This window comes from Streptomyces sp. NRRL S-646, assembly GCF_000720765.1.
Taxonomy (GTDB): domain Bacteria; phylum Actinomycetota; class Actinomycetes; order Streptomycetales; family Streptomycetaceae; genus Streptomyces.
In genome coordinates this window covers 113731-168991 of record NZ_JODC01000003.1, presented here as the reverse complement: position 1 = coordinate 168991, position 55261 = coordinate 113731, and the positions used below count along the sequence as shown (strand labels likewise).

Here is a 55261-nt window from a genome sequence, read left to right as displayed (position 1 = left end):
GTCCTTCGTCTACGACGCCGGCGGCTCCATCGCCAAGGAGGAGGGCGGCCAGTGGAAGGCCAACCTCTCCTCGCCCGAGTCGGTCAAGGGACTCACCGAGTTCAAGAACGTCGTCGACAAGTACATGCACGGCGACAAGACCAAGGACGAGTCCGACCGTTACATCGTCTACGGCCAGGGCAAGTCCGGAATGATCTTCGGCGCCGCCTGGGAGGGCGCGACCTCGGCCGACCCGAAGAACGACAAGACCGGCAAGCTCAAGGACAACCTCGAGAACTTCGTGGTCCCCGGCCCGTCCGGCAAGAACCTCCCGGTCTTCCTGGGCGGCTCCGACCTCGCCGTCCCGGTCAAGTCCAAGGCGCAGGCCGTCGCCGCCGAGTGGATCAACGCGTTCACCGGCCCCTCCGGTCAGAAGGGCCTGATGGCCAAGGGCAACCTGCCCAACAACAAGACCGACCTCGCGACGCTGAAGAACGACCCCGCGACGGCGGTCCCGGCCACTGCGGCCGAGTCCAACTGGTTCGTGCCGATGGCCCCCGGCTGGGGCCAGGTCGAGAAGGCGCAGGTCCTGCAGACCATGCTGCAGGACATCGGCACCGGCAAGAAGTCGGTCGAGGCCGCCGCCAAGGACGCGGACGCCGCGATCGACAAGGTCATCAACACCAAGTGACCTGCAAGCGGGGTTCCGCCTGGGCGGAACCCCGCTCTCCGTACGACCTGAGGGACCGCTGAGGAGCGCGCGATGAGTGCCGCAGACACGACCACCCCTGCCAAGGTGCCGCCGCCGCGGCAGGCGCCGCCACCCCCGCCGGTCGCCAGGAACCCACGCAGAGCCCGGACTTCGGGCGGCGCGGCCACCCCGTGGCTGCTGCTCGCCCCCTGTCTGCTGATCCTGGGCCTGGTCCTCGGCTATCCGCTGGTCCGCCTCGTCACCCTCTCCTTCCAGAAGTTCGGCCAGTCCCAGCTGTGGGGCTTCCTGCCGGCCGAATGGGTCGGGTTCGACAACTTCACCGGGGTGCTGGGCGACGGCGAGTTCTGGCAGGTCGTGCTGCGCACGATCGTCTTCGCGGGCGGCTCGGTCGTCTTCACGATGGTGCTGGGCATGCTGATCGCCCTGCTCCTGCAGCGGGTCTCCGGCTGGATGAAGACGCTGGTCAACATCGTGCTGGTGGCCAGCTGGGGCATGCCCATCATCGTGGCCACCACCGTCTTCAAGTGGCTGTTCGACGCCGACTACGGCATCCTCAACGCCCTGCTCAGCAAGCTGCCCGGCGTCGAGCTGATCGGCCACAACTGGTTCGCCAGCGGCCCGCAGGGCCTCGCCGTCATCATGCTCCTGGTGGTCTGGGGCGCCGTCCCCTTCGTCGTCATCACGCTCAGCGCCGGCCTCACCCAGGTCCCCGCCGAACTGGAGGAGGCGGCCCGCCTCGACGGCGCGGGCTCCTGGGGCGTCTTCCGGTACGTCACCCTGCCCATCCTCAAGCCGATCATCGTGATGCTCACGACCCTGTCGGTCATCTGGGACATGGGCGTCTTCCCGCAGGTCTTCGTGATGCGAAACGGCCACCCGGAGGCGGAGTTCCAGCTCCTCACCACCTACTCCTACGACCGTGCCTTCGTCGTCAACGACTATGCGCAGGGCTCCGCGATCGCCCTGATCACCGTGGTGCTGCTGCTCGGCGTGGTCGCCGTGTACATGCGCCAGATGCTGAAGATCGGAGAGGTCGAATGAGCGCGATCACCACCGGGGGACCCGCGACCACCACGGGGGGACCCGCGACCACCGCCGGGCGACCCCGGAAGACGAAGGCCGGCTGGAACCTCCTCGGTCTCCTGGTCTTCCTCACCGCCGGCTTCCCCGTCTACTGGATGCTCAACACGGCCATCAAGCCGGCCAAGGACACCATCGACCCCGACCCCAGCCTGTTCCCGACCGGCTTCACCCTCGACAACTTCCGCCGGGCGCTGGCCATCGCGGACTTCTGGGGCCCGGTCGGCCGCAGCCTGATCGTCTCCGTCTCGGTCGTGGCGATCGGCATCGTCGTCGGGATGCTGGCGGCGCTCGCCATCTCCCGGTTCGCCTTCCGCGGCCGCAAGATCGTGATCGTCGGCATCCTCGCGGTCCAGATGGTCCCGTTGGTCGCCATGATCATCCCGATCTTCCTGCTCCTCAACGACCTTGAGCAGTACGACAAGCTGTCTGGCCTGATCATCACGTATCTGACCTTCATCCTCCCCTTCACGGTGTGGACGCTGCGCGGCTTCATCGTCAACATCCCGAAGGAACTGGAAGAGGCGGCGATGGTCGACGGCTGCAGCCGTACGGGCGCCTTCATCCGGGTCGTCTTCCCCCTCCTGGCCCCCGGCATGGTCGCCACCTCGGTCTACGGCTTCATCCAGGCCTGGAACGAATACCTCTACGCCCTGATGCTGCTCAGCCAGAAGAACCAGACCGCGACCGTCTGGCTCGGCAACTTCACCACCAAGCACGGCACCGAATACGCCCCGATGATGGCCGGAGCCACGATGATGGCCGTGCCGATCGTCGTCCTGTTCCTCCTCGTCCAGCGCAAGATGGCCGCGGGCCTGACCGCCGGCGCAGTGAAGGGATAACGCCACCCGATGACGACATTCGCCAGCGGTACGGACACTCTGACGCGCGACGCCCTGACGGTCCTGCAGCCGGGCTTCACCGGCACCACCGCCCCCGACTGGCTGCTGCGGCGCCTGGGCGAAGGTCTCGCCTCCGTCGGCCTGTTCGGCCGCAACATCGCCTCGCCCGATCAACTGGCCGCTCTGACCGCCCAGTTGCGCGCCGAACGTGACGACGTCCTCGTCGCCATCGACGAGGAGGGCGGCGACGTCACCCGCCTCGAGGTCCGCAACGGCTCCTCCTTCCCCGGCAACAACGCGCTGGGCGCCGTGGACGACGTCGAGCTGACCAGGGAGGTGGCCGCCGAACTCGGCCGCCGCCTCGCCGCCTGCGGCGTCAACCTCAACTGGGCCCCGTCGGCCGACGTGAACTCCAACCCGTCCAACCCTGTGATCGGCGTACGCTCCTTCGGCGCCGACACCGACCTGGTCGCCCGCCACACGGCGGCCTATGTGACGGGCCTCCAATCTGCCGGAGTCGCCGCCTGCACCAAGCACTTCCCGGGCCACGGCGACACGGCCGTCGACTCCCACCACGCGCTCCCGCGCATCGACGTGGACACATCGGTACTCCAGTCCCGCGAACTGGCCCCGTTCCGCGCGGCGATCGCGGCCGGAACCCGCGCGGTGATGAGCGCGCACATCCTGATCCCCGCCCTGGACCAGGACCACCCGGCGACCCTCTCGCCGCGCATGCTCACGGAGTTGCTCCGCGGCGAACTCGGCTACGCCGGCCTCATCGTCACCGACGGCATGGAGATGCAGGCCATCGCGGGTACGTACGGAATCGAGCGCGGCAGCGTCCTCGCCGTGGCCGCCGGCGCCGACGCGATTTGTGTGGGCGGCGGCCTCGCCGACGACGAGACGGTACGACGCCTGCGCGACGCTCTCGTCTCGGCGGTCCGCACCGGCGAACTCCCCGAGGAACGCCTGGCGGACGCGGCGGAACGGGTCCGGGCGCTGGCCCGCTGGACCGCCGCCGCGGCGGCAACGGACACGGAACGCACCCCCGACACCGAGGTGGGCCTCCGCGCAGCCCGCCGCGCCCTGAGGACGACCGCTGCGGAGCCCTTCACCCCGCTCACCGAACCGCCCTACGTCGCCGCCCTCACCCCCGTCGCCAACATCGCGGTCGGCGACGAGACCCCCTGGGGCGTCGCGGCGGAACTCTTCCGCCTCCTCCCCGGCACGGAGACGGGCAGCTTCGCCGGCGAGGACGCGGGCCGCACCGCCCTGGCCGCGGCCGGCCCCCGCCGCATCGTGGCCGTAGTCCGCGACGAACACCGCCACCCCTGGATGGCATCCGCCCTGGACACCCTGCTGTCGGCCCGCCCCGACACGATCGTGGTGGAGATGGGCCTCCCTCAGGCCACTCCCCGAGGCGCCCTCCACATCGCCACTCACGGCGCGGCCCGGGTATGCGGACGAGCGGCGGCGGAGGTCATCGCGGGGGAGTAGCAGCTACGACGCCGAAGGCGCCGGGCCCTTTCAAGGGACCGGCGCCTGCCGCGCCCTTCAGGGGCGCGGGGAACTGCGCGAGCAACCCACCTCGGCCCGCAGTCCGCAGACTACAAAACTCGGCAGACGAAACCCGGCTAAATCCCCTGCCAGGCGGGCTTGTTGACATACGTGTGCCGGAAGTAATCCGCAAACTTCAGCTTGGACGCGGCCGCCTCATCGACAACAACCGTCGCATGCGGATGCATCTGCAGCGCCGAGGCGGGGCACACCGCAGCCACCGGCCCCTCAACAGTGGCGGCGACCGCGTCGGCCTTCCCCTCACCGGTCGCCAGCAGCACCAGATGCCGCGCCTCGAGAATCGTCCCGATCCCCTGAGTGATCACGTGATGCGGCACCTGCTCGATGTCCCCGTCGAAGAACCGCGCATTGTCGACCCGGGTCTGCTCGGTCAGCGTCTTGATCCGGGTCCGCGAGGCCAACGAGGAGCACGGCTCGTTGAACCCGATGTGCCCGTCGGTCCCGATCCCGAGCAACTGCAGATCCACCCCGCCGGCCTCGGCCAACGCCGTGTCGTACGCGGCACACGCCAACTGCACGTCCTCGGCCGTCCCGTCGGGCCCCATGAACGCGTCCATCCCGATCCCGAGCGGCTCCAGCACCTCACGCCTGAGCACCGAACGGTACGACTCCGGATGCTCGGCCGGCAGCCCCACATACTCGTCGAGCTGCGCGATCCGCGCCCGCGAGGCGTCCACGGCACCGGAGCGCACCTTGGCCGCGAGCGCCTCGTAGATGGGCAGCGGGGTGGAGCCGGTGGCCACGCCCAGCAGCGCCGCGGGCTTGCGCCTCAGAAGCTGCGCCATGGCCTCGGCAATGAGCTCGCCGCCCGACTTGGCGTCCGGAACGATGACAACTTCCACGCTGGCCTGCCGATCTGAAGAAACGGTCCGTAGAGGGGGGCTCAACCGGCACCCGGAACGGGCTATGTGGTTTAGACCAATCTAACAGAGTCGCCCCTTGTGGCCCAGGTCGAGTGGGGTCATCGTCTTTCCATGCGGAGGACAGACGCCATTCGCCGTGGGGGAGTCGAATGGGGCCGGTACTGCCCTGCGCAGCACCTCGCAGCACTGCGCAACCGACCCGGAAGGACCCCACCATGACCGCCGCGACACCGGACCCCCCGACCGACGTCCCGGGCCGGATCATGGCCCGCGAGATGGCCGAGCAGCCCGCCGTGCTGCGCCGCCTCCTGGAGGAGGGCGCCCCCGGCATCCGGCAGGTGGCCCAGGACATCGCCGCCCGCAAACCCCGCTTCGTCCTGCTGACCGCCCGCGGCACCTCCGACAACGCCGCCCTCTACGCCAAGTACCTCCTGGAGATCCGCCTCGGCCTGCCCTGCGGCCTCACCTCGATGTCCACCACCACGGCGTACGGCGCCCGCCCGGACCTCACCGACGTCCTCGTCGTCACCGTCAGCCAGTCCGGCGGCTCCCCCGACCTGGTGGCCTCGACCCGCGCCGCCCGCGAGGCCGGTGCGATCACCCTGGCCGTGACCAACAACCCCGGCTCACCGCTGGCCGGCGTCTCCGAGTACCACGTCGACATCATGGCCGGGCCGGAGAAGGCCCTCCCCGCGACCAAGACCTATACGGCCTCCCTCCTCGCCCTCTACCTCTTCGTCGAGGGCCTGCACGGCGGCGACGGTGCCCCCGCGAAGGCGCTGCCGGACCTCGCCGAGCAGCTGCTCGCCCGGCAGGACGAGATCCGCGCCCTCGCGGCCCGCTACCGCTTCGCCGAACGCATGGTCATCACCTCCCGCGGCTACGGCTATCCCACGGCCAAGGAGGCCGCCCTCAAGCTCATGGAGACCAGCTACATCCCCGCCCTCTCCTACTCCGGCGCCGACCTCCTGCACGGCCCCCTCGCCATGGTCGACAACGTCTCCCCGGTCATCGCGGTGGTCACCGACGGCAAGGGCGGCGAGGCCCTCCAGCCCGTTCTCGACCGGCTGCGCGGCCGCGGCGCAGACCTGTTCGTCGTCGGCCCCGCGCACCAGGTCGAGCAGGCCTCGGCCGGCTTCGTCCTGCCCACCGAGGGCGTGGCCGAGGAGGTCCAGCCGATCCTGGAGATCATCCCGCTCCAGCTCCTGGCCCACGAGATCACCATCGCCCGCGGCCAGGACCCGGACGCCCCGCGCGCGCTGGCGAAGGTGACGGAGACGCACTGAGCCCCACCGCGGTTCCGGCAGCAGCTGCCCGCGGCCCCGCCGGACGCCCTGCGTGTCCTGCAGGGCCGGATGCGAGCCGCGAGGAGCTGGAAGCGTCCGCGGAAATTGCCATGCCCATCTGGCCCCGCACATGAACCCACACGGGTTAGGCTGCGTGGTGGACACCAGGGCGTCCAACCTGTTGGAGTCGGGCCGGGAAATAACAACAACGAACAGGCTCCAACGCATGGACACGCATAGTGGTCTAGTCCACAATTGAAGTGGTGAGACTTCCGTCTTCCCCGCACAGGAAGACGGACGGAGGATCCGGAGCTCTCTGCCCTGACTGCCCCGGCTCCTCATCCTTCGGCCATCCGGGACCGCACACCCCGCGGCCGATATTGCTCCGGGCTGCGGTGCCGGGAGGGTTGAGGGTCCCTCCCAGGCGCCGCGGCCCGCGGGTGTTCTCAGGGCCTGTACGGACCTCCGGTCGTATTTAGGACCTGCACATACCCCCAGGTACGCTCACACACGTGCCCTCCATGAACGAACTGGTCCGCCAGCACACCGCCCTCGACGACTCCGACCTCGAGTGGCTCCATCTGCTGGTCTCGGAGTGGCAGCTGCTGTCCGACCTCTCCTTCGCCGACCTCGTCCTGTGGGTCCCCACCCGCGACGGCACACGCTACGTCTCCGTCGCCCAGATGCGCCCCAACACGGGCCCCACCTCCTACCAGGACGACATGGTCGGCCACCTCGTCCCGCGCGGCCGCCGCCCCATGCTGGACGCGGCGCTGGACGAAGGCCGGATCGTGCGCGAGGGCGATCCCGAGTGGCGCGAGGAGGTCCCCGTGCGGGTCGAGTCGATCCCCGTACGGCGGGACGGACGCGTCCTCGGCGTCATCGCGCGCAACACCAACCTCCTGACCGTGCGCACCCCGAGTCGCCTCGAACTGACGTATCTGCAGAGCGCCTCGGACCTGGCGCAGATGATCGCGGCCGGTTCCTTCCCGTTCGCGAACCAGCAGATGGACATGGATGCCGCGCCGCGCGTCGGCGACGGCCTGATCCGCCTCGACGCGGACGGCATCGTCCAGTACGCCTCCCCGAACGCACTGTCTGCGTACCACCGCATGGGCCTCGCCTCCGACCTCGTCGGCCAGCACCTCGGCAAGACCACCGCCGAACTCGCCCCGACCCGCGGCCCGGTGGACGAGGCGCTGTCCAAGGTGGCCAGCGGCTGGGCGCCCCGCGAGTTCGAGATCGAGGCCAGGGACGGGGTCATCCAGTTCCGCGCGATCCCGCTCAAGCCCAAGGGCACCCGCATCGGTTCGCTGGTCCTGCTCCGCGACGTCACCGAACTGCGCCGCCGCGAGCGCGAGTTGATCACCAAGGACGCGACCATCCGGGAGATCCACCACAGGGTGAAGAACAACCTCCAGACGGTCGCGGCCCTGCTCCGCCTGCAGGCCCGGCGCATCGAGTCCGACCGCGGCCGGGAGGCGCTCGAAGAAGCCGTCCGCCGTGTCGGATCGATCGCAATCGTGCACGAGACGCTCTCCCAGAACCTCGACGAGCGAGTGGAGTTCGACGAGATCGCCGACCGGGTGCTGGCCATGGTCGCGGAGATCTCGCCGGGCAAGGTCACCGGCCGGCGCAGCGGCCGCTTCGGCATCCTGGACGCCGAGGTGGCCACCCCGCTGTCCATGGTCCTGACGGAAATCCTGCAGAACGCGCTCGAACACGGCTTCCGCGAGGGCGACACCGGCACGGTCGAGGTCTCAGCGGTCCGCGGCGGCACGACAAAGGAGGCCCGTCTCCTGGTCACCGTCCAGGACGACGGCGTCGGCCTGCCCGAGGGCTTCGACCCGCACACCGCCGGCAACCTGGGGCTGCAGATCGTACGGACCCTGGTGGAGGGGGAGTTGGGCGGCACGTTCGACATGGTCCCGGCGCCGGAGCGGGGGACGCGGGTGATCCTCGACGTTCCGGTGCAGGCGAACAAGTAGCGCCGTACACACGAGGTGCCGTACGACAGGTCCGTGCACAGCAAGAAGCCCCGGACCGTTCCAGGTCCGGGGCTGAAATGCTCGTTGCCAGCTTGTGCTGCGCATCGGGGGTACTGCGCGCTGCGGCTCGGGGGCGGGAGATGCGTACTCGCTGTACGCGCCGCCAAGCTCAGGCTGCGGGGCGGGTTGTCAGGCGGAGGCCTGACGGGCCCGGTTGCGGGCGGCACGGCGCTTCATGGCGCGACGCTCGTCCTCGCTGAGACCACCCCAGACGCCGGAGTCCTGGCCGGACTCGAGCGCCCACTGCAGGCACTGCTCCATGACGGGGCAGCGGCGGCAGACGGCCTTGGCTTCCTCGATCTGCAGCAGCGCAGGACCGGTGTTGCCGATGGGGAAGAAGAGCTCGGGGTCTTCCTCGCGGCAAACGGCGTTGTGACGCCAGTCCATGGCTGCTACCTCTCCTTGGTATTACATGCGGGTTGCTTGTGAATGTGAACGCTTTCACGAATCCCTCAACAAGTGAAGGGCCGAGCGCCAGGTTCCCTGGCGAGGTCCTGTGATTTGGAGAGGGGTTCCGGTGATCTGTTGAGGCCGGTGTTGCGGGCCGTCCCGATCGCCACGTAGAGACTCGCAAACCTCAGCGGCGGATACAACCCCTTCCGGAAAGTTTTTTTTGATTCCTCGGTGTCGACTAGGTCACAGCCGTACTTCCATGGGGTGGATCCTGGCCTAAACGTTCGAGTGAAAGGACTTCAGCCCTTTCTGCTCACACAATCACACGCAGTGCACGGCGTACGCCTGTGAACGTCACGCTCGTACGCAGCCCCAGGTGGTCGCCGTCCATCTGGAGGGGTAGGGGCACCTTCGAATGCAAGGTGAACCGGTCCAGGTCGTGCAGGGACACCACGTGCTTGCCATGGGGTCCGCGCTCGGGGGACGAAGTGAGCAACTGCGTGGCATACCGGGCAGCCGAGACCGTGGACATACGGCTGAGACTCAGCAGGTCGAGCCCGGTATCGAACGAGGCCTTAGGCGAGGCGTACACCGGACGATTGCCCAGATACGTCCACGGTGACGTGTTGCAGATTATCGACAGCACCAGATCGGTCACCGGCTCCTCGCCGGGCCGCTCCAGAGTGATCGACCCGTGCCGCCGGTTGGGTTCCTGCAGGAACTGGCGTGCGACCTGGCGCAGGTACAGGGCGTGGGTGGATTTCCTGCCCTGCTCGCGCTGCTGCTCGACCCGCCCCACCACGCCGGCGTCGAAGCCGAGCCCCGCACAGAACGTGAACCAGCGGGAGGGCACCGCCTCGTCCTCGGTACCCGGCGTGCCTTCGGCGATGCCCATGCCGACCGTACGTTCGCTGCCCTCGCGCAGGGCGTCCAGCAGTGCGCCGGTCGCCTCGACGGCGTCGTTGGGCAGGCCCAGGGCGCGGGCGAAGACATTCGTGGAGCCGCCGGGGACCACGGCCAGACGGGGGAGGCCCTCCAGGTCGGGGCCCGCGTGCAGCAGGCCATTGACCACCTCGTTGACCGTGCCGTCGCCGCCGAGGGCCACGACGAGGTCGATGTCGTCGCTCTCCGCCGCCTGCCGGCCCAGGTCGCGCGCGTGTCCGCGGTACTCCGTGGTGACCGCCTCGAGCTTCATCTCGCTCGCCAGGGCATGGGTCAGGACATCGCGCGTACGTGCGCTTGTGGTGGTTGCTGCCGGATTGGCCACGAGAAGTGCACGCATGAGTTGCAGCGTACCTACTGGGAAGTACCGGGCACAGCTCGAGGTAGGGATCAGGTAAGAGGTGGGGGCGTGAGGCTCACCACGGGGTGGTGGCTCAACCTCGCCCCGGCGGTCCGCGTCCCCCGGGCTCGCCCTGGAGGCGCACGTCCCCAGGGCTACCCTTCAGGGGTGACCAGTGAGAAGACCCCCGCCACCGAGGAAAACACCGGCCCCCGCCCGCGCCGCCTGACCTACGCCGCGGCGCTCGCCGCGCTGGAGGGGTTTGCACTGGCCGTCGGAGGCGTCTGGATGCTCGTGGAGGGCCTCACGGGTGCCCCGGACGACCGCCGGTCCGCCGTCACCGGCGGTGTCACGCTGTTCGTCCTCGCCCTGCTGCCGCTGCTGGCCGCGCGCGGGCTGCTCAGGCAGAAGAGCTGGAGCCGGGGACCGGCCGTGATCACGCAGATCATGGCGCTGCCGGTGGCCTACAACCTGCTGCAGGCCGACAGTGTGGCGATCCCGGCGGGCATCGCGCTCGCCGTCGTGGCCGTCGTCGAGCTGGTCCTGCTGGTCAATCCGGCGACGACCCAGGCCCTCGGGATCAAGGGCCCGGGCCGTGCGCAGGACGGCAAGCAGTAGTCCTACTCCTCCACCAGGAGCTTCTCCCGCAGCTGGGCCAGTGTGCGGGCCAGCAGCCGGGACACGTGCATCTGTGAAATGCCGACCTCCTGCGCGATCTGCGACTGCGTCATGTTGCCGAAGAAACGCAGCAGCAGGATCCGCTTCTCCCGGGGCGGCAGGTCCTCCAGGAGCGGCTTGAGCGACTCGCGGTACTCGACGCCCTCCAGGGCCTCGTCCTCGGCGCCCAGGGTGTCGGCCACGGCCGGGGACTCGTCGTCCGTGTCGGGGACGTCCAGGGAGAGTGTGGAGTACGCGTTGGCGGACTCCAGGCCCTCCAGGACCTCCTCCTCGGAGATCGCCAGCTTCTCGGCGAGCTCGTGCACCGTGGGGGAGCGGCCGTGCTGCTGGGAGAGCTCAGCGGTCGCCGTCGTCAGGGCCAGGCGCAGCTCCTGCAGGCGCCGGGGCACGCGCACCGCCCAGCCCTTGTCGCGGAAGTGGCGCTTGATCTCACCGACGACCGTCGGGGTCGCGTACGTCGAGAACTCGACGCCGCGCTCCGGGTCGAAGCGGTCGACCGACTTGATCAGGCCGATGGTGGCGACCTGCGTGAGGTCGTCCAGCGGCTCGCCGCGGTTGCGGAAGCGGCGCGCGAGATGCTCGACGAGCGGCAGGTGCATACGGACCAGCTTGTTGCGCAGTTCCGCGTACTCCGTGCTGCCGTCCTTCAGGCTGCGCAGCTCGATGAACATCGCGCGCGCCCCGCTGCGGTCCTGTGCGTCGTGCTGCGTGGCCTGCGGCACGCGCTGCGCGTTCTGCCCGTCGCCCTCGGCGTTTCGCTCGTGCTCGCTCATCGTCCCGCCCGTCGCCCTTCTCCGAGCCCTCGCCTCTGCTCGGACCGGGGTGACCCCGTTCCGTCCGTCCAGAGGCGTGCTCTGCACGGCACCTTCCCGATCCCGCTGCCCGTCGTCCGGGAAGCCGGCCGCCGCTGCGCTGTCGGCGTCGTCCTCCGGATGCGGCCGGGCCTGCTCGGGGATGCCGTCGATGCCGTCGGCGCCGCCCACGGAGTCCCCGATGCGTCGGGATCCGTCTGCGCCCTCGGCCGGCAGCTCTCGTGTGCCGCGCTCTTCGTCACGCACCGGCCCGTCCCCTGTCCTCACGCCGGCCCGGGTCCCGCGCCGCGCTGTTTGTAGAGGCTGATCGAAACGGTTTTGTCCTTGTCCACGGCGGAGGAGACCTTGCCCGCAAGTGCGGACAGGACGGTCCAGGCGAAGGTGTCCCGCGAGGGGGCGTGGCCGTCCGTGGTCGGGGCCGAGACGGTGACCTCGAGAGAGTCGTCGACGAGCCGGAAGACGCAGCTCAGCACCGAGCCGGGCACGGCCTGCTGGAGCAGGATCGCGCAGGCCTCGTCCACCGCGATGCGAAGGTCCTCGATCTCGTCGAGGGTGAAGTCCAAACGGGCCGCGAGGCCGGCAGTCGCCGTACGCAGCACCGACAGGTAGGCACCCGCAGCCGGCAGCCGGACTTCCACGAAGTCCTGGGTCGCGGGCTCGCCTGCGATCTGGGACACCCTCACCTCCAAGGTGGTACAAGCTTCTCGGGGCCGAGGGTTGCCCCCCGGGATAACGCGATGTGTGGTTCAGCGGTGACGCTATCGCGCTCTCAAGTTTCCCGTCCCCGGGACCCCAACCCCTTGCCGTCACTCACAGTAAAACTGTGGACACGCTCCGTGTCTAGGGGTCTGCGGCTCCAATTGGGAAGAACGCGCGCCGGGTTGACGTACCCAGACGTCAGACGGTCGAACCGTCCGGATCGTGGGTCGTCCCCCGGCTGTCCAGGGTCACACGAGAACGTGGTCCACGAAGCACCAACGCCAGTTCTCGCCGGGTTCGAATGTGCGCATGATCGGGTGGCCGGAGTCCTTGTGGTGCTCCGTCGCATGCCGGCCGGGCGAGGAGTCGCAGCAGCCGACATGGCCGCAGGTGAGGCACAGCCGCAGCTGTACCGGGTGCGTGCCCGCTGCCAGACACTCCGGACATGTCTCGGTCCGTGGACCGGGTTCCGGATCGGGCAGCGCGTCGGCGTGCGTGCACTGTTTCATGATTGCCAGATTACGACGGGTGTGCGGATGACCGCGCGGAAAAACGAGGGCGGGCGAGGACGATGGACGTGATGCCACTGCTGTTGCTGGTGGCGGGGAGCGCCGCGATCGCCGCCGTGGCCCGGCGCACCCCGGTGCCGGCCCCGCTGCTGCTCGTGGCGGTGGGGCTCGCCGTCTCGTACGTCCCCGGGGTACCGGACTACACCCTCGACCCGGACATCGTGCTGCCGCTGGTGCTGCCCCCGCTGCTGCACAAGGAGGCCGTCGAGAGCTCGTACCTCGATCTGCGGGCGACGATGCGGCCGGTGGCGCTGCTGTCGGTGGGCTACGTGCTGTTCGCGACCTTCGCCGTCGGCTGGGTCGCCTATCTCGTCGTGCCCGGACTGCCGCTGCCCGCGGCACTGGTGCTGGGCGCGGTGGTGGCGCCGACGGACGCGGTCGCGGCGGCGTCGGTCGCCCGCCGGGTGGGGCTGCCCTCCCGGATCACCACGATCCTGCAGGGTGAGTCCCTGCTGAACGACGCGACCGCGATCACCGCGTACCGGGTGGCCGTCGCGGCCGCTGCCGGCGAGGGCGCCTCCTGGGTCGGCGGGATCGGCGAGTTCCTGCTGGCGGCGGTCGGCGGCGTGGTGGTCGGGCTGGTCCTGATGCTGCCGATCCACTGGCTGCGCACACACGTGAGGGAGGCGCTGCTGCAGAACACCATGTCCCTGCTGATCCCGTTCGTCGCCTACGCCGTCGCCGAGCAGGTGCACGCCTCCGGTGTCCTCGCGGTCGTGGTCGTCGCCCTCTACCTCGGTCACCGCGCGTGGGAGGTCGACTTCGCCACCCGTCTCCAGGAGGAGGCGGTGTGGAAGGTGGTCGCGTTCGTCCTGGAGTCCGCGGTGTTCGCCCTCATCGGCCTGCAACTGCCCGTGGTCCTCAAGGGCCTCGGTGAGTACGAGGGCGTGGACGCCGCCTGGTACGCGGTCGCCGTCTTCCTGGTGGTCGTCGCGACCCGGTTCGTATGGGTGTATCCGGGGACGTTCGTGCCCCGCCTGCTGTCCGCGCGGATCAGGGAACGCGAGGACAACCCCACCTGGAGGGGGCCGATCGTCACCTCCTGGGCCGCCATGCGCGGTGTCGTCTCCCTCGCCATCGCCTTCTCGATCCCGCTCACCGTGCACGGCGGCGGCGACTTCCCGCAGCGCAACCTCATCCTCTTCCTGACCTTCACGACGGTCATCGGCACCCTGGTGGTGCAGGGCCTCACCCTGGCACCGGTGATCCGCCTGCTGAAGTTCCCCGGCCGGGACGTACAGGCCGAGACCCTCGCCGAGGCCAACGCCCAGGCGCAGGCCTCCCGGGTCGCCGAGCAGCGCCTCGACGAACTCCTCACCGACGAGCGCAACGTCCTCCCGCCACCCCTCGCCGACCGTCTGCGCCAGGTCCTGGAGCGCCGCCGCAACGCCGTCTGGGAACGCCTCGGCCAGACCAACCCGGTCACCGGTGAATCCGTCGACGACACCTACCGCCGGCTGTCCCGGGAGATGATCGGCGCCGAGCGCGCGATGTTCGTGAGGCTGCGGGACGGCCGCTACATCGACGACGAGATGCTGCGCACGCTGCTGCGCAGGCTGGACCTGGAGGAGGCGGCGGCCTACCGGGAGACGGTGGAGGGCTCCTGAGGGAAGGGCCGCCCGGTGACGACGGCCGCGACGGTCGTCCCGCGCGTGAACGCGTCCTCGTCGGCCAGGGTGACAAGTCCGTACAGCAACTTGGCGACATAGAGACGCTCGACGGGCACTCCGTGACGCTCCTCGAAGTCCTCGGCGAAGGCGTCGAGTTCGCCGGGCACGCGCGCGTAGCCGCCGAAGTGGAAGCGGTCGTCGAGGGTCCACGCACCGCGCCGGCCGCCGAATGCGCGCTCCTGGAGCGCCTCTATGTCGGCGGACAGGAATCCGCCTTTGAGGACGGGTACGCCGAGCGCGCGCTGACCGGGGGCCAGCCCGGCGGCCAGCCCGGCCAGCGTTCCGCCCGTACCGCAGGCGAGGGCGACGACATCGGCCCGCCCGCGCAGCTCCTCACCCAGGGCCCGGCAGCCGCGTACGGCTTCGGCATTGCTGCCGCCCTCAGGGACGACATACGAGTCCTCCGCGCCGACCGTGCGCAGCACGCGCGCGAGGACGTCCGGTTCGGTCTTGCGGCGGTACGTCGACCTGTCGACGAAGTGCAGCCGCATCCCGTCGGCCGCGCACCGGGCCAGGGAGGGGTTGAGGGGGCGGTCGGCCAGCTCCTGGCCGCGGACCACACCGACGGTCGGCAGCCCGAGGAGCCGGCCCGCGGCGGCCGTCGCGCGCAGATGGTTGGAGTACGCACCGCCGAAGGTGACGACGGTACGACCGGCCGCGGCGGCGAGATTGGGCGCCAGCTTGCGCCACTTGTTGCCGATGAGCTCCGGGTGGATGAGGTCGTCGCGCTTGAGGAGGAGACGGAGGCCGCGGTGGGTGAAACGGTCGTCCTCGATCTCCTGCAGGGGGGAGGGCAGCTGGGGGTGCAGAGCGGCGAGATCGGGGACGTCTGGGCTGACCACGGCACCATTGTCACGCCGGCCGGGTATTCCGCCGGCCGGGGTTTGGTCTTTCAGCCCGTCCGGCGTTTGAGGACGAGGCCGTTCAGGCCGAAGCACCCGTCCCAAAGAAGCAGCCCCCAGCAGGGCACGCACCACCGCCGGGTGCCGTCACCTCAGCCGCTCATGGATCCGCTCCCGCAACCACGCCATCGTGAACCCCCGCGGATCCACCTTCCCCGGCTGCCACTCCAGGTGACCGATCACCGACCGTTCCGTCCAGCCGTGGTACCGGCACACCGCTGCCGCGGCCTTCTCGATGGCCTCCAGCTGGGCCTCGGGCCAGGGGTCCTCGCCGTCGCCGAGGTTCTCGCACTCGAAGCCGTAGAAGTGACGGTTGCCGTCGGTGTTCGCCTCGTTGTCCGGCGGGAGCGCCTTCTCGGCGATCACCGCACGCAGCACGTCGTCGTCACCGAGGCCCGCGTGGTTGGCGCGGCCGTAGCCCACCAGGTGGACCGTGCCGTCCTTGGTGATCACGCCGTGGCAGAGCGGGCCTGGCAGGCCGGCGTAGCCGTCCCGGCAGATCTCGACGGTGCGTTCGCTGCCGCTGGTGACGGTGTGGTGGATCATCACGCCGTACACCGGGCCCCAGGGCCCCTTGTGGTTGCGGTTGTGATGTTCCCAGTCGCCGACCTCGACGACGGTGAGGCCCTCCGCCCTGAGGCCGTCGAGGAAACTGCCCGCGGACATGGGTGAGGCCATGACCGCCTCCTTCGTACCGTGCCGACGGCCGCCCGACGCGACCGCCCGTGCAGGGGGTTGTACCGAAAGTGACGGTGCCGTCACACATGGTGTTCGCGGCGAGGGAGTGGATCCGGCCATTCCGCACGGGCCTGCCGTTGGACCGGATCCCCATTTGTGCCCAGCGGTCGGTGATCCATTCCCGCTCTTTCGGGTAATAGCACAGACACGTTCCGTGATGGAAGGCTTGTGCCGCGGAGATCGATGCAGCGGCGCACATCGCGCCGGCTGTGGGAGCGGGGAGGGCAATTCTCATATGTCGGTAGGCGAAGAGGTCCGTTCGGAGCAGGGCAAGCCGCAGCAGAGCCTCGGCACTTCCGCCGCGCGGAACCTGGCCACGACGACCAAGTCGGCACCCCAGATGCAGGAGATCAGCTCACGCTGGCTGCTGCGCACACTGCCGTGGGTGAACGTCCAGGGTGGTACGTACCGGGTCAACCGGCGTCTGAGCTACGCGGTGGGGGACGGCCGCATCACGTTCGTGAAGACCGGCGACCGGGTCGAGGTCATCCCCGCGGAGCTGGGCGAACTTCCCGCGCTGCGGTCGTACGAGGACGAGGAGGTGCTGGCGGAGCTCGCCCAGCGCTGCCGGCAGCAGGAGTTCGCGCCCGGCAGTGTGATCGCCTCGTTCGGCAGTCAGACCGACGGGGTCCATCTGCTGGCACACGGCAGGGTCGAGAAGATCGGCACGGGCCCGTACGGCGACGACGCGGTCCTCGGGGTGCTCGCCGACGGCGCCTACTTCGGCGACGCGGCGCTGCTCGACCCGGACGCCATCTGGGAGTACACGGCCCGCGCGGACACCGCGTGCACGGTGCTGACCCTCTCCCGCCAGGACGTCGAACTGGTCGCGGAGCGCAGCGACTCCCTGCGGGAGCACCTCCAGCAGCTGCGCGCGATTCCGGAGCAGCGCACCAACAAGTACGGCGAGAAGGCCGTCGACCTCGCCGCCGGCCACAGCGGCGAGCCGGACATCCCGCACACCTTCGTGGACTACGAGGCCAGGCCCCGCGAGTACGAACTGAGCATCGCCCAGACCGTGCTGCGCATCCACTCGCGCGTCGCCGACCTCTACAACCAGCCCATGAACCAGACCGAGCAGCAACTCAGGCTCACGGTCGAGGCGCTGAAGGAGCGCCAGGAGCACGAGCTGGTCAACAACCGCGAGTTCGGACTGCTGCACAACTGCGAGTACGACCAGCGGCTCCAGCCGCACGACGGCGTGCCCAGCCCCGACGACCTGGACGAGCTGCTCAGCCGGCGGCGCGGCACCAAGCTGCTGCTCGCCCACCCGCGCGCGATCTCCGCGATCGGCCGTGAGCTCAACAAGCGCGGCCTCGTCCCCGAGACGATCGAGGTGGCCGGCAACCGCATCCCGACCTGGCGCGGTGTGCCGATCTACCCGTGCAACAAGATCCCGGTCTCCGAGGCCCGTACGAGCTCGATCATCGCCATGCGTACCGGCGAGGCCGAGCAGGGCGTCATCGGACTGCAGCAGGCCGGCATCCCGGACGAGATCGAGCCGAGCCTGTCCGTGCGCTTCATGGGCATCAACGAACAGGCGATCATCAAGTACTTGGTGACGGCCTACTACTCGGCGGCGGTCCTGGTGCCGGACGCGCTCGGTGTGTTGGAGAACGTGGAGATCGGCCGGTGGAGGTGACGTTTCTGCACCTGGGAGCCGTGTCCCCGCCCGCCAGGGCGGGTACACCCCGGTCGTATGCGCCCAGCCACAGCGGAACCGCCACCGTCCGCGAACTGACCGAGGGAGATCCCATGGCCGAGTTCATGACGGAGGCGAAGCAGCGAACCACGGGGGCGCAGCCGCTCGACGGGCACGAGGCGGCCGCGATCCTGGAGCGCACCCGGTCCTGCGTCGACCCCGAACTGCGCGCGGCGATCGACTCGTTGCCCGGCTCCATGCGCCGGATCGCGCTCTACCACTTCGGCTGGGAGCACGCGGACGGCACCCCGGCGGCGGGCAGCGCGGGCAAGGCGATCCGTCCCGCGCTCGTCCTCACCGCGGCCGCCGCGCTCGGCGGCCCGGGCGCGCGCGAGGCGGCGAGGCGGGCGGCCGCGGCGGTGGAGCTGGTGCACAACTTCACGCTGCTGCACGACGACGTGATGGACCGGGACACCACCCGCCGGCACCGGCCCACCGCGTGGAGCGTGTTCGGCGACGCAGACGCGATCCTCGCCGGGGACGCCCTGCAGGCACTGGCCTTCGGGCTGCTCGCCGAGGACCCGCACCCGGCGTCCGGGCCGGCCGCGGCCCGGCTCGCGGCCTGCGTCGTCGAACTGTGCGCGGGACAGCACGCGGACACGGAGATGGAGCGGCGCAGCCCCGGCGAGATCACCCTCGACGAGGTGCTGACCATGGCGGAGGCCAAGACGGGCGCCCTGCTCGGCTGCGCCTGCGCCCTGGGCGCGCTGTATGCGGGGGCGTCCGACGAGGACGTCGAGGCGCTGGACGCGTTCGGCCGCCAGGCCGGGCTCGCCTTCCAGCTCATCGACGACGTCATCGGCATATGGGGCGACCCGCACCGCACCGGAAAACCGGTCGGCGCGGACCTGATGGCCCGCAAGAAGTCCCTGCCGGTGGTCGCCGCGCTCACCTCGGGCACCCCGGCGGCCTCGGAACTGGCCGAGCTGTACGAAGTGCCGTACAGCACGGGGGACGAGGAGGAACTCGCGCATACGGCTCTCGCCGTCGAGCAGGCCGGCGGGCGGGACTGGGCTCAGGTCCAGGCCGCGGACCGGATGGCCCGCGCCATGCAGGAACTGGCCCGCACGGTCCCCGACCCGGAGGCGGCAGGAGGTCTGCTCGCGCTGGCGGAGTTCGTGACGCGGCGCACCAGCTGACCGCAGCCCTCACAGACCCCGGAGCCCACCGGGGCGGCCGCGCGGCTCCTGACCCCGCACGGCCGTCGAGGCTCCGGCCGGGCGGGTCCCGCACATCCCCACGGTGTGCGGGGCTCGCCACCCCCCCTTTGCGCCTGAACCGGCGCCGCTCTCGCGGAGCTGGTTGCCCGCCTTCGTGGTTCCTCAATTGATGGTGGCGGTATTCGCCGGACAGTGCCGTATAGGCTCAACAGCCGTACAACCGAAGTTGGTTGAGGTGAAAGGGCGGCACATGGGTGTGGCGATCCGGGCGGCGGACGAGGGCGACCGGGAGATGGTCGTGCGGCTGCTGGACGAGGCCTTCCAGGATGATCCGGTCAGTGGCTGGGTCTTTCCCGGCGACGAGTACCGCCGTACGACCCACCACAGGCTGATGGCCGCCTTCACCGGGATCGTGCTCGCCGAGGGCCGGATCGACGTCACGGAGGACGGCAGCGCGTGCGCGTTGTGGCTGTCCGTGCCCGCCGGAGAGCACGCTGCCGAAGAGGATGCCGCCGACGACGGTCCCGCCCGGCTGCGTGCCGCCGTCGATCCCGGGAACGAGCGCATCGAGCTGATCGGCCGCCTGACCGCGGAGATCCACCCCGCCGGACGTGCCCACGAGTACCTGTGGATGATCGGCGTGACTCCGGAGCACCAGGGCGAGGGGATCGGCAGCGCGCTCGTCCAGCACGTCCTCGACCGCTGCGACCGCGAGGGTCTGCCCGCCTATCTGGAGGCGAGCAGCGCCCGCAGCCGCGGGATGTACGAGCGCCTCGGCTTCGAGCTCACCGGCCGCCCCCTCGACCTCCCGAACGGCCCGCAGATGTGGCCGATGTGGCGGGAGCCCCGCGGCTGACCTGCCTGTCCGGGGCGACCACCACCTCTCCGGGGCGACCACCACCTCTCCGGGGCGACCGTCGCCACGATCCGCTCCACCAGCCCCTCCGGCACCCCGACCCCGGGCAGTACGCCGTCGAGGACGCCCGGCAGCATCAGGTGCTCCAGGATCAGGCCGAGCATGGCGAGGTGGAGCACGGCGACGGTCTCGTCCCCGCCGGGCAGCCCCGCCGACCGGTGGAACTCCATGCCCTGCTCCGGGTCGGCGCGGGCCGACCTCACGGGGGAGTGCCCCGAGACCCTGCCGACCCACGGCCGCCGACCGCTCGGTATCGACGAGCTGCCGAACAAGCGGTTCGACACGATCATCCAGGGCCGCGCCGGCTACGACGTCGCGCTGCGGGAGTCGAGATCATCGCGGAGGACCTGGTCGCAACGGCGTCCTCGTCCGCACCTACGCGCGGCGGCGCTGACCGGCCTACGCTGAGGGCATGGACAGCTCAGAACACATCTGTCCGGTCTGCGGACAGCCCGTGGAAACGGTCGTCAAGCGCCACAAGACCCTGGGCGTGTGGGTCCCGGTCTGGGTGGCGGGCCCCTGCCGCAACCCCGCGTGCGAGGCGTACGTCGCCGAAGGCGCCGAACCGGTCCAGGAGCCCGGAAAACCCGCCGCGAAAAACTCCTGAGCCCCGTGTCGAGAATCCCGGCCCGGCTCCGACGTCCCCCGTGAGAGCCGCCCACCGCGGGCGGTACGAGCCGAAGGAGCAGAGTCATGAAGTACCTGGTCATGGTGCAGTGCACGCAGGCGGACTACGAGGGCATGCAGGGCAGGGCCAACGCGACCTCCCCGGCCTGGAGCCAGGAGGACGTGCAGGCCATGTACGCCTTCATGGGCGCCCTCAACGACGACCTCGCCGAGACCGGCGAGATGATCGACGGACAGGGCCTGACCGAGCCGGCGAAGACCCGGCTCGTAGGCCTCGGTGACGACGGCAAGCCCGTGATCACCGACGGCCCGTACAGCGAGACCAAGGAGCTGCTGGCCGGCTACTGGGTCCTGGACTGCGCGAGCCTGGAGCGCGTCACGGAGATCGCCGAGCGCATCCTCCAGTGCCCCCAGCCCGCCGGGGCCACCAGCTACCCCGTGGTGATCCGGCCCATCGACAACGGCTCCGCGGACGTCTGAGCGTCCATGGGCACGACCATCGAGGTCGAGGACCTGCTGCGCCTGCACGCGCCGCAGGTCCTCGGCGCGCTGGTCAGGCGGTACGGGCACTTCGACGCCGCCGAGGACGCCGTACAGGAGGCACTGCTGGCCGCGGCCGGGCAGTGGCCCTCGGCGGGGGTGCCGGACAACCCGCGCGGCTGGCTGATCAAGGTGGCCTCGCGGCGGCTGACGGACGCGCTGCGGTCGGAGCAGGCGCGGCGGGCGCGGGAGGAGAGGGCGGCGGCGCTGACCTCACGCCTCGCGAGCGGGCCGGACCGGGCGCCCCGCGAGGACGACCCCCTCACGCTGCTCTTCCTGTGCTGCCACCCGGACCTCACCCCGCCCGCCCAGATCGCGCTCACCCTGCGGGCGGTCGGCGGTCTGACGACGGCCGAGATCGCCCGTGCGTACCTGGTGCCCGAGGCGACGATGGCGCAGCGCATCAGCCGGGCCAAGCAGAAGGTGCGGGGCGTGCGCTTCGGACGGCCGGACCAGTGGGAGAAGCGGCTGCCCGCCGTCCTGCACACGCTCTACCTGATCTTCAACGAGGGCTATACGGCGACGTCCGGAGCGGTCCTGCAGCGCCGCGAACTGGCCGGCGAGGCGATCCGGCTGGCCCGTACCGTCCGCCGTCTGCTGCCCGACGACGGCGAGGTGGCCGGCCTGCTGGCCCTGATGCTGCTCACCGACTCCCGCCGCGACGCCCGCACCGGACCGCACGGCGAGCTCGTCTCCCTCGACGAACAGGACCGCGCCCGCTGGGACAAGGCCGCGATCGAGGAGGGCGTCGCCCTGGTCACCCGGGCGCTGTCCCGGGGCTGCGCGGGCCCCTACCAGGTGCGTGCGGCCATCGCCGCCGTACACGACGAGGCGCCGTCCGCCCGGGCGACCGACTGGGAGGAGATCCTCGGCCTGTACGAGGTGCTGGTCCGCCTGGTCCCGGGCCCCGTCGAACGCCTCAACCGCGCCGTGGCCGTCGCCATGGTGCACGGCCCGGAGGCCGGGCTCGCCGAACTCGACCTGCTGGAACCCGGGTTGGGCCACCGCCTCGACGCGGTCCGCGGCCATCTCCTGGAGCGCGCGGGGGCGTACGAGGAGGCCCGGTCCGCCTACGAGTCGGCGGCTGCCAGGACCCTGAGCCTGCCCGAACAGCGCTATCTGCAGGGGCGGGCGGCCCGGCTGAGGTCGTAACGTGACGCCATGACAAGCGAGTTGGGGGCAGTGCGCCGCCGTGCGTGGCGGTGGGCCGTGGTGGTGTGGGCGATTGCCGTGGCCGTCGGGGGAGGGCTCACCCTCTGGCTGCAGGACTCCGCGGAACCGCCCCCACCGGTCGGCTGGGAACGGGCAGATCCCTCCGAGGAGGCGCCCGCCCCGCTACTGAAGGCCACCGAGTGTCCGCACGACGACGGGGCCACGGCCGCTGCGTGCATCTATGTGCGGCTCCAAGAACCCTGAGCTATGCGTGGCCCTGGGAACCGCGAGCTCCCTGCGCGGGCAACCCGCCCGTCTCCGGATCGCGCCCCGTCAGGCAGTACGTGCCGCCCGTCGGGTCCTGCATCACCGTCCAGTGCATCCCGCGGGCGACCGGCTTCGCGCCGAGACGTTCGTGGGCGGCGCGGGTCGCCTCGATGTCGGTGCAGGCCAGGTCCAGGTGGGCGGTGGTGGGGCGTTCCTCGCCGAGGCGCTGGAGGAGGATGCGGATCGGGAGGCCCGCCGGCGGCGTGAGCACATGGAACTCGGGGAGCGAGCCCGGCCGTGACTGCCACTCGGGCAACAGGGCGCTCCAGAAGGCGACTTCGGCATCGTATGCGGATGGTGCGATGTCGACGCAGACCTGGTCGAGGCGGCTGCCCCGCACCACGGGCGGGCGCGTCGTCTCCGCGCGCCACGGCATGGTGCACAGCTGCTGTCCTGCGGGCGACCGCAGCACGGCCCACGTCCCGTGATCGGCGACGACCTCGGCCCCGAGAGCCACCGCCGACCGCATGAACTCCCGTATGTCGGCCACCGGGAAGTCCAGATGCGCGCCACCCGGACCCGAGGCCACCTCCTGCACCTTGACGCAGGCGTCGGCCCCGTCGTGCAGGAGGGTCGTGAACTCCTTGTTCTCGCCCCGGAGTCCGGACAGACGCGTGTCCGTGACGGCCGTCCAGAACTCGCAGGCGGACGCGAGGAGTCCGGCCGGCCGGTCCACGAAGGCATAGGTCCACCGGACCTGTCGGCTCATCCCTTCCGCTCCATGAACCGCAGCATGTTCCCCGCCGGATCCCTGAACGCGCAGTCCCGGACCCCGTACGGCATGTCCGTCGGTTCCTGGATCACCTCGGCGCCGGACTCCTGGACGCGGGCGAAGAGGGCGTCGCAGTCCTCGGTGGTGAAGTTGACCCCGCGCAGCACGCCCTTGGCCAGCAGCTGCTCCATCGCGTCGCGGTCGGCGGGGGAGAGGTCCGGGTTGGCCGCGGGCGGCTCCAGGACGATCGACACGTCCGGCTGCAGCGGCGACCCGACGGTCGTCCAGCGCATTCCCTCGTACTTGACGTCGTTGCGGATCTCCAGGCCCAGGACGTCGCAGTAGAAGGCGATCGCCTTGTCGTGGTCGTCGACGGCGATGAAACAGCTGTTCAGTTTCAGGTCCATGGGTCCAACCTAAGGTCGATACGGCCTCACGTCCGTCTGGGACGCGTGTACGCGCGCACCACGCAGGGCGGGATCTCCGCGCTCTCCTCGTGCGAGCGGGCCCGGTAGGAGCTCGGCGTCTCGCCCACCAGCTCGGTGAAACGGGCGCTGAAGGAGCCCAGCGAGGTGCAGCCCACCGCCATGCAGACGTCGGTGACGGTGAGGTCGCCGCGGCGCAGCAGGGTCTTGGCGCGTTCGACGCGGCGCGTCATGAGATAGCCGTACGGGGTCTCGCCGTACGCCTCGCGGAAACTGCGCTGGAAGTGCCCCGGCGACATCAGGGCGGTGCTCGCGAGGGCGGCCACATCGAGGGGCTCGGCGTACTCGCGGTCCATGCGGTCGCGTGCCTTGCGCAGTCGTACCAGATCCTCACGATTCACCACGTCAGCATCGCACGACCCTCACCGGCCGGGCGCCGGGTCCTGGCGTGGGCTTTGCCTTCAGTTCGCCTGCCGTACGAAAGCGCTTGTTCCCATGGGGCAATGGACCACATCACGTTCCTCGTGGCGGTAGTCATCGTCACGGCCCTGGCCTTCGACTTCACCAACGGATTCCACGACACCGCCAACGCGATGGCCACCTCCATCGCCACCGGCGCGCTCAAGCCGAGAACAGCGGTGCTTGTGAGCGGAGTCCTCAACATCGTCGGAGCCTTTCTGTCGACGGAGGTTGCCAAGACGATCTCCGGGGGAATAGTCGACGACACCCTCGTCAGTCCGGGAATGATCTTCGCCGGGCTGGTGGGGGCCATCCTGTGGAATCTGCTGACCTGGCTGGTCGGGCTGCCGTCCAGCTCCTCGCACGCCCTGTTCGGCGGACTGATCGGCGCCGTGTGGGTCGGCGCGGGATCCCATGGCGTGCACTTCGACAAGGTTGTCGAGAAGGTGCTGATCCCGGCGGTGGCCTCGCCGGTCGTGGCCGGTGTCGCCGCCCTGATCGCCACCTACCTCGCCTACAAGCTCACCGCCCGCGGCCGCAAGGACTCCGTCACCAAGGGCTTCCGGCTCGGCCAGATCGCCTCGGCCTCGCTGGTCTCGCTCGCCCACGGCACCAACGACGCGCAGAAGACCATGGGCATCATCACGCTGACCCTGATCTCCGCGGGCGCCCTCGGCCACGACGCCGGCCCGCCGGTCTGGGTGATCGCCTCCGCCGGTCTCGCCATCGGCCTCGGCACCTACCTGGGCGGCTGGCGGATCATCCGCACCATGGGCAAGGGCCTGACGGAGATCCAGTCCCCGCAGGGCTTCGCCGCCGAGACGGCCTCCACGGCCGTCATCCTCACCTCCGCGCACCTCGGCTTCGCCCTGTCCACCACGCAGGTCGCCTCGGGCTCCATCCTCGGCGCGGGCCTGGGCCGGCGCCTCGCGGAGGTCCGCTGGGGCGTCGCGGGCCGCATGGTCGCCGCCTGGCTGATCACGCTGCCCTCGGCCGCGCTGGTCGGCGGCATCTCCGCGGCCGCGGTCAAGCACGGCGGCAACTTCGGCACGGTCGTCGTCGCGCTGGTCGGCGCCGCAGTGGCCGCCGGCATCGTCGTCGTCTCGCGCCGCAACCCGGTACACGCCAACAACGTCAACGACCACCACGAGGTCGCCGTCCGCACCGCACCGCCGGCCCACGTCGGCACGGCCGCCTGAAACACGGGGAGTTCGCAGAATGAGCCTCGACTGGAACGCACTCGGCCAGGTCACCGCGGTGAGCATCGGCGTCACCGTCGCCGTGGTCGTCGTCTTCGCCCTCGGAGTACTCGGCCTCGCCCGCTTCGAAGGGGCAAGCGAGGATGGCGGCGGGACCTCGTCCCTCGGCCTCGCCCAGGCCGGCCTGTGCTTCCTCGCCTGCGCGGCCGTGGTGGCGTACGGGATCTATCTGATCGTGCCGCAGTTCCACTGAGCGCCGGAAAGCACATCCGCCGGAAGCGCATCAGCAGGACATCGGAAGGACTCGGAAGGACATCGGGATGACGACGCCACCCCTGCTGGCCGACCTGAAGGTCGACTACACCGACCCCGACGACCCGGTGCTCATCCGCCCGGACGGCAGCCCGATCGACACCTGGCGGGAGAACTACCCGTACGGGCAGCGCATGGAGCGCAAGGAGTACGACTGGCACAAGCGGCTCCAGCAGATCGAACTGCTGAAGCTGCAGAGCTGGATCAAGGAGACCGGGCGCCGGCTGGTCATCGTCTTCGAGGGCCGGGACGCGGCCGGCAAGGGCGGCACCATCAAACGCTTCACCGAGCACCTCAACCCACGCGGTGCCCGGGTGGTGGCGCTGGAGAAGCCGACCGAACGCGAGCGCGGGCAGTGGTACTTCCAGCGCTACGTCGAACACCTGCCGACCGCGGGCGAGATCGTGCTGTTCGACCGCTCCTGGTACAACCGGGCGGGCGTCGAGCGGGTCATGGGGTTCTGCTCGGACGACGAGTACCGGCGCTTCATGCGCCAGGCGCCCGCGTTCGAGCGGATGCTCGTGGACGACGGCGTCGACCTGATCAAGTTCTGGTTCTCGGTCTCCCAGGGCGAACAGCGCACCCGTTTCACCATCCGTCAGGTCGACCCCGTACGGCAGTGGAAGCTCAGCCCCATGGACCTGGCCTCCCTGGACCGCTGGGACGACTACACCGCCGCGAAGGTCGCCATGTTCCGCGAGACGGACACGGAGCATGCGCCCTGGACGGTGGTCAAGAGCAACGACAAGAAACGGGCCCGCGTCGAGGCCATGCGCAGCGTGCTCGCCCGCTTCGACTACACCGGCAAGGACGAGGAGGTCGTCGGCAGTCCCGATCCGCGGATCGTGGGCGCGGCGGCGGGCCTGCTGGAGGCGGGGGAGGACGACGAAGGGGGTCTGGAAGGCGGTCGGTAGGCATGTCACCGTTCCTGACATGACCGGACTGTCCGCCGCACAGGCTGCCGCGGTCACCGACCGGGCCCGCCTCGCCGGGCAGGCCTCCGGCATCCTGCTCTGCCGTCACTGAGAGGGCCTTGCGCCACAAAGCCGAAGGGGCCCGGCCGTTCCCGGCCGGACCCCTTCGGAATGCCCGTGGACCTGCGATGGTGCACCGATCGCGGGTCCACGCGAACGGGCCGTTCGTCAGGCCTTCTTGGTCTCCCAGAAGATCTTGTCGATCTGGGCGATGTAGTCCAGAGCCTTCTGGCCCGTGGCCGGGTCGGTCGAGGCCTTGGCGGCCGAGAGGGCCTTCAGGGCGTCGTTGACCAGCTGGTGCAGCTCCGGGTACTTCTCGAAGTGCGGGGGCTTGAAGTAGTCGCTCCAGAGCACGGAGACGTGGTGCTTCGCGAGCTCGGCGCGCTGCTCCTTGATGACGGTGGCGCGAGCCTGGAAGTGCGGGTCGTCGTTGGCAGCCATCTTTTCCTGGACGGCCTTCACGGACTCCGCCTCGATGCGGGCCTGGGCCGGGTCGTACACACCGCAGGGCAGGTCGCAGTGTGCGCTGACCTTGACCTTGGGGGCAAACAGGCGGGAAAGCATGGAGCATTCCTTCCTCGTGATCGTCTTCTCAGGTGGGACATTACTCCCTGCGAGACGGGTTTTCGCGAGTGCCCCCATGGGCTTAGGACAAAAGTCCGGGGTCAAACTGGGACTGGTGGAGGAACGTACCGGGGAGGTGCCGGGGATGCCGGAGCTGTCGCAGGAGATCGAGCGCGGGCGGGCGCTGCTGCCCTTCGGGGCGGCAGAGGTGACCGGCCCGTCCATGGTGCCCACGCTCCACCACGGGGACCGGCTCGTGGTGCAGTACGGCGCCCGGATCAGGCCTGGTGACGTGGTGGTCCTGCGGCATCCGTTCCAGCAGGACCTGCTGGTCGTGAAGCGGGCCGCGGAGCGGCGCGACGGCGGCTGGTGGGTGCTCGGCGACAACGCCTACGCGGGCGGCGACAGCACGGACTACGGGACCGTTCCGGAGGATCTGGTCCTGGGCAAGGTGCGTTTTCGGTACCGGCCGCTGAAGGCGGATCAGCGCTCGCCGTTCGCGCTCGCGCGCTGGGCGCTGTCGGCCGCGAGGCCCGTCCTGTCGGACCGGTCGGCCTCCAGGCGCTTGCGGGCGCGGTAGGCGGCCACGTTGGCGCGGGTCGCGCAGCGGTCGGAGCAGTAGCGCCGGGAACGGTTCGTGGAGGTGTCCAGGTAGGCGTTGCGGCACGGCGCCGCCTCGCACAGGCCCAGCCGGTCGACGCCGTACTCCGTCAGGTGGAAGGCCAGGCCCATCGCCGCGATGGCCGCGTAGCCGGCGGTCGCGTTCGAGGGATGGTCGGCCAGGTGCATGTGCCACAGCGGGCGCCCGTCGTCGTCCCGGAAGTCGTGGCCCGAGATCTGCGGGCTGACCGGGAACTCCAGCAGGAGTGAGTTCAGCAGGTCCACCGCGAGCGTCTCGTCGCCTTTGTCGGCGGCCTCGAAGACCGCGCGCAGCCGGGCCCTGACCGAGCGGAAGCGCGTCACGTCGGCGTCGGTGGCGCGGCGGGCTGCCGACGCGTTGCCGCCGAACAGGTCGCGGACGGCCTCGACGGAGGTCAGGTTGTCCTTGCCCCGGGCCGGCTCCTCGCTGTTGACGAGTCGTACGGCATAGTCCGAGTAATAGGCCAGTTCCACTTGTGGTCCTTACGAAGGCGCTCTATGGTCGTGGGTGCGAAGAGGTAACGACTGCCTGTACTTCCAGGGTATTACGCGGGTGAGGGGAGAGGGATTCCATGACGGGAACCACGGCAACCGGAACCGGTACGACGGGGACCGACTGGCAGGCCTGGCAGGAGAGCTGGGACCGGCAGCAGGAGTGGTACATGCCGGACCGCGAGGAGCGCTTCCGCATCATGCTCGACATGGTCGAGGCCTGCGTCGGCCCCGAGCCGCGCGTCCTCGACCTCGCCTGCGGCACCGGCAGCATCACGGCCCGGCTGCTCGCCCGCTTCCCGAAGGCCACCAGCACCGGCATCGACCTCGACCCCGCGCTCCTCGCCATCGCCCGCGGCACCTTCGAGGGCGACGACCGGGTCACCTTCGTCGAGGCCGACCTCAAGGACCCCGACTGGCCGGCGCGGCTGCCGTACGAGACGTACGACGCGGTGCTCACGGCCACGGCCCTCCACTGGCTGCACAGCGCCCCCCTCGCGGCCCTGTACGGCCGGATCGCCGGGCTGGTCCGCCACGGCGGCGTCTTCATGAACGCCGACCACATGATCGACGAGAGCACGCCCCGGATCAACGCGGCGGAGCGCAGCCTGCGCCACGCCCGCATGGATCAGGCCATGCGGGACGGCGCCCTGGACTGGGCGGAGTGGTGGCAGCTCGCCGCCAAGGACCCCGCCCTCGCCGGCCCGACGGCCCGCCGCTTCGAGATCTACGGCGACCACGCGGACGGCGACATGCCCTCGCCGCAGTGGCACGCGCGCGTGCTGCGGGAGAAGGGGTTCGGGGAGGCCCGGGCGGTGTGGTGTTCGCCGGCGGACACGTTGTTGCTGGCGCTGCGGTGACTGTGTGCGTCCTCACTTGAGGGCTGGGGAACCAGGCAGCCCCGTTGATCATCTTTCGCGGCGGCCAGGCCACCCTCGGGGTGGACGCGAAGAGCGGGGAAGGAATCTTTCGTGCAGCTAAAGAAGTCGGTTCTCACTGCGGGAATGTGTGCTGTCGTGTCGGTCGCCGGTATGACCACGGCACCAGTGGCGTACGCCGAGTCCGGCAAGGGAGGGTGCTACTCCTACTCGGACATGGACACGTACCCCAACGACACGACCTGGATCCTCTGGAAGTCCTGCATCAGCAAGAAGGCAACGCTCGAGGGTCACCCCTACGCGATCGTCTCCATGGGGAAGAAGCACCCCAAGTGCAAGATCATCATTAGGGTCCTCACAACGGGCGAGAAGGTGGTGTCCAAGAAGACCTACACCTGCCCCACGGGGAAGGTGGTCAACAAGCGCTACGCCGGCAACGACTTCCATGGCAAGGGCCAGTTCATTACCTGGGTGCAGATGTATGACATCCAGACGGAGGGCAATCTGTCGCCGCGCAGCCCTTGGCTGGATCTCTGACCTCGCTCGGAATGAAGGATGCCGCCCACCCCGAACGGGGAGGCGGCATCGTTCTCAAAGGGACGTGTTCAGAGAACCTTCGACAGGAACGACTGCGTCCGCTCGTGCTGCGGGTTCGTCAGGACGTCCCGCGGGTGACCGGACTCGACCACCACGCCCTCGTCCATGAAGACCAGGCTGTCGCCCACCTCGCGGGCGAAGCCCATCTCGTGGGTGACGACGACCATCGTCATGCCGGACTCGGCGAGGTCGCGCATGACGTCGAGGACGTCACCGACCAGCTCCGGGTCGAGGGCCGAGGTCGGCTCGTCGAAGAGCATCAGCTTCGGGTCCATGGCCAGCGCACGGGCGATGGCCACGCGCTGCTGCTGGCCGCCGGAGAGCTGCGAGGGGTAGTTCTTCGCCTTGTCGGCGAGGCCCACGCGTTCGAGCAGTTGCCCCGCGCGCTCCCGCGCCTGGGACTTGCTGACGCCCTTGACCTGGATCGGGGCTTCCATGACGTTCTCGAGCGCCGTCATGTGCGGGAAGAGATTGAAGCGCTGGAAGACCATGCCGATGTCCCGGCGCTTCAGTGCGACTTCGCTGTCCTTGAGCTCGTAGAGCTTGTCGCCCTTCTGACGGTAGCCGACCAGCTCGCCGTCCACGTACAGCCTGCCGGCGTTGATCTTCTCCAGGTGGTTGATGCACCTGAGGAACGTCGACTTGCCGGAGCCGGACGGGCCGATCAGGCAGAAGACCTCACCGGTGTTCACCGTGAGATCGATGCCCTTGAGGACCTCGACCGCGCCGAAGGACTTGTGCACGCCCTCGGACTTCACCATGGCGGTCATCACATCGCTCCCCTCGGGCTGCCCTTCGAGAACAGGTTCATCCTGATCTTCTGGAAGACGGTCGGCGGCAGGCTGCGGCTGGAACCGCGTGCGTAGTAGCGCTCCAGGTAGTACTGGAACACGCTGAACACGCTGGTCATCACCAGGTACCAGATCGAGGCGACGAAGAGCAGCTCCATCACCGCGTACGAGGTGGAGCCGATCGCCGACGTCGAGCGCAGCAGCTCGTTGTACGTCACCACGTACACCAGCGACGAGGTCTTCAGCATGTTGATGAACTCGTTGCCGGTCGGCGGCACGATGACCCGCATCGCCTGCGGGATCACGATCCTGCGCAGCGTCTTGCCGTGGCTCATGCCCAGCGCGTGAGCGGCCTCCGTCTGGCCCTCGTCGACGGCCAGCAGACCGGCGCGGCAGATCTCCGCCATGTACGCGGCCTCGTTCAGGCCGAGGCCCAGCAGGGCGGCCATGAACGGGGTCATGACGTCCACCATCTCGTCCTTGTAGATCGGACCGAGGTTGAGGACGGGGAAGATCAGCGCCAGGTTGAACCAGAGCAGCAGCTGGACGTAGACCGGGGTGCCGCGGAAGAACCAGATGTACAGCCAGGCGACCCAGCTCGTCACCGGGTTCTTCGACAGCCGCATCACGGCGAGCACGATGCCGAGCACCACACCCATGACCATGGCGAGGACGCTGATCAGCAGTGTGCGGCCCGCGCCCTTGACGACGGAGGAGTCGAAGAGGGTGTCGGAGACCGCGTGCCACTGGATGTCGCCCTGCGAGAACGCGAAGACGAGTGCCACGAGCAGCGCGATGACGATGATGCCGCTGGCCCACCGCCCGAAGTGCCGCACGGGAATTGCCTTGATGGCCTCCGCCGGGGTGGCGGCCTCCGACTTGGAGACCTCCCCCGCGGGTGGTGTGTCCCTGGGGGACTTGTCGAACTTGTCAGTCACGTGACTGCCCTTCAGTGGTGCGCCCGGCTCACTTGCCGCCGTTGATCGCGGACTTGTCGATCGCGCCGGACTGCGCGCCCCACTTCGCCAGGACCTTCTGGTACGAGCCGTCCTTGATGATCGCGTCGACGGCTTCCTTCAGCACGTCACGCAGCTCGGTGTTCTTCTTGCTGAGGACGATGCCGAACGAGCCGGCGTCGTACTGCTTGTTGATCACCTCGTAGGCGTTGCCGCCGTCGGCCTTGCGGGCCAGGTCGATCGCCACCGGGTAGTCGTTGATGCCGGCCACCGCGCCGCCGGACTTCACACGGGTCTGGGCCTCGGTGTCGTTGTCGAACGACTCGATGTCGATCGCCTTCTTGCCCGAGCTCTTGCACTTCTTGGACTGGTCCTGCAGGGCCTGCTCGTACGTGGTGCCCCGCTGGACGGCGGCCGTCTTGCCGCACAGGTCCTCGATGCCCTTGACGCCCTCGGGGTTGCCCTTCTTCACGTAGATGGCCGTACCCGCGACGAAGTAGTCGACGAAGTCGACGCCCTGGCCGAGCTTCTTGCCCTTGTCGTCCAGGCCCTCCTGCCGCTGCTTGTTGTCCGTGATGGACGAGATCGCGATGTCGTAGCGGCCGGAGTTGACCGCCGTGATCAGCCCGTCGAAAGAGCCGGAGGTCCACTGGAACTTCACGCCGAGCTGCTTGCTCAGCGCCTCGCCCAGGTCCGGGTCGACGCCGACGATCTTGCCGCCATCGGTCGACTCCATGGGGGCGTACTCGGCGTTGGTGCCGACCTTTATGACTCCGGCATCCTGGATCTTCTTCGGCAGCTTGGAGAACAGGGGGGCGCTGTTGCCCGTCTCCTTCTTGCTCCCGTCGTTGCTGTTGGTCTGGTCACCGCAGCCGGTGAGGATCAGGGCGCCTGCGACCGCGATCGCACCGACCGCTGCCAGACGGGTGGGTGCGGCGGTCGTACGACGGGTGGAGCTTGCGGTCATTTTGGGTTCCTCCGGCGGATGGGTGGAGTTGCCGATGGGTCGACGAGAACACACACCTTCGGGTGTCGCGACCTCGTGGGTTTACGGCATCTTGCCATTCGGACTCAGCCGTTCAGGGGACCCGTCATGTCAAAATCGGATAACGGGTGACCCCCGAACCACACCAGGCCGTTACAACATGGCCGGACCATCTGCGGGAATCCGGCGTTCCGGCCGGAAGATCTTCGACGCATCTCGGGATGCGGACCTGCGCTCCGAGGTGTTGATCACTGTTCGGCCGCCGGTCAAGGGATCGTCGAGGATTCGTCGAGAACGTGTCCCTAAATTTCGGGACGAACCTTGTGGCCGAGATGTGACCTTCGGGTTCCGCGATGTGACCTTGCCCTTATTGGACTCGTCCTTGGCCCGGTGCGTCCGGTAAGAAGGTTCTTTACACCCCTCATCCGGGGCTCAGGGCGCGTGTGCGGCGCGCCCGTCGCGCAGGACCCGTACGCAACACCGACCGGGACTGACGCGGTGCCCGCCCACCCCTCACCAGGAGTGGCCACCCTCAACCAATGAAGACTTAAGGGGTAAAACAAAGTGGCAGCGGAGATCGTCAATCCTCGCAGCGACAGCAGTACGGATCAGGACGGCGGGGCCGAGCCCCTCGATTCCTTCGATCCGGCGTTCGCGCTGCACCGCGGCGGCAAGATGGCCGTGCAGGCCACCGTGCCGGTCCGTGACAAGGACGACCTGTCCCTGGCGTACACGCCCGGCGTTGCGAAGGTGTGCAGCGCCATCGCCGAGCAGCCGGAGCTCGTCCACGACTACACGTGGAAGTCGTCCGTGGTGGCCGTGGTCACCGACGGCACGGCGGTGCTCGGACTCGGGGACATCGGCCCCGAGGCCTCCCTTCCGGTGATGGAAGGCAAGGCGATTCTGTTCAAGCAGTTCGGCGGCGTCGACGCCGTGCCGATCGCGCTCGACTGCACGGGTGTCGACGAGATCGTCGAGACCGTGGTGCGGCTCGCGCCCTCGTTCGGGGGCGTCAACCTCGAGGACATCTCGGCGCCGCGGTGCTTCGAGATCGAGCGGAAGCTGCAGGAGCGGCTGGACATCCCGGTCTTCCACGACGACCAGCACGGTACGGCGGTCGTGACGCTGGCGGCGCTGCGGAACGCGGCGCGGCTGAGCGGGCGGTCCATCGCGGATCTGCGGGCCGTCATCTCCGGTGCCGGTGCGGCCGGTGTCGCCATCGCCAAGATGCTGGTCGAGGCCGGTATCGGGGATGTCGCGGTGGCCGACCGCAAGGGTGTCGTGTCGGCCGACCGGGACGACCTGACGTCCGTGAAGCGGGAGCTCGCCGGGTTCACCAACAAGGCCGGCATCACCGGGTCGCTGGAGGCGGCTCTGGAGGGTGCGGACGTCTTCATCGGCGTCTCCGGCGGTACGGTCGCGGAGGAGGCCGTCGCCTCGATGGCCGAGGGCGCGTTCGTGTTCGCCATGGCCAACCCGAACCCCGAGGTGCACCCCGACGTCGCGCACAAGTACGCGGCGGTCGTGGCGACCGGACGGTCGGACTTCCCGAACCAGATCAACAACGTGCTGGCGTTCCCGGGCATCTTCGCGGGCGCGCTGCAGGTTCGTGCCTCTCGGATCACGGAGGGGATGAAGATCGCGGCGGCCGAGGCGCTGGCCGGGGTCGTCGGGGACGACCTCGCTGCGGACTATGTGATTCCGTCGCCGTTCGATGAGCGGGTGGCTCCGGCTGTTACGGCGGCTGTTGCGGCTGCGGCTCGTGCCGAAGGTGTTGCGCGGCGCTGACGTGCCGGCTGGGTGAATGGCCCCGTCCGTTTGGGCGGGGCCATTTCTTTGCCCACCCGCCCACCCGCTCGGGTGGTTGAAGAGGTGGACGTTTCCTGTGGGTGGCGCCCGCCGTCGGCGGCTGCGGGTGGGTGGTGCTAGTGCCTGGGGGCTGTGCCCCCAGCCCCCCTCGGCCTGAACGGCCTCGTCCTCAAATGCCGGACCGGCTGAAATGGTGCTGACCGGCATCAGACGTGGACCACATGTGGTCCTGACAAGAGGGTGTGTGTCACAGAGCTCTGTGGTTCCGTCGAGCCGGTGTGCCGCCTATCGTCAAGGTCATGTTCGCCGTCTACGCCGCCCGAATCGACCGTGACCAGCCACTGAACGGCCTCGAGTTGGGGGACCGGCCCGCTCCCGGGGCCCGGCCCGGCTGGAGTGTCGTCGACGTCAGGGCCGCCTCCCTCAACCACCACGACCTCTGGTCCCTCAAGGGCGTGGGTCTGTCCGAGGACAAACTGCCGATGATCCTCGGCTGCGACGCCGCCGGCGTCGACGAGGACGGCAACGAGGTCGTCCTGCACTCCGTGATCGGACAGAGCGGTCACGGCGTTGGCCCCAGGGAACCCCGTTCCATCCTCACCGAGCACTACCAGGGCACGTTCGCCGAGCAGGTCGCCGTGCCGACCTGGAACATCCTGCCCAAGCCCAAGGAGCTCTCCTTCGCGGAGGCCGCCTGTCTGCCGACGGCCTGGCTGACGGCGTACCGGATGCTCTTCACCAACGCGGGCGTACGTCCCGGCGATTCGGTCCTCGTGCAGGGCGCCGGCGGCGGAGTCGCGACGGCCGCGATCGTGCTCGGGAAGGCGGCGGGGCTGCGGGTCTTCGCCACCAGCCGGGACGAGGCCAAGCGGAAGCGGGCCGTGGAACTGGGTGCCGTCGAGGCGCTGGAGTCGGGGGCGCGGCTGCCGCAGCGCGTCGATGCCGTCATCGAGACCGTCGGGGCCGCCACCTGGTCGCACTCGGTGAAGTCGCTGAAGCCCGGGGGTACGCTCGTCATCTCGGGGGCGACGAGCGGTGACCGGCCCTCGCATGCCGAACTGACCCGCATCTTCTTCCTCGAACTCAAGGTCGTCGGCTCCACGATGGGCACCAAGGACGAGCTGGAGGACCTGCTCTCCTTCTGTGCCGCCACCGGCGTGCGCCCCGTCATCGACGAGATGCTGCCGATGGACCGGGCACGGGAGGGCTTCGAACGGATGGCATCCGGGGAGCAGTTCGGAAAGATCGTGCTCACCAACGACTGACAGCCCCTTTCGCCGACGGCCGACCCGGAACCGGGTCGGCCGTCGGCGTTTGTCAACCATGGTTGACACGACGATGATGTCAACGTAAGTTGACAACATGACCGAAGCAACGGATCTCGCCGAGCGCGCGGGCGACCGCGATCCACGGGTCGGACTGCGTGCCGTCGCCGCACTGCGCAGGCTGCTGGAGCAGTTGGAGGCGGTGCAGGTGCGCAGTGCGCGCCATCAGGGCTGGTCGTGGCAGGAGATCGCCGCGGAACTCGGAGTCAGCAGGCAGGCCGTGCACAAGAAGTACGGGAGGCATTGATGTTCGAGCGATTCACAAAGGACGCCCGTGACGTGGTGCGGACGGCGGTCGAGCACGCGGAACAGGCAGGGGCGCCGTCCGTCGAAGCCGAGCACATACTGCTCGCGCTGCTCGACCGCGAGGGCAGCCGCGCCTCGTTCGCGCTCACCTCGCTCGGGGTGACCGGCGAGCGCAGGGAGTCGGTGCGGGAGGCGGTGGCCGAGGCCCGTCGGCGGGCCGGGCTGTCCCAGTCCGAGACCGATGCGCTCGCCGGGCTCGGGATCGACGTGTCGGAGATCGTCGCCCGCGTCGAGGCGGTGCACGGCGTCGGGGCGATGTCCGGCGACCGCGGGGACAAGGGCTGGTGGTCGGGGCGCCGCAGCTTCGGCCGGGGCGCCAAGCAGATCCTCGAGACGTCGCTGCACACCGCCGTCGCCCAGGGGGACCGACACATCGGCGACGAGCACATCCTCCTGGCGCTGACCGCCCGCCCCGGCATCCCCGCCGAGGTCCTCGCCGACCGCGGGGTGACACACGAGTCGCTGATACGGGTGCTGTTCGGCGGGGGCGGTGAGGCGAAGGCCGGATGACCGGGCTCCTGGCCCGGCGTGCGTGACGGGTGCGCTCCAGGGCGGGCGTACGCGGCGGGGTCGGAGGGCGGTCGGAGAGGGCGGCTTGCTGGGCCGGGGGTGTCCGTGGGGGGTTCTAGGGTGGGGCCTGCCGAGGTTGGCCTGGTCCTTCGAAGGAGCTCTCATGACCGTGTCCGATCCCGTGCCGCTCGTGTTCGTCCCTGCGGACGGGGCTGTGCGTGAAGCGGTGACCAAGGTGGGCGGGCAGCCCGTGTGGCTGGAGGAGCCGCAGTGGCCGCTGTCGCGTCAGACCGGCCGGCCGATGGAGTTTTTGGGCCAGTTCGCCCTGGAGGGCGGCCGGCTCGCCCATCTGTTCATGACCGGGGACGAGGGGGAGTACGTCGACGGCACCTGGGAGCCGGAGGGTGGGGAGAACGCCCTGGTGATCCAACCCGGCGGCCACATCCCGGACTTCGTGACCGTCGAACGGCGGGCGGAGGGCCCGAGCGCGGGGGCCGACCATCTGCCGCGGCACATTGACTCCGGCGAGGGCTCCGGTGAGCACTCCGACGAGGAGGAAGACCGTCGGCCCTGGCAGTTCCTCGGCGGTCCCGGTGTCGAACCGCACTGGCTCCAGGGCGACGAGACGCCCGGCGAAGGATGGCAACTGGTGGTCCAGCTGGACTCCGGGAAGCTGCCCTTCCATGTCAACTTCGGTGACGCGGGCGTCGGTTATGCCTTCCTCTCCCCGGACGGCAAGGAGGGCCGCTTCCTCTGGCAGTGCACCTGAGCGTCTGACCTCTGCTTTCGCGGAAAGCGGCCAGCCGGCTCTCAGGGCCTCGGTGCGCGCAGTATCGCTTCGATGTGCGCCGCGGCCGTCGACAGATGGTGGCGGGCGTCGCGGAGCTGTTCGTCCGTGACGCCGTGGTCCCGGGCCGTGTCACGGATGTCGTCCCGGAAGCGGTCGAGCAGGCGGTCGAGGTCGCGGGCCGGGTCTCCGGTGGTGGCCTCGTGCGCCCACGACGGTTCGTACTCCGCCGGGAAGGCCTCCTTGGTGTGCGAGTACTCGGGCTGCGGTGCCGAGGTGCCGGTGCCGCCCCGTCCGAACCCGAAGTCCTTTCCGAACTCCCTGCCGAAGTCCTTCCCGAAGTCCCCGAACTCCTTGGCCAGTTCGGTCAGGCCCTCCCGCACCCCCATCGGCCAGTCGCCCCGCGCGAAGTGGTCCTGCACCTGCTCCTGCACCCGCTTGGCGATGCGCTGCAGCTCCTCCTGGGCCTGGGCCCGGGCCTGCTCCTGCGCCTCCTTGGCCTGGCGCCGGGCGCGCTGGGCCTCCTCGCGGGCCCGGCGGCTCTCGTCCTTGGCGCGCCGGGCCTGCTCCTTCCACTCCTGCTTGACGCGCCGCATCTCCTCCTTCGCGACACGCCACGACTCCTTGTCGGCGTACTCCCCGAAGTCACCGGGGGAGCCGTCCTGTTCGCCGCGCCCCTTGCTGCCGGCACCCCGCCGGGCCTCCGTGGCCGCGGCCCGCATCTCGCGCCGCAGATCGCCCGCCGCGCCGCGCACATCGGCCCGGATCTCGGCGGCCAGTTCCGCGACCGACTCGCGGATCTCCAGCTCCAGGTCGGCCAGCTCGCCGCTGCGGTCGGCCAGTTCGGCGCGGCCCGCGTCCGTGATGGCGTACACCTTGCGGCCGCCCTCGGTGGTGTGGGTGACCAGGCCCTCGGCCTCCAGCTTGGCCAGGCGGGGGTAGACGGTGCCTGCCGACGGTGCGTACAGCCCCTGGAAGCGTTCCTCGAGGAGGCGGATCACCTCGTAGCCGTGGCGCGGGGCCTCGTCCAGCAGCTTCAGCAGGTAGAGGCGGAGGCGGCCGTGGGCGAAGACGGGAGGCATGTCAGAGCACCTTCTTGTCGGTCGTGCCGTCGGCCGGGTCGTCGGTCGAGTCGTGGGTCGATCGGTCGTCCTGGCCGGAAACGGAATTGTCCCCCGAGTCGTTGTGTGGTCCGTCCGCCGAGGTGCTCGCCGGGCCGGTCTCCGCGGCCGGGTCCGAATCCGCCGGAGGCGTGTCCTCGACCAGGGGGCCGATGTCCTCCGGCGCCACGTCCCACGGCTCCTCCTCCGCCGGGGGCCGCCGCAGCAGGGCGATCGAACCCGAGACCGTCGTCGCCTTCAGGCTTCCGCTGCCCGAGCCGAGCCGGCCGGTGATCCTCTTGGCGCCCCACTGGCCGCTGACCCGCAGGTCCTCGAAGGCGTTGGAGACCGTCCCGCTCGCCGTGTTCGCCTCCACCTCCGCATCCGCCGGGTGGGGCAGCCGGATGGCGATCTCGCCGGAGACGTTCGCCAGGACGATGTCGGTCGGGCGGCCCGCCGGATCCAGGTCGACGATCATCGAGCCGCTCACCGAGTCCGCCTTGACCGACGAACCCGCCTCGACCACGGTCAGATCACCGGAGACGGAGTTGAAGCGGAGGTCGCCGCGCAGGGCCTGCGCCTCCAGGTTCCCCGAAACGGTGTCGGCGCGCACCGGGCCCGTCAGCCCCACCAGGGTGGTGTCCCCGGTGACCCCCTTCACCTCCGTACGCCCGTCGATCCCCGAGACCACGGCCGCGGCGCCGACCACGCCCACCTCCACGCGCGTGTCGGCCGGGACGGCGAGGGAGACGACGGCGCTGCGCCGCCAACCCTTGCGGTCGAGCCACTTGAGGAAGCCCTTCCACGGCAGGTCGTCGTACGCGACGGTGAGCGTGCCGCCCTGCTGGCTCACCAGCAGGGGTGGTCCCTCGATCTCGGAGACCTCCAGTCGGGCGGAACCTTCGTCCGTGCCCACCACGTTCACCGTTCCGTTGACGATGCGTACGTGGAGTTCGCGCACGGGCTTGTCGAAGGTGAGTTTCCGCGGCTCACCGACAGACCACTCGGACATGGTGCAGACCTCCCCGTCACAACGCGCCATATCGCGTCTCCTGCAATTCACGATATATCGCGGGCGGGGAAAGTCAAGACACTCGTTCCGGTGATCTCCGCGGTCTCGGAAATGACCAAAGCGGTCGAATCGCCCTAGCGTGTGAGCATGTCGAACGTCGGTGCCCTGCTCCTGTGCCGGGCGCAGCCCGAGTCCGTCGCCCCCGCCGCCCACCTGCTGCGCGACCGCATGCTGCTCGCCCCGGCAGGCGAGGCCTGGAGCGTGCTCGTTCCCGAGGGCCGGCCCTGGCTGCACGGCGGTGAACCCGTCGACCGCGTCCTGACCGGCTGGGCCACCGCTCTCGCCGTCGGCGCCCCCTGGCCCGTACTCGCCCTGTGGTGGGACGCCGACCGCGCCGGCTTCACCCTCGCGTCGGGCTTTCGCCGCCCCGTCGGCTACGTCTGGCTCGCGAACGGCACCCCGGCCGGCGAGGACGAGGCGATGCGCACCTTCGCCGCCCGCCTGGGCCTGGACCCCGTGCTCGACGTACAGGCCCTGGACCCTCTCACGAAGCCCGCCCCCGGGACCGACGCCCGCGCCCGCCTGCGCGCCCTGATCGCCGTCCTCACGCGCGCGGGCTTCGCGCTCCCCGAGGGCATCACCCCGGGCGAGCCCGCCGACCGCCTCCGCGAGGCCGCACACGCCCTGCCGGACGCCCGCCCGGCCGAGTGGCCGGGCCGGCGCGAGGCGCCACGGGCAGAACTCGACGCCGTCGCCAGCGGCCACCTGGGCCGCTGGCTGCCATGGTCGGGGACGCCACGGGCGAGCGCTCTGGCCCTGGCCCAGGTGGCGGCCGGGCTCCCGCTCACGGCATGGGGCCTACGGCGCCGCAGCGGCGGCTGGACCGTGGCCGGGGTGCTGCTGGTGGCGCACGGGGCGCTGGGGCTGGCGTACGAACTGGTGTGGCCGTGGGACTGAGGGCGACGTGAGCTCTGGGGCTTCGGGCCGCGAAAGCCTTGGGACTGCGGGCAGTGCAGCCCTGGGATCGAGGGCTGCGAAAGCCTTGGGACTCAGGGACACGAATGCCCTGGGACTGAGGCGCGCGAATGCCCTGGGACCGAGGGGCACGAATGCCCTGGGACCGAGGGGCACGAAAAAAGGGGCGCCCCGCGGGAGCCCCGACAGCCGGACTCCCCGGACTCCTACTCGTCGTCCTCGTCGTCCAGCCGCGCCAGCCAAGTCGCCAGCCGCTCCACCGGGACCTCGAAGTCCGGGTTGAGGTCGACGAACGTACGCAGCTGTTCGGCAAGCCACTCGAAGGTGACTTCTTCCTCGCCGCGTCGCTTCTCGAGTTCTTCGATGCCTCGGTCGGTGAAGTACACGGGTGCTCTCCTGGGGGACATGTCCGGGGTCGTACCCCTCCAGGTTATGCGCGCCGGAAACCTCCTCCGCACTCGCCGGAACCACCTCCCACGCGTGCGTGCGGCGGCACAATGGGGTACGGAGATCAGCGGGCCGCAACAGGTGGCGGTCCAGGGAGAGTTGGCGCGTGCGGCAAAGGGGGAGCCATGGAGCGCAGGGTTCAGGAGATCGAACTGCCCGGGGGCGAGAAGGTGCTCGCCCGGGTCAGTGTGCTCGCTCCCGAGGACGTACCGGCCGGGGCCGACGAGTTCGTCTACGACGACGTGGGCGCCGTGGACCGGATGGCCGCGCGTATCGACCAGCTCAACGAACTGGTCAGCGGCGTCGGTGGCGCCGTGCTGGCAGCGGCGCGGGCCGTGCGACCCGACGAGGTCAGTGCCACCTTCGGCGTCGAGCTCGCGCTGAAGCCGGGCAAGGCGGTGGCGCTGCTCGCCGACGGGGAGGCCAAGGCGGCCCTGTCGATCACCCTCACCTGGCACGGGGACACTGCACAGGCTGACGCCGATGCCACTGTTCCGGCCCTCCACGACGGCCGGAACGCCGCCTCCACATGACGGGCCACCTGGAGCAGTTGGCGATGCGCGCCACCGTTCGGATCGGCCCGGCCACCGCGCCCGGCACGCTCTGGGGCAGCGGTTTCCTCGTCGCGCCCGGCTGGGTGCTGACCTGCGCACACATCCTGCCCCTCGCGGAGGGCGCCGAGAGCGTGGGCGCCCTGCGGGTGCAGGGGCACGGGCTCGACACGGGGGCCCGGCTCGCGTACTGGCTCGGCGGAGGCACTGACCCAGAGCAGGACCTTGCCCTGGTACGGCTGGCGGACGACGCGGCACACGGCCATGTCTGCGTACGGCTGACCGACCGCTACGACCCGCCGCACCAGGTCACCGCGTTCGGCTGGCGCACCCCGACGGGCGGCGCGCCCCAGCGCTGGAACGGGCACAGCGAATGCAACGGGCGGGACGGCTCATACGGACTCACGCTCGCGCCCCATATGGAGATCCCGCACGGTGCCTCCGGCGGCCCTCTCCTGGACCGTGACCACGGGGTTGTCGCCGGCGTCGTCAAGGCCCGCCGAGCAGGCAAGGACGGCGGTCTGGCCGTGGCCTCCACAGCGCTGCGCGGGTTCCGTGACGCGCGCCCCGTGGTCGGCGAGGACAGCCTCGGACCCGACCCGTACGCGGCGCTCATACGGGAGCACGACCGGTGGCATCAACGCCGGACGGGCGGACCCTCCTGGGTGCGCTTCCAGGGTGAGCTGACCGGCGGCGGACGCGGCTGGGCGCCGCGGGACAGCGCCGAGGCGTCCGCGTTGCTGGCAGCCCTGCCGCGGCCCGTCTCGTCGGCCGAGCTGCAGCGGATGATCAGCCAGGTGCTCGGTTACGAGCCGCTGTGGGAGGACGAGCTCGCGCCGGTCGACTGGCGCGACGGGCAGGGCTGGGCGCACGACCAGCCGGACGGCGCCGAGATCGTCGCGTTGCACTATCTGCTCGCCGTGGCCCAGGCGTGCCGGCGGCGGGCGCCGGACGCCGTCGCCGAACTGGAACGCTGGGTGAAGGCGCGGATCGAGGAGCTCCCCGACTTCCTCGCGGCGCTGCTGCGCGAGCGCGCGGTGAGCGACAGCCGGCCGACACCGGACGCCGACCGGCTCGTGGACGACGCGGCGGTATCCGGCGAGGTGACCGACCCGGGCGACGAGGGACCCGTTGTCGCCGTCGAGTTGGAGCCGAACCCGTACGGGCCCGGTGACCGCTTCCACTGGCGAGTCTGGTCCTGGCCGGACGGAGCCGACACACCGCGGGTACTGGACGAGGACGCGGGGGACGAGGGCTCCGCGCTCGCCGAACTGCCGCAGGTGCTGGACCAACCGCTGCGCCGGGCCTTCCGTGGGCTCGACGCCGAGGAGCGCCGTGCCCGTCTCGAACTCGCCCTCCCGGTCGAGCACTTCGGGCTGGACGCCCACAGGTGGCCCCGGTCCACCGAGCCGCCCCTCGGTACCCAGCGGCAGGTGGTGCTGCGCAGCCTCAAACGGCGCGGTGAGCCGGCCGCGGCATGGCGGGAGCGCTGGGACGGCGTCGCGGCGAACGAGCTCAAGGCGCTGCCGGTGCACTCGCCCGAATACGCGAAGGAGGCGCTGGAGGAGGCGGCGCCCGGCGCGGTGCCGGTGCTGTGCCGCCCTCCGCAGCAGAGCGCAGCCTCGCTGGCCGATGCGATCGGCGCCGGATACGGCGTCGCGCTGTGGAACCTGCGGGGCGAGCACGCGCGCGCGTGCGGCACGGACTGCGGCGAGCTGTACGGCAGGGCGGCGCTGCTGCTCGGCGCGGCCGACGGCGCGGCAGCGCTGCCCGAGCGGCTGCGGGCCTTGCGGGAGCGGGCCGACGAGGAGGGCGGCGACGGTGCGGACACCGCCTGGGCGGCCCAACTCGCGCTCCTGTACGACGATCCGCGCCGCCCCATCCCCGTCTGCGACGACCTGCTGGAGTCCCCGTGACTCGTCCAGCACCGGATCCTGACCGCCTCCGCCAGAAGGAGACCTCCGTGACCACCCCCGACTGGTTCGTCTTCCGGGGAACCGGTGAGCCGCACGACGGTGTCGAGCGACTGCCCCCGCCGCCGCCGTGGCGCGCCTTCGACGGCGAACCCCTCATCGAGGCGGTGCCGCCGCTGGGCAGCGAGTCGACGCGCCGCCTGGGCACCCGTGGCACGAGCGGCACGGTCTGGCGGCCGGAGGAACTGGAGCTGATCAACGCCGCGCTCTACCTGCGCAGGCCCCTGCTGGTCACCGGCGACCCGGGCTCCGGCAAGTCGACGCTCGCCCACGCCCTCGCGCACGAACTCGGCCTCGGCCGTGTCCTGCACTGGCCCATAGTGAGCCGCACCGCTCTGCGTGACGGCCTCTACAGCTACGACGCGATCGCCCGCCTGCACGACATGCAGATGGCCAGGGAGACGGGCGAGGCCTACACCGAAGACATCGGCGAGTACGTCCGCCTCGGCCCGCTCGGCACCGCCTTGCTCCCTCATGCCCGGCCGCGGGTTCTCCTCGTGGACGAGCTGGACAAGAGCGACATCGACCTGCCCAACGACCTCCTCAACGCTCTGGAGGAGGGCGAGTTCCGCATCGCCGAACTCCAGCGCATCGCGCGCCGGCAGCCCGAGGTCCGGGTACTCACCGACGACGGCGACCGCGCCCCCGTCCAGAAGGGCCGGATCCGCTGCCGGGCCTTCCCCGTGGTCGTGATGACGAGCAACGGCGAGCGCGACTTCCCCGCGCCGCTGCTGCGCCGCTGTCTCCACCTCGACCTGCCGTCGCCCCGCAACGACGACTGGGGCACCGCACGGCTCGACTCGATGGTCCGCGCCCACTTCGGAGCCACCGACCTGTCCGGCAGCGACCGGCTGATCAGCGACTTCCTTCAGGCCAGCCCGGGGTCCCTGCGCGCCGCCGACCAGCTGCTCAACGCCATCTACCTCACCCAGGAGGCCGTGCGCGACAGCGAACCCGACCGGCAGCGGCTCGCCGAGCTGCTGATGCGGCCCCTCGACCAGGGTGACCACGGGGCCCGCTGATGACCGCGCCCACGACGCCTCCCGCCGCCGACGGACCCCTCGCCGGGCTCGCCGAACGGCTGCGCACCCGCCTGGGCGTCGAGCCCGGGGCACGGGAGCTCGCGGAGGCGCTGTGGCTGGCGCAGCACGTGGGAGCACCCGAAGTGCTCCCACCGGTCGCCGAGTCGCCCGCGGACCCGCCGTACGACCCTCCGCCGCTCCCCGTACCGCGACAGCCGACACCCGGGACCGAGCCCGCGGTCCCCGCCCCCGAGGCCTCCGACCGCACCCGCCTGTACGCCGCGGACCCGCGCCCCGCACCCGGCGGCGCCGATCTCCCCGACGCCGGCCCGGACTTCGTACCCGTCCGCGTCCCCATGGCCACCGCTCTGCCGCACGCCCTCGGGCTCCAGCGCGCCCTGCGCCCGCTCCAGCGCTACCACCCGCCGGTCCGCACCACCGCCCACCGCCTGGACGAACAGGCCACGGCGGAACGGGCCGCGGAGACCGGCCTGTTGACGCCGGTCCTGCGTGCCGACGGACGACGCGAGGCCCGGATGCGGCTGCTCATGGACGCGTCGAGTTCGACCTCCGTATGGGACAGCACACTTGAGGAGCTGCGGCAGATCTGCGCCGGTCTCGGTGCCTTCCGCGAGGTGCAGGTGCATTACGTCCACCTGGGCGCCGACGGGAAGCTGGCCCTCGGCACCTCCCGGGAACCGGCGCGCGCACCACATGCCGCGGAGCAGCTGCGCGACCCGACCGGACGACAGCTGACCCTCGTACTCAGCGACTGCGCGGGGCCCCTGTGGCGCTCTGGCCAGATGCAGCGGCTACTGCACCACTGGGCACAGGCCGCGCCCGTCGCCGTCGTGCAGCCTCTGCCGCAGAGCCTGTGGCGGCGCACCCATCTTCCGGCGCTCCCGGGCACGTTGCGCCGCCGCGAAGGCCTGGGCGCCCGCCTGGAGTTCAGGCCCGCCGAGGGCGGAGTGCCGCCCGGCGCGCTGCCCATCCCCGTGCTCGGACCGACTCGCGCCGCTCTCGGTACCTGGTCGCGGCTCCTCTCCGGCGGCACGGGCCTGTCCCTGCCCGCGGCGGCTGCCTGGGTCCAGGCCGTCCACCCCGCCGCCCAGCCGCGCCTCCAACGCCCGCCCGCTGAGCCCGCGACGCTCGTCGCCGCCTTCCGGCGCTCCGCCTCCCGTCAGGCCGTGGCTCTCGCCGTCTCCTTCTCGGCCGTACCGCTCACCCTGCCCGTGATGCAGCTCGTCCAGCGCGCCATGCAGCCCCGCAGCGGACCGTCCGTTCTTGCCGAGGTGCTGCTGAGCGGGCTGGTGAAGCTGGGGGAGGGGGAGGGCTGGTACGAGTTCGTACCCGGCGTACGCGAGGAGTTACTGCGGTTGCTGCCGCGCGGGGAGGCACTGCTGGTGCTCAAGCACAGCGGGGAGTACGTCGAGCGGCACTTCGGGCGGCGGACGCACAACTTCCCCGCGCTCGCGCTGGCTCGGCTGACCGGCGGTGCGGCTGTCCTGCCGGAGGGGGAGGAGGGGGGTCCGGAGGCGTTCGCCGAGGTGTCCAGGGCCGTGTTGGGGCGGTTCGCGGGCCCTGCGGTGGTCAGGCCTGCGGTGCGGCGGGAGTCGTACTCGGTGGTGTGCACCCTGGCGGAACAGCCGTGGGCGCGATGGACAGCCCGGGTGCTGGAGGCCGCGGGGCACGAAGTGGACCTACGGATGTGGCGCACCGAGGACGAGCTGCCCGGTGCCGTGACCCCCCCGTCCACGGCGGCACCCGGGCAGCGGCATCGGATGCTGGTCCTCATCGGTGACGACTACGAGCCCTACGAAACACCTCTGGAAGACCTCGTGGCCCAGTACGAGGAGCGGGTGGTCGCCGTCGATGTCACCGACGGCGGGGCCTTTTTGCCGTGGGCTGTCGACCTGGAGCCGGATCTCTCCCTGTCAGGCGTGACCGAGGGCCTTGCCAGGTGGAGGCTGCTCAACCACCTGGCCATCGGGGCGGACGCCCCCCTGCCTGACACCCGGGACGCGGAGTTCCCGGGGCCCACGCGGTTTGTCCAGGGCCCGCTCCCCGAGCGCTCACCGGGGCACGTCCTGCAGGAAGGCGCCATCGATCGACTGCGGGAGCGGCTGAGGGATCAGCGAGAGGCGTCGGTGGCCTGCGCTCTGGTCGGGCCACGCGGGACGGGCAAGACGCAGCTGGCGGCGGAGTACGTGCACCGGTTCGGCGGCGAATACGACTTCGTGTGGTGGATCAGCGCCGACAGCCGGGCAAGGCGCATTGCGGAAGTGGGACGCCTGGCGCAGGAACTCGAGGACCACCCTGACCGCCCCTACACCCTTCCCCGCGTCCACAACCTGTTCCGGCACCTGCGCGAGGCGAACCTGCGCTGGCTGATCGTCTACGACGGCTGGGACGACCTGGAGGACGCGAACGAGCTTCTGATCAGCGGCGGCCATGCGCTGATCACCTCCCGGGACGCGGCCTGGGCCGAGGCCGTGGACGCCCTGCGCCTGACCGACACCGGGGAAGGGCCCTCTGGTCCGGAGGCCGAGCGGGACGAACTCGTGCGGCGCGCGCTCGTCCGGGTCTACGCCCCTTCCGCAAGTCAGGGTGTGGAGTCGGGCACGGGTTTCTTCCTGGCACCCGGGTGGGTGGTCACGGCCCTGGACGTGGTCCGGGGACGCGACCGGAGTTCCACCGTCGGTGTCGCCATGATGGACGGCAGCCGCCACCAGGTCGAACAGGTCCTCGGCGTGGGTGACTTGGCCCTGCTGCACGTGCCCCGCGTGACCGATGCGGACTGCATGTGGCTCACCGACCGTCCGGTGGCCCGGACGGGAGCCGTGAACCTGTACCGCGCCGAGGGCTCGCTGTACGCGCCACGGGTTGCTCCGTCTTTCGCCATGGCCTCCGGGCGGCTCGGCAGGGACACCTTCGCGCTGGACGGTGATCCGCTGCCACCGGGCAGCGCGGGCGGCCCCGTCCTCGATGCGGGCGACGGGTCCGTCATCGGCGTGGTCAAGTCCCGGCGAAAAGACGGCACCGGCGAGGCGGTCCACATCGATGCGCTGCGGGGACTGTGCGACCAGGGCGTCGCGGGAACCGAACTGTGGCACGGGCTCGTACGAGCCCATGACCGGCACCACTACGACCGGCGCATGCAGCGCGGTCCGCACCTGACGTGGACCGGGGTGCAGATGTGGCTGACGGGTGGGCTCCCCAAGACGATCGCTCCCGAATTCCGGACCGAACTCTACGGACTCCTCGCCGAGTTGGAGCCGCCCGACGGCCCGCAGGTGGTGCAGGGCCTGCTCGACGACGCACGGCTGCGGGCGGATCGCCCTCCGCGTCACTGGCGCGACGGCGCCGGGTGTCTGCACCAGCGCGTCGTCGACGACAGGCTGTTCCTGTACGCCGCGCGGGTCTGGGCCCTGCTCGCTCCCCGGAGCCGCCCTGACCAGGCCACCGGCCTCGCCGCGCTGCGGCGCTGGCTCGAGGGGCCCGCGCGGTCGCGTATGGCGGAGGATGCCTGGGAGGACATAGCCACCGTCTTCGCGCGCGTGGACACGACCTTCGCCGAGAACGGGCCCGTCGTACGCGTGGAGATCGACCACGTCGGCCCGGGCTACGGCTGGCGGGTGGTGCTGAGGCGGGGCGGCGAGGACGCCGTCCTGGCCGAGGACATGTCGGGTGGCCCCCAGCACGAACTGCAGGACCGGCTGCGGTCCCACCTCGCGGACGCGCTGCTGCGGGCCGACACGGCCGGCGTCGCGGCAACCGTCCACTTCTGTCTGCCGGGCCTGCTGCTGTGGGACCTTCCGGTGGAGGACTGGCGGCTTCCGCAGACGTACGCCCTCGGCGGGGAGCGAATCGTCCTCGTCCGCCACCAGGCCCGCCCCGGGGCGTCGCCGCAGGAAAGGCAGCGCCGTTGGGACGCGGTGTCCCGGGGGCCCCTGCACGGTTTCCGGCTCATCTCGCCCGCGGGGGAGAGCGGCGACTGGACGCGGACGCCGCCCAACGCGGTCCCGCTGCTGTGCCGGCACGCCGACACGGTCACCCCGACAGCTGCCCTCGACGTGGTCCGGGCCCTCGGCTACCCCCTCGTGCTCTGGAGCCGTGCCGCCTCCCACACCGACTGCACAGAGTTCTACGAGCGGGCGGAGGAGCTGCTACGCCAGTCCGGTACCGCCCGTGAACTCATCGCTCAGGTAGGCCGCCTCAGGCTCGACAGCACCACCCGGCGCCGCCGCGAGGACGCCTGGGCCCGCCACCTCGCCGTCTTCTGCGACCCACCGGAAGACCGCTGACGCGTCTCCCCCCAAAAAAGCCGGAAGGCCCGGCCCCCAACGGGACCGGGCCTCCGCGCGAAGGGAGTTCAGAGGCTCACGCCTCGAACACCTCCCGCACCAGCTGCTCCTGCTCCGCCTGGTGCCGCTTGGCCGAACCGACCGCCGGCGAAGAGCTGTGCGGGCGCGAGATGCGCCGCAGCCGCTCGCCGTGCGGGACGTCCGCGCCGACCGCCAGGTCCAGGTGGTCGATCAGGTTGAGGGCGATGAACGGCCAGGCACCCTGGTTCGCCGGCTCCTCCTGGGCCCACAGGTACTTCTCGACGTTCGGGTACTTGGCGATCTCCGCCTGGAGCTCGGCACCCGGCAGCGGGTACAGCCGCTCGACACGGACGATCGCGATGTCCGTGGCGCCGCGCTTGGTGCGCTCGGCCTCCAGGTCGTAGTACAGCTTGCCCGCCACGAAGACGACCTTGCGGACCGCGGCCGGGTCGACCGTGGAGTCGCCGATGACCGGGCGGAACTGACCCGACGTGAACTCCTCCGTCTTCGACGCGGCGGCCTTCAGGCGCAGCATCGACTTCGGGGTGAAGACCACCAGCGGCTTGTGGTGCGGGTTGTGCACCTGCCACCGCAGCAGGTGGAAGTAGTTCGACGGCAGGGTCGGCATCGCGACCGTCATGTTGTTCTGCGCGCACAGCTGCAGGAAGCGCTCGACGCGGGCCGAGGAGTGGTCCGGGCCCTGGCCCTCGTAGCCGTGCGGGAGCAGGAGCGTGACGCCGGACGTCTGGCCCCACTTCTGCTCGGCGGCCGAGATGTACTCGTCGACCACCGTCTGCGCGCCGTTGACGAAGTCGCCGAACTGCGCCTCCCACATCACGAGCGCGTCGGGGCGGGCCAGCGAGTAGCCGTACTCGAAGCCCATGACCGCGTACTCGGAGAGCAGGGAGTTGTAGACGTTGTAGCGGGCCTGCTCCTCCGCGAGGTACTGCAGCGGGGTGTGCTCCTCGCCCGACTCGCGGTCGATGAGGACCGCGTGGCGCTGGCCGAAGGTGCCGCGCTGGGAGTCCTGGCCGGAGAGGCGGACCGGGGTGCCCTCCAGGAGCAGGGAGCCGACGGCCAGCGTCTCGCCCATGCCCCAGTCGATCGTGCCGTCCTCGACCATCGTCGCCCGGCGCTGCAGCTGCGGCAGCAGACGCGGGTGCACGTGGAAGGTGTCGGGGATGTTGACCTGGGACTCGGCGATCCGCTTCACGACCTCCGAGGTGATCGCGGTGTTCACCGGGACCGGGAACTCGGCCTGCGGGTCCGAGACCGGGGCGACGCCCGGCTGCGAGGTGGCCTCGCGGACCTCCGTGAAGACCTTCTCCAGCTGGCCCTGGTAGTCCTGCAGGGCCTGCTCGGCCTCTTCCAGGGTGATGTCGCCGCGACCGATCAGCGACTCGGTGTACAGCTTGCGCACCGAGCGCTTCTTGTCGATCAGGTCGTACATCAGCGGCTGGGTGAAGGCCGGGTTGTCCGACTCGTTGTGACCGCGGCGGCGGTAGCAGATGAGGTCGATCACCACGTCCTTGTTGAACGCCTGGCGGAACTCGAAGGCCAGCCGCGCGACGCGGACCACGGCCTCCGGGTCGTCGCCGTTCACGTGGAAGATCGGGGCCTCGATCATCCTCGCCACGTCCGTCGCGTACATCGACGAGCGGGAGGACTCCGGAGCGGCCGTGAAGCCGACCTGGTTGTTGATGACGATGTGGACCGTGCCGCCCGTGCGGTAGCCGCGCAGCTGCGACATGTTCAGGGTCTCGGCCACCACGCCCTGGCCCGCGAAGGCCGCGTCACCGTGCAGGGCGACCGGCAGGACGGTGAAGTCCGTGCCGCCCTTGTTGATGATGTCCTGCTTGGCGCGGACGATGCCCTCGATGACCGGGTCGACCGTCTCCAGGTGGGAGGGGTTGGCGGCCAGCGAGACCGTGATCTGCTCGCCGTCCAGGCCGGTGAAGGTGCCCTGGGCGCCCAGGTGGTACTTCACGTCGCCGGAGCCGTGCATCGACTTCGGGTCGAGGTTGCCCTCGAACTCGCGGAAGATCTGCGCGTACGACTTGCCGACGATGTTGGCGAGCACGTTCAGGCGGCCGCGGTGGGCCATGCCGATGACGACCTCGTCCAGGCGCGACTCGGCGGCGGAGTCGATGACCGCGTCGAGCAGCGGGATGACGGACTCGCCGCCCTCCAGGGAGAAGCGCTTCTGGCCGACGTACTTCGTCTGCAGGAAGGTCTCGAAGGCCTCCGCCGCGTTCAGCCGGCGCAGGATGCGCAGCTGCTCCTCGCGCTCCGGCTTGGTGTGCGGGCGCTCGATGCGGTCCTGGATCCACTTGCGCTGCTTCGGGTCCTGGATGTGCATGAACTCGATGCCGGTGGTGCGGCAGTACGAGTCGCGCAGCACGCCCAGGATGTCGCGCAGCTTCATCAGGGACTTGCCGGAGAAGCCGCCGACGGCGAACTCGCGCTCCAGGTCCCACAGGGTGAGGCCGTGCTCGGTGATGTCCAGGTCGGGGTGCTTGCGCTGGCGGTACTCCAGCGGGTCCGTGTCGGCCATGACGTGGCCGCGGACCCGGTAGGAGTGGATCAGCTCGAAGACCCGGGCGGCCTTGGTGACGTCGTCGTCGTGCGAGGCGTCGATGTCCTTGAGCCAGCGGACCGGCTCGTAGGGGATGCGCAGGGACTCGAAGATCTCGTCGAAGAAGCCGTTCTCGCCGAGGAGGAGGTTCGCGACGATCCGCAGGAACTCGCCGGAGGCGGCGCCCTGGATGACCCGGTGGTCGTAGGTCGACGTGAGCGTCATGACCTTCGAGATGCCGAGCTTGTTCAGGGTGTCCTGGCTGGTGCCCTGGAACTCCGCGGGGTAGTCCATGGAGCCGACGCCCATGATGACCGACTGACCGGGCATCAGACGCGGGACCGAGTGGACGGTGCCGAGGCCGCCGGGGTTGGTCAGGGAGACCGTGACGCCGGTGAAGTCGTCCATCGTCAGCTTGCCGTCGCGGGCGCGGCGGACGATGTCCTCGTAGGCCTGCCAGAACTCGAAGAAGTTCAGCGTCTCGGCCTTCTTGATGCCGGCGACGACCAGCTGGCGGTCGCCGTTGGGCTTCACCAGGTCGATCGCCAGGCCGAAGTTGACGTGCGGCGGCTTGACGAGGGTGGGCTTCCCGTCCTTCTCCGCGTAGTGCCAGTTCATCGACGGCATCGTCTTGATGGCCTGCACCATCGCGTAGCCGATCAGGTGCGTGAAGGAGATCTTCCCGCCCCGGGCGCGCTTGAGGTGGTTGTTGATGACGATGCGGTTGTCGAACAGCAGCTTCACCGGGACCGCGCGCACGGACGTGGCCGTGGGCAGCTCCAGCGAGGCGTTCATGTTCTTCGCGACGGCGGCGGCGGGACCACGCAGGGTCACCAGCTCGGGGCCCCCGGCGGCCTCGGTCGCGGGAGCGGCCTTGGCGGCAGCGGCGGGCTTCGCCGGAGCCGGGGCAGCGGCGGCCGGCTTCGCGGGCGCGGGCGCCGGAGCGGCGGCCGCGGGCTTCGGGGCCGCGGGGGCCGGCGCGGGCGCCGCGGGGGCGGCCGGGGCCTGTGCAGCCGGGGCGGCGGGCGCCGGGGCCGAGGTGGTCTCTGCGGCCCCCGCGGCCGCAGTACCCGCCGGAGCCGAGGCGGCAGCCGCGCCCGGCTTGTAGTCGGCGAAGAAGTCCCACCAGGCTCGGTCTACCGAATTCGGGTCCTGGAGGTACTGCTGATAGATCTCGTCGACGAGCCACTCGTTGGGGCCGAACGCCGCAGCGGGGTTCTTGCCCGCTTGGTCTGCGTCGGTCGAGATGCTCGAGTTACTGGGGGACTGTGGCGACACGGCGGCAACCGCCCTCTTCCGCTTCACAAGGTGATGGACAGCGGGAATAAAGGCTACGCCCCCAAGACCCGGAAGGTCAGGCCGGGCAGGTTCATCGTCGTGTAAGTCACATCGGAAACCGCGTTTCGGGCCTGGAAATGGCGGGAAACAAACGCGGTTCCGCTACGGAACGAGGGTGGCGGGAAACGCCGGAGCAAGCCCTGCAGGCTCAGCGTGCGGGCGTGTGCCCGATCACACGTGTCCGTCAGTGCGGACCACGGTGGATCTTGAGGCTCCGGTTCGGACTTTACGTCAACTTTGAACGGATGTCTCTCCCGGGAGGGTGACGAGAATCCGGCAGCCCCGCTCGGATTCGGCCACTCCGATCCCGCCACCGTGCAGGTCGACGGCCCAGCGGGCGATCGCGAGGCCCAGCCCCGTACCGCCGTCGCCGCCCTGTCCGTTGGAGGCGCTCGCGCCGCCCCGGTTGAACCGTTCGAAGACGCGGTGCCACTCCGAGCGCGGAATGCCGGGGCCCTCGTCCAGCACCTCCAGCTCCAGCGACTCCGGCAGCGTCCCGCGCCGCGCCTTCACGGTGACGCGGCCGTGCGGCGGGCTGTGCTTGACCGCGTTGTCGATGAGATTTGCCACCACCTGGTGGATCCGCTCGGGGTCCGCGTGCGCGGTCAGCTCCGGCGGGGACACGTCGAGGTGCAGATGGACGTCCGTCCGCGTGTGGCTGCCGGAGCCGGAGGCGATGCCCGCGCGTGCGGGCACGGCCATGTTGGCCTCCTTCAGCACGCCCGACAGGTACGGCCAGACCTCGAAGCGCCGCCGGCGCAGGGGTACGACGCCGTTGTCCAGCCGGGACAGGTCCAGCAGCGTCTCCACCAGCCGGCCCAGCCGCTCGGTCTGCTTCAGGGCCGTGCGCATGGTCTCCGGGTCGGCCGGGGAGACACCGTCGACGATGTTCTCCAGGACCGCTCTGAGGCCCGCGATGGGGGTGCGCAGCTCGTGCGAGACGTTCGCCACCAGCTCCTTGCGCTGGCGGTCCTGGGCCTCCAGGTCGTCGGCCATGCGGTTGATCGTCTGCGCCAGGTCGCCCAGCTCGTCACGGCGGTTCTCGCGCACCCTGCGGGTGTAGTCGCCGTGCGAGATGGCGCTGGCGACGGCGTTCATGTCGTCCAGCGGCGCGGTCAGCGAATGGGCCACGAACTGCGTGATCAGCAGGGTGGCGATCATCGAGAAGACCGTGATGAAGCGCAGCTCGGTCGCCGTGCGCATCGCGATCATCATCAGCCCGGTGGTGATGAGGACGGCGATGACGACCAGTGCGCCCAGCTTGGTCTTGATCGAGAACGGGCTCACACCGCCCCAGGGCTCGGGCTCCCCAGGGCTTCTCCGGCCGGCCGGACCGCCGCTCATGGCGTCGGGGTCTCCAGCGCGTAGCCCACGCCGTGCACCGTGCGGATCCGCTCGGCGCCGATCTTCCGGCGCAGCGCCTTGATGTGGCTGTCGACGGTGCGGGTGCCGGAGGCGTCCGCCCAGTCCCACACCTCGGCAAGCAGCTGCTCACGGGAGAGCACCGCGCGCGGGGTGTTCGCCAGGCACACCAGCAGGTCGAACTCGGTGGGCGTCAGGTGCACGTCCTCGGCGTGCACGCGCACCCGCCGCTGGGCGTGGTCGATCTCCAGCTCGCCGAGGCGCAGGATGCCGCTTCTGGGCGTCGTGGCGGCCAGTGCGGCCCGCTCCACCCGGCGCAGCAGCACATGCACGCGTGCGGCCAGCTCCCGCATGGAGAAGGGCTTGGTCATGTAGTCGTCGGCGCCGACGCCGAGCCCGACCAGCATGTCGGTCTCGTCGTCACGCGCGGTCAGCATCAGCACCGGCACCGGGCGCTGGGCCTGCACACGGCGGCAGACCTCCAGTCCGTCGAAGCCGGGCAGCATGATGTCGAGGATCAGCAGGTCGGGCTGCCAGGCCTCGGCGGTGTCGACGGCGGCCGGGCCGTCACCCGCGGTCTGCACGAGGAAACCCTCTGCGCGCAGGCGGGCCGCGATGGCGTCGACGATGGTCGCGTCGTCCTCGACCACCAGGACCCTGCGCTGTGCGCCCGGGGTCGCCGTCGTGCCGTTGTGGGATGTGTGGGTCTGCTCCATCGCCCGCCCCTGAGTTGCTTTCCGGAATCCGTGGGGTGATCCGTTACCTGGCTCATGCCTGCGCATGCTTGCGATTGACGCTTGAATGATCTGCGCCAGAGAAGCAGAGTACGGGGAGTCACCGTCCCTCGGCTATCCAGGTCGGACGGCGATGTGCACAACGTCGGGAACGCCACGGGCAACCGGGATCTCTTCGGTACGCACCCGTTGGAACCCGGCATTCCGCAAGGTTTCTTCGAAATCCGGAGAGGGCTGGGCGGACCACACCACCAGCACCCCGCCCGGCTTCAACACCCTTGCGCAGCTTGTCAGTCCGGTGGACGAGTAGAGATCGTCGTTGCCCTCGGTGACGGTCCAGTCGGGGCCGTTGTCGATGTCCAGGCACAGCGCGTCATAAGTGGCGGATGTCTCACGGATGTGCTCGACCAGATCCGTCTCCACGATCTCCGTACGCGGATCGGCGACGGCCTGGGCCGACAGGGCGGCGAGAGGGCCGTTCAGGTGCCAGTCGATGATGGCGCGCTCGCGCTCCACGACGGTGATCGAACCCCAGCGCGGGTCGGCGGCCGCATGTGCGAGCGAGAAGCCCA

54 protein-coding genes and 2 pseudogenes (2 of these 56 running past the window's edge) are annotated in these 55261 nt (G+C 70.3%); 32 read left to right on the top strand and 24 right to left on the bottom strand.

Features of this window, described 5'->3' with window-relative positions:
* The 4 genes from IH68_RS0105175 to IH68_RS0105160 form a co-directional block, all read left to right on the top strand.
* Positions 1–670 carry the 3' portion of an extracellular solute-binding protein gene (locus IH68_RS0105175; RefSeq protein ID WP_030929015.1) on the top strand. Its footprint begins 614 nt before the window's first position, so the window shows 670 of its 1284 coding nt (coding positions 615–1284); its start codon lies off the left edge, out of view; the stop codon is at positions 668–670.
* 72 nt (positions 671–742) lie between these two features.
* Positions 743–1732 carry a carbohydrate ABC transporter permease gene (locus IH68_RS0105170; RefSeq protein ID WP_030929012.1) on the top strand — a complete coding sequence of 330 codons (990 nt, stop codon included), beginning with the start codon at positions 743–745 and terminating at the stop codon, positions 1730–1732.
* Complete coding sequence (locus tag IH68_RS0105165) at positions 1729–2613, top strand: carbohydrate ABC transporter permease (protein ID WP_030929009.1); 885 nt, start codon at positions 1729–1731, stop codon at positions 2611–2613. The genes IH68_RS0105170 and IH68_RS0105165 overlap by 4 nt, the downstream gene beginning before the upstream one ends.
* Before the next feature lie 9 nt (positions 2614–2622).
* Positions 2623–4110, top strand: a complete 1488-nt coding sequence (locus tag IH68_RS0105160) for a glycoside hydrolase family 3 protein (RefSeq protein WP_030929006.1) — start codon at positions 2623–2625, stop codon at positions 4108–4110.
* Positions 4111–4247: 137 nt separating this feature from the next.
* On the opposite strand, the gene nagB is transcribed toward IH68_RS0105160, so the two are convergent.
* Positions 4248–5033 carry a glucosamine-6-phosphate deaminase gene (nagB, locus tag IH68_RS0105155; protein ID WP_030929003.1) on the bottom strand — a complete coding sequence of 262 codons (786 nt, stop codon included), beginning with the start codon at positions 5031–5033 and terminating at the stop codon, positions 4248–4250.
* Positions 5034–5269: 236 nt separating this feature from the next.
* On the opposite strand from nagB, the gene IH68_RS0105150 reads away from it, so the two are divergent.
* Positions 5270–6340, top strand: a complete 1071-nt coding sequence (locus tag IH68_RS0105150; protein WP_030929000.1) for an SIS domain-containing protein — start codon at positions 5270–5272, stop codon at positions 6338–6340.
* A gap of 521 nt (positions 6341–6861) precedes the next feature.
* Positions 6862–8328 (top strand): sensor histidine kinase, encoded by a 1467-nt coding sequence (locus tag IH68_RS0105145; protein WP_030928997.1) that lies wholly within the window; start codon positions 6862–6864, stop codon positions 8326–8328.
* Positions 8329–8517: 189 nt separating this feature from the next.
* On the opposite strand, the gene IH68_RS0105140 is transcribed toward IH68_RS0105145, so the two are convergent.
* On the bottom strand, positions 8518–8775 hold the full coding sequence (locus IH68_RS0105140) for a WhiB family transcriptional regulator (protein ID WP_016639615.1): 258 nt from the start codon (positions 8773–8775) through the stop codon (positions 8518–8520).
* A 319-nt stretch (positions 8776–9094) separates the two neighbouring features.
* A complete protein-coding gene (locus IH68_RS0105135; RefSeq protein WP_030928995.1) occupies positions 9095–10063 on the bottom strand; it encodes a diacylglycerol/lipid kinase family protein in 969 nt (322 codons plus the stop codon).
* Between the two features lie 168 nt (positions 10064–10231).
* Here IH68_RS0105135 and IH68_RS0105130 point away from each other — a divergent pair, with 168 nt between their 5' ends.
* On the top strand, positions 10232–10681 hold the full coding sequence (locus IH68_RS0105130) for a hypothetical protein (RefSeq protein WP_030928992.1): 450 nt from the start codon (positions 10232–10234) through the stop codon (positions 10679–10681).
* A 2-nt stretch (positions 10682–10683) separates the two neighbouring features.
* Here IH68_RS0105130 and IH68_RS49630 read toward each other — a convergent pair whose 3' ends face one another.
* The 3 genes from IH68_RS49630 to IH68_RS0105115 form a co-directional block, all read right to left on the bottom strand.
* Complete coding sequence (locus tag IH68_RS49630; RefSeq protein ID WP_078912320.1) at positions 10684–11820, bottom strand: RNA polymerase sigma factor SigF; 1137 nt, start codon at positions 11818–11820, stop codon at positions 10684–10686.
* Positions 11817–12230: a hypothetical protein gene (locus IH68_RS0105120; RefSeq protein ID WP_003992877.1), complete on the bottom strand. Its 414-nt coding sequence runs from the start codon at positions 12228–12230 to the stop codon at positions 11817–11819. Before IH68_RS0105120 ends, IH68_RS49630 begins: the two co-directional genes overlap by 4 nt.
* A gap of 270 nt (positions 12231–12500) precedes the next feature.
* Positions 12501–12761, bottom strand: a complete 261-nt coding sequence (locus tag IH68_RS0105115) for a UBP-type zinc finger domain-containing protein (RefSeq protein ID WP_030928987.1) — start codon at positions 12759–12761, stop codon at positions 12501–12503.
* A 62-nt stretch (positions 12762–12823) separates the two neighbouring features.
* On the opposite strand from IH68_RS0105115, the gene IH68_RS0105110 reads away from it, so the two are divergent.
* Positions 12824–14428: a Na+/H+ antiporter gene (locus IH68_RS0105110; protein ID WP_030928984.1), complete on the top strand. Its 1605-nt coding sequence runs from the start codon at positions 12824–12826 to the stop codon at positions 14426–14428.
* On the opposite strand, the gene IH68_RS0105105 is transcribed toward IH68_RS0105110, so the two are convergent.
* Together IH68_RS0105105 and IH68_RS0105100 are read right to left on the bottom strand one after the other, a co-directional pair.
* A complete protein-coding gene (locus IH68_RS0105105) occupies positions 14401–15333 on the bottom strand; it encodes a 1-aminocyclopropane-1-carboxylate deaminase/D-cysteine desulfhydrase (RefSeq protein WP_030928981.1) in 933 nt (310 codons plus the stop codon). The two genes, IH68_RS0105110 and IH68_RS0105105, sit on opposite strands and share 28 nt — an antisense overlap.
* Positions 15334–15480: 147 nt before the next feature.
* A complete protein-coding gene (locus IH68_RS0105100) occupies positions 15481–16071 on the bottom strand; it encodes an N-acetylmuramoyl-L-alanine amidase (protein WP_030928978.1) in 591 nt (196 codons plus the stop codon).
* A gap of 295 nt (positions 16072–16366) precedes the next feature.
* Between IH68_RS0105100 and IH68_RS0105090 the strand changes: the two genes are divergently transcribed.
* The 3 genes from IH68_RS0105090 (at position 16367) to IH68_RS0105080 (ending at position 19849) form a co-directional block, all read left to right on the top strand.
* Entirely contained in the window at positions 16367–17773 is a 1407-nt protein-coding gene (locus IH68_RS0105090) for a family 2B encapsulin nanocompartment shell protein (protein ID WP_030928973.1), read from the top strand.
* Positions 17774–17886: 113 nt separating this feature from the next.
* The gene (locus tag IH68_RS0105085) at positions 17887–18972 is read left to right on the top strand and encodes a family 2 encapsulin nanocompartment cargo protein polyprenyl transferase (RefSeq protein WP_030928971.1); all 1086 of its coding nucleotides are present in this window, start codon (positions 17887–17889) and stop codon (positions 18970–18972) included.
* A gap of 271 nt (positions 18973–19243) precedes the next feature.
* Entirely contained in the window at positions 19244–19849 is a 606-nt protein-coding gene (locus IH68_RS0105080) for a GNAT family N-acetyltransferase (protein ID WP_030928969.1), read from the top strand.
* Between the two features lie 47 nt (positions 19850–19896).
* Here IH68_RS0105080 and IH68_RS57825 read toward each other — a convergent pair.
* Positions 19897–20106 (bottom strand): annotated as a pseudogene (locus IH68_RS57825) (TetR/AcrR family transcriptional regulator); the annotation flags it as partial.
* 1 nt (position 20107) lies between these two features.
* Between IH68_RS57825 and IH68_RS52750 the strand changes: the two are divergent.
* The 5 genes and pseudogenes from IH68_RS52750 to IH68_RS0105055 all read left to right on the top strand — a co-directional run.
* Positions 20108–20290, top strand: a pseudogene (locus IH68_RS52750) (hypothetical protein); the annotation flags it as partial.
* Between the two features lie 31 nt (positions 20291–20321).
* A complete protein-coding gene (locus tag IH68_RS0105070) occupies positions 20322–20516 on the top strand; it encodes a hypothetical protein (protein WP_030928964.1) in 195 nt (64 codons plus the stop codon).
* An 86-nt stretch (positions 20517–20602) separates the two neighbouring features.
* On the top strand, positions 20603–21016 hold the full coding sequence (locus IH68_RS0105065) for a YciI family protein (RefSeq protein WP_030928961.1): 414 nt from the start codon (positions 20603–20605) through the stop codon (positions 21014–21016).
* A 6-nt stretch (positions 21017–21022) separates the two neighbouring features.
* Entirely contained in the window at positions 21023–22228 is a 1206-nt protein-coding gene (locus tag IH68_RS0105060) for an RNA polymerase sigma factor (RefSeq protein ID WP_030928947.1), read from the top strand.
* A gap of 9 nt (positions 22229–22237) precedes the next feature.
* Positions 22238–22492: a hypothetical protein gene (locus tag IH68_RS0105055; RefSeq protein ID WP_030928945.1), complete on the top strand. Its 255-nt coding sequence runs from the start codon at positions 22238–22240 to the stop codon at positions 22490–22492.
* 1 nt (position 22493) lies between these two features.
* Here the strand turns inward: IH68_RS0105055 and IH68_RS0105050 are convergent, their stop codons facing one another.
* Genes IH68_RS0105050 through IH68_RS0105040 form a run of 3 tightly spaced genes read right to left on the bottom strand, consistent with a single transcriptional unit; the run spans position 22494 to position 24093 of the window.
* Entirely contained in the window at positions 22494–23264 is a 771-nt protein-coding gene (locus IH68_RS0105050; RefSeq protein ID WP_030928944.1) for a VOC family protein, read from the bottom strand.
* On the bottom strand, positions 23261–23674 hold the full coding sequence (locus IH68_RS0105045; protein ID WP_030928943.1) for a VOC family protein: 414 nt from the start codon (positions 23672–23674) through the stop codon (positions 23261–23263). Before IH68_RS0105045 ends, IH68_RS0105050 begins: the two co-directional genes overlap by 4 nt.
* Positions 23675–23700: 26 nt before the next feature.
* Positions 23701–24093: a helix-turn-helix transcriptional regulator gene (locus IH68_RS0105040; protein ID WP_051833277.1), complete on the bottom strand. Its 393-nt coding sequence runs from the start codon at positions 24091–24093 to the stop codon at positions 23701–23703.
* A 102-nt stretch (positions 24094–24195) separates the two neighbouring features.
* Here IH68_RS0105040 and IH68_RS0105035 point away from each other — a divergent pair, with 102 nt between their 5' ends.
* The 3 genes from IH68_RS0105035 (at position 24196) to ppk2 (ending at position 26576) form a co-directional block, all read left to right on the top strand.
* Complete coding sequence (locus tag IH68_RS0105035; RefSeq protein ID WP_030928937.1) at positions 24196–25350, top strand: inorganic phosphate transporter; 1155 nt, start codon at positions 24196–24198, stop codon at positions 25348–25350.
* A 19-nt stretch (positions 25351–25369) separates the two neighbouring features.
* A complete protein-coding gene (locus tag IH68_RS0105030; RefSeq protein WP_030928935.1) occupies positions 25370–25603 on the top strand; it encodes a hypothetical protein in 234 nt (77 codons plus the stop codon).
* 67 nt (positions 25604–25670) lie between these two features.
* Positions 25671–26576, top strand: coding sequence for a polyphosphate kinase 2 (ppk2, locus tag IH68_RS0105025; protein WP_030928931.1), 906 nt, complete (start codon positions 25671–25673; stop codon positions 26574–26576).
* A gap of 228 nt (positions 26577–26804) precedes the next feature.
* On the opposite strand, the gene sodN is transcribed toward ppk2, so the two are convergent.
* The gene (gene sodN, locus IH68_RS0105015) at positions 26805–27200 is read right to left on the bottom strand and encodes a superoxide dismutase, Ni (protein ID WP_020123534.1); all 396 of its coding nucleotides are present in this window, start codon (positions 27198–27200) and stop codon (positions 26805–26807) included.
* A 145-nt stretch (positions 27201–27345) separates the two neighbouring features.
* Here sodN and sodX point away from each other — a divergent pair, with 145 nt between their 5' ends.
* Positions 27346–27780 carry a nickel-type superoxide dismutase maturation protease gene (sodX, locus tag IH68_RS0105010; protein WP_030928924.1) on the top strand — a complete coding sequence of 145 codons (435 nt, stop codon included), beginning with the start codon at positions 27346–27348 and terminating at the stop codon, positions 27778–27780.
* Here sodX and IH68_RS0105005 read toward each other — a convergent pair.
* A complete protein-coding gene (locus IH68_RS0105005) occupies positions 27684–28313 on the bottom strand; it encodes a CGNR zinc finger domain-containing protein (protein WP_030928922.1) in 630 nt (209 codons plus the stop codon). The genes sodX and IH68_RS0105005 overlap by 97 nt on opposite strands.
* Positions 28314–28411: 98 nt before the next feature.
* On the opposite strand from IH68_RS0105005, the gene IH68_RS0105000 reads away from it, so the two are divergent.
* Both IH68_RS0105000 and IH68_RS0104995 read left to right on the top strand, forming a co-directional pair.
* Positions 28412–29191 carry a class I SAM-dependent methyltransferase gene (locus IH68_RS0105000; RefSeq protein WP_030928917.1) on the top strand — a complete coding sequence of 260 codons (780 nt, stop codon included), beginning with the start codon at positions 28412–28414 and terminating at the stop codon, positions 29189–29191.
* A 171-nt stretch (positions 29192–29362) separates the two neighbouring features.
* Positions 29363–29746: a hypothetical protein gene (locus tag IH68_RS0104995; protein WP_159403644.1), complete on the top strand. Its 384-nt coding sequence runs from the start codon at positions 29363–29365 to the stop codon at positions 29744–29746.
* A gap of 68 nt (positions 29747–29814) precedes the next feature.
* Here IH68_RS0104995 and IH68_RS0104990 read toward each other — a convergent pair whose 3' ends face one another.
* The 3 genes from IH68_RS0104990 to IH68_RS0104980 are packed head-to-tail and all read right to left on the bottom strand — an operon-like array spanning position 29815 to position 32520.
* Positions 29815–30576, bottom strand: a complete 762-nt coding sequence (locus tag IH68_RS0104990; RefSeq protein ID WP_030928910.1) for an amino acid ABC transporter ATP-binding protein — start codon at positions 30574–30576, stop codon at positions 29815–29817.
* The gene (locus tag IH68_RS0104985) at positions 30576–31535 is read right to left on the bottom strand and encodes an amino acid ABC transporter permease (protein WP_030928907.1); all 960 of its coding nucleotides are present in this window, start codon (positions 31533–31535) and stop codon (positions 30576–30578) included. The genes IH68_RS0104990 and IH68_RS0104985 overlap by 1 nt, the downstream gene beginning before the upstream one ends.
* Positions 31536–31563: 28 nt before the next feature.
* Complete coding sequence (locus IH68_RS0104980; RefSeq protein WP_030928903.1) at positions 31564–32520, bottom strand: ABC transporter substrate-binding protein; 957 nt, start codon at positions 32518–32520, stop codon at positions 31564–31566.
* A 582-nt stretch (positions 32521–33102) separates the two neighbouring features.
* Between IH68_RS0104980 and IH68_RS0104975 the strand changes: the two genes are divergently transcribed.
* The 5 genes from IH68_RS0104975 to IH68_RS0104955 all read left to right on the top strand — a co-directional run bounded on the left by IH68_RS0104975 (position 33103) and on the right by IH68_RS0104955 (position 37257).
* A complete protein-coding gene (locus IH68_RS0104975) occupies positions 33103–34326 on the top strand; it encodes an NAD(P)-dependent malic enzyme (protein ID WP_030928900.1) in 1224 nt (407 codons plus the stop codon).
* 320 nt (positions 34327–34646) lie between these two features.
* Positions 34647–35612 carry a zinc-binding dehydrogenase gene (locus IH68_RS0104970; RefSeq protein ID WP_030928896.1) on the top strand — a complete coding sequence of 322 codons (966 nt, stop codon included), beginning with the start codon at positions 34647–34649 and terminating at the stop codon, positions 35610–35612.
* Positions 35613–35709: 97 nt separating this feature from the next.
* Positions 35710–35919 carry a helix-turn-helix domain-containing protein gene (locus IH68_RS0104965; protein ID WP_030038196.1) on the top strand — a complete coding sequence of 70 codons (210 nt, stop codon included), beginning with the start codon at positions 35710–35712 and terminating at the stop codon, positions 35917–35919.
* Positions 35919–36488 carry a Clp protease N-terminal domain-containing protein gene (locus IH68_RS0104960; protein ID WP_030928889.1) on the top strand — a complete coding sequence of 190 codons (570 nt, stop codon included), beginning with the start codon at positions 35919–35921 and terminating at the stop codon, positions 36486–36488. Before IH68_RS0104965 ends, IH68_RS0104960 begins: the two co-directional genes overlap by 1 nt.
* Before the next feature lie 163 nt (positions 36489–36651).
* Complete coding sequence (locus IH68_RS0104955; RefSeq protein ID WP_030928886.1) at positions 36652–37257, top strand: hypothetical protein; 606 nt, start codon at positions 36652–36654, stop codon at positions 37255–37257.
* A 41-nt stretch (positions 37258–37298) separates the two neighbouring features.
* Here IH68_RS0104955 and IH68_RS0104950 read toward each other — a convergent pair whose 3' ends face one another.
* Together IH68_RS0104950 and IH68_RS0104945 are read right to left on the bottom strand one after the other, a co-directional pair.
* Positions 37299–38357 carry a PadR family transcriptional regulator gene (locus IH68_RS0104950; protein WP_030928884.1) on the bottom strand — a complete coding sequence of 353 codons (1059 nt, stop codon included), beginning with the start codon at positions 38355–38357 and terminating at the stop codon, positions 37299–37301.
* Position 38358: 1 nt separating this feature from the next.
* Positions 38359–39387: a DUF4097 family beta strand repeat-containing protein gene (locus IH68_RS0104945; protein WP_159403643.1), complete on the bottom strand. Its 1029-nt coding sequence runs from the start codon at positions 39385–39387 to the stop codon at positions 38359–38361.
* Positions 39388–39534: 147 nt separating this feature from the next.
* Between IH68_RS0104945 and IH68_RS0104940 the strand changes: the two genes are divergently transcribed.
* A complete protein-coding gene (locus IH68_RS0104940; RefSeq protein ID WP_051833222.1) occupies positions 39535–40344 on the top strand; it encodes a hypothetical protein in 810 nt (269 codons plus the stop codon).
* A gap of 224 nt (positions 40345–40568) precedes the next feature.
* On the opposite strand, the gene IH68_RS0104935 is transcribed toward IH68_RS0104940, so the two are convergent.
* Positions 40569–40748 (bottom strand): DUF6104 family protein, encoded by a 180-nt coding sequence (locus IH68_RS0104935; RefSeq protein ID WP_003992906.1) that lies wholly within the window; start codon positions 40746–40748, stop codon positions 40569–40571.
* 186 nt (positions 40749–40934) lie between these two features.
* Between IH68_RS0104935 and IH68_RS0104930 the strand changes: the two genes are divergently transcribed.
* From IH68_RS0104930 to IH68_RS51665, 4 genes are read left to right on the top strand one after another with little or no spacing between them, the layout of a single operon-like run.
* Positions 40935–41342: a CU044_2847 family protein gene (locus IH68_RS0104930; RefSeq protein ID WP_051833220.1), complete on the top strand. Its 408-nt coding sequence runs from the start codon at positions 40935–40937 to the stop codon at positions 41340–41342.
* Positions 41339–43276: a trypsin-like peptidase domain-containing protein gene (locus IH68_RS0104925; RefSeq protein ID WP_030928877.1), complete on the top strand. Its 1938-nt coding sequence runs from the start codon at positions 41339–41341 to the stop codon at positions 43274–43276. The genes IH68_RS0104930 and IH68_RS0104925 overlap by 4 nt, the downstream gene beginning before the upstream one ends.
* A gap of 47 nt (positions 43277–43323) precedes the next feature.
* On the top strand, positions 43324–44355 hold the full coding sequence (locus IH68_RS0104920; RefSeq protein ID WP_030928875.1) for an AAA family ATPase: 1032 nt from the start codon (positions 43324–43326) through the stop codon (positions 44353–44355).
* Positions 44355–48659 carry an SAV_2336 N-terminal domain-related protein gene (locus IH68_RS51665; RefSeq protein ID WP_051833218.1) on the top strand — a complete coding sequence of 1435 codons (4305 nt, stop codon included), beginning with the start codon at positions 44355–44357 and terminating at the stop codon, positions 48657–48659. The genes IH68_RS0104920 and IH68_RS51665 overlap by 1 nt, the downstream gene beginning before the upstream one ends.
* Positions 48660–48735: 76 nt before the next feature.
* Here IH68_RS51665 and IH68_RS0104910 read toward each other — a convergent pair whose 3' ends face one another.
* The 4 genes from IH68_RS0104910 to IH68_RS0104895 all read right to left on the bottom strand — a co-directional run.
* A complete protein-coding gene (locus tag IH68_RS0104910; RefSeq protein WP_030928873.1) occupies positions 48736–52533 on the bottom strand; it encodes a multifunctional oxoglutarate decarboxylase/oxoglutarate dehydrogenase thiamine pyrophosphate-binding subunit/dihydrolipoyllysine-residue succinyltransferase subunit in 3798 nt (1265 codons plus the stop codon).
* 291 nt (positions 52534–52824) lie between these two features.
* A complete protein-coding gene (locus IH68_RS0104905; RefSeq protein ID WP_030928871.1) occupies positions 52825–53937 on the bottom strand; it encodes a HAMP domain-containing sensor histidine kinase in 1113 nt (370 codons plus the stop codon).
* Positions 53934–54671, bottom strand: a complete 738-nt coding sequence (locus IH68_RS0104900) for a response regulator transcription factor (protein WP_030928869.1) — start codon at positions 54669–54671, stop codon at positions 53934–53936. Before IH68_RS0104900 ends, IH68_RS0104905 begins: the two co-directional genes overlap by 4 nt.
* 132 nt (positions 54672–54803) lie before the next feature.
* Positions 54804–55261: the 3' portion of a spermidine synthase gene (locus IH68_RS0104895; RefSeq protein ID WP_030928866.1), read on the bottom strand. The gene runs 220 nt beyond the window's last position; the window shows 458 of its 678 coding nt (coding positions 221–678); its start codon lies beyond the right edge, outside the window; its stop codon occupies positions 54804–54806.

Bases quoted from the DNA above. Each gene is read 5' to 3' on its own strand.
- IH68_RS0104940 (WP_051833222.1), top strand. From the start codon at position 39,535: ATGTCGAACGTCGGTGCCCTGCTCCTGTGCCGGGCGCAGCCCGAGTCC.
- IH68_RS0105060 (WP_030928947.1), top strand. From the start codon at position 21,023: ATGGGCACGACCATCGAGGTCGAGGACCTGCTGCGCCTGCACGCGCCG.
- IH68_RS0105065 (WP_030928961.1), top strand. From the start codon at position 20,603: ATGAAGTACCTGGTCATGGTGCAGTGCACGCAGGCGGACTACGAGGGC.
- IH68_RS0105135 (WP_030928995.1), bottom strand. From the start codon at position 10,063: ATGCGTGCACTTCTCGTGGCCAATCCGGCAGCAACCACCACAAGCGCA.
- IH68_RS0104945 (WP_159403643.1), bottom strand. From the start codon at position 39,387: ATGTCCGAGTGGTCTGTCGGTGAGCCGCGGAAACTCACCTTCGACAAG.
- IH68_RS0105160 (WP_030929006.1), top strand. From the start codon at position 2,623: ATGACGACATTCGCCAGCGGTACGGACACTCTGACGCGCGACGCCCTG.
- IH68_RS0105170 (WP_030929012.1), top strand. From the start codon at position 743: ATGAGTGCCGCAGACACGACCACCCCTGCCAAGGTGCCGCCGCCGCGG.
- IH68_RS0104995 (WP_159403644.1), top strand. From the start codon at position 29,363: ATGACCACGGCACCAGTGGCGTACGCCGAGTCCGGCAAGGGAGGGTGC.
- IH68_RS0104960 (WP_030928889.1), top strand. From the start codon at position 35,919: ATGTTCGAGCGATTCACAAAGGACGCCCGTGACGTGGTGCGGACGGCG.
- IH68_RS0104925 (WP_030928877.1), top strand. From the start codon at position 41,339: ATGACGGGCCACCTGGAGCAGTTGGCGATGCGCGCCACCGTTCGGATC.
- IH68_RS0105140 (WP_016639615.1), bottom strand. From the start codon at position 8,775: ATGGACTGGCGTCACAACGCCGTTTGCCGCGAGGAAGACCCCGAGCTC.
- IH68_RS0105055 (WP_030928945.1), top strand. From the start codon at position 22,238: ATGACAAGCGAGTTGGGGGCAGTGCGCCGCCGTGCGTGGCGGTGGGCC.
- IH68_RS0105000 (WP_030928917.1), top strand. From the start codon at position 28,412: ATGACGGGAACCACGGCAACCGGAACCGGTACGACGGGGACCGACTGG.
- IH68_RS0105035 (WP_030928937.1), top strand. From the start codon at position 24,196: ATGGACCACATCACGTTCCTCGTGGCGGTAGTCATCGTCACGGCCCTG.
- IH68_RS0104990 (WP_030928910.1), bottom strand. From the start codon at position 30,576: ATGACCGCCATGGTGAAGTCCGAGGGCGTGCACAAGTCCTTCGGCGCG.
- IH68_RS0104955 (WP_030928886.1), top strand. From the start codon at position 36,652: ATGACCGTGTCCGATCCCGTGCCGCTCGTGTTCGTCCCTGCGGACGGG.
- IH68_RS0105050 (WP_030928944.1), bottom strand. From the start codon at position 23,264: ATGAGCCGACAGGTCCGGTGGACCTATGCCTTCGTGGACCGGCCGGCC.
- IH68_RS0105080 (WP_030928969.1), top strand. From the start codon at position 19,244: ATGGGTGTGGCGATCCGGGCGGCGGACGAGGGCGACCGGGAGATGGTC.
- IH68_RS0105110 (WP_030928984.1), top strand. From the start codon at position 12,824: ATGGACGTGATGCCACTGCTGTTGCTGGTGGCGGGGAGCGCCGCGATC.
- sodX (WP_030928924.1), top strand. From the start codon at position 27,346: ATGCCGGAGCTGTCGCAGGAGATCGAGCGCGGGCGGGCGCTGCTGCCC.
- IH68_RS0105090 (WP_030928973.1), top strand. From the start codon at position 16,367: ATGTCGGTAGGCGAAGAGGTCCGTTCGGAGCAGGGCAAGCCGCAGCAG.
- IH68_RS0105070 (WP_030928964.1), top strand. From the start codon at position 20,322: ATGGACAGCTCAGAACACATCTGTCCGGTCTGCGGACAGCCCGTGGAA.
- IH68_RS0105165 (WP_030929009.1), top strand. From the start codon at position 1,729: ATGAGCGCGATCACCACCGGGGGACCCGCGACCACCACGGGGGGACCC.
- IH68_RS0104900 (WP_030928869.1), bottom strand. From the start codon at position 54,671: ATGGAGCAGACCCACACATCCCACAACGGCACGACGGCGACCCCGGGC.
- IH68_RS0104930 (WP_051833220.1), top strand. From the start codon at position 40,935: ATGGAGCGCAGGGTTCAGGAGATCGAACTGCCCGGGGGCGAGAAGGTG.
- ppk2 (WP_030928931.1), top strand. From the start codon at position 25,671: ATGACGACGCCACCCCTGCTGGCCGACCTGAAGGTCGACTACACCGAC.
- IH68_RS0105045 (WP_030928943.1), bottom strand. From the start codon at position 23,674: ATGGACCTGAAACTGAACAGCTGTTTCATCGCCGTCGACGACCACGAC.
- IH68_RS0105145 (WP_030928997.1), top strand. From the start codon at position 6,862: ATGAACGAACTGGTCCGCCAGCACACCGCCCTCGACGACTCCGACCTC.
- IH68_RS0105150 (WP_030929000.1), top strand. From the start codon at position 5,270: ATGACCGCCGCGACACCGGACCCCCCGACCGACGTCCCGGGCCGGATC.
- IH68_RS0105030 (WP_030928935.1), top strand. From the start codon at position 25,370: ATGAGCCTCGACTGGAACGCACTCGGCCAGGTCACCGCGGTGAGCATC.
- sodN (WP_020123534.1), bottom strand. From the start codon at position 27,200: ATGCTTTCCCGCCTGTTTGCCCCCAAGGTCAAGGTCAGCGCACACTGC.
- IH68_RS0104905 (WP_030928871.1), bottom strand. From the start codon at position 53,937: ATGAGCGGCGGTCCGGCCGGCCGGAGAAGCCCTGGGGAGCCCGAGCCC.
- IH68_RS51665 (WP_051833218.1), top strand. From the start codon at position 44,355: ATGACCGCGCCCACGACGCCTCCCGCCGCCGACGGACCCCTCGCCGGG.
- IH68_RS0104950 (WP_030928884.1), bottom strand. From the start codon at position 38,357: ATGCCTCCCGTCTTCGCCCACGGCCGCCTCCGCCTCTACCTGCTGAAG.
- IH68_RS0105085 (WP_030928971.1), top strand. From the start codon at position 17,887: ATGGCCGAGTTCATGACGGAGGCGAAGCAGCGAACCACGGGGGCGCAG.
- IH68_RS0104970 (WP_030928896.1), top strand. From the start codon at position 34,647: ATGTTCGCCGTCTACGCCGCCCGAATCGACCGTGACCAGCCACTGAAC.
- IH68_RS0105100 (WP_030928978.1), bottom strand. From the start codon at position 16,071: ATGGCCTCACCCATGTCCGCGGGCAGTTTCCTCGACGGCCTCAGGGCG.
- IH68_RS0104965 (WP_030038196.1), top strand. From the start codon at position 35,710: ATGACCGAAGCAACGGATCTCGCCGAGCGCGCGGGCGACCGCGATCCA.
- IH68_RS0104980 (WP_030928903.1), bottom strand. From the start codon at position 32,520: ATGACCGCAAGCTCCACCCGTCGTACGACCGCCGCACCCACCCGTCTG.
- IH68_RS0105115 (WP_030928987.1), bottom strand. From the start codon at position 12,761: ATGAAACAGTGCACGCACGCCGACGCGCTGCCCGATCCGGAACCCGGT.